The 50532-nt window shown below is 58.6% G+C and carries 45 protein-coding genes, 1 tRNA gene and 1 pseudogene (1 of these 47 only partly in view); 35 read left to right on the top strand and 12 right to left on the bottom strand.

All coding sequences use genetic code 11. The features are described 5' to 3' along the window. A partial coding sequence (locus NBH12_RS06605) for a transposase family protein (RefSeq protein ID WP_502801749.1) occupies nucleotides 1-1002 on the bottom strand: 1002 nt, incomplete at its 3' end. Between the two features lie 80 nt (nucleotides 1003-1082). Beyond that, nucleotides 1083-1436: pseudogene (locus NBH12_RS06600) on the bottom strand (IS30 family transposase); the annotation flags it as partial. 51 nt (nucleotides 1437-1487) lie between these two features. On the opposite strand from NBH12_RS06600, the gene NBH12_RS06595 reads away from it, so the two are divergent. Continuing rightward, on the top strand, nucleotides 1488-2030 hold the full coding sequence (locus NBH12_RS06595) for an integrase core domain-containing protein (protein WP_230846516.1): 543 nt from the start codon (nucleotides 1488-1490) through the stop codon (nucleotides 2028-2030). Here NBH12_RS06595 and NBH12_RS06590 read toward each other — a convergent pair. After that, the gene (locus NBH12_RS06590; RefSeq protein WP_016463077.1) at nucleotides 2005-2214 is read right to left on the bottom strand and encodes a helix-turn-helix domain-containing protein; all 210 of its coding nucleotides are present in this window, start codon (nucleotides 2212-2214) and stop codon (nucleotides 2005-2007) included. The two genes, NBH12_RS06595 and NBH12_RS06590, sit on opposite strands and share 26 nt — an antisense overlap. 120 nt (nucleotides 2215-2334) lie before the next feature. On the opposite strand from NBH12_RS06590, the gene NBH12_RS06585 reads away from it, so the two are divergent. The 6 genes from NBH12_RS06585 to mltG all read left to right on the top strand — a co-directional run bounded on the left by NBH12_RS06585 (nucleotide 2335) and on the right by mltG (nucleotide 8146). Beyond that, nucleotides 2335-3009, top strand: coding sequence for a histidine phosphatase family protein (locus tag NBH12_RS06585; RefSeq protein WP_032734784.1), 675 nt, complete (start codon nucleotides 2335-2337; stop codon nucleotides 3007-3009). 82 nt (nucleotides 3010-3091) lie between these two features. After that, the gene (locus NBH12_RS06580) at nucleotides 3092-3475 is read left to right on the top strand and encodes a DUF948 domain-containing protein (protein ID WP_016463075.1); all 384 of its coding nucleotides are present in this window, start codon (nucleotides 3092-3094) and stop codon (nucleotides 3473-3475) included. Next, entirely contained in the window at nucleotides 3475-3711 is a 237-nt protein-coding gene (locus tag NBH12_RS06575; RefSeq protein WP_003829239.1) for a hypothetical protein, read from the top strand. Before NBH12_RS06580 ends, NBH12_RS06575 begins: the two co-directional genes overlap by 1 nt. A 95-nt stretch (nucleotides 3712-3806) precedes the next feature. Further along, on the top strand, nucleotides 3807-6485 hold the full coding sequence (alaS, locus tag NBH12_RS06570) for an alanine--tRNA ligase (RefSeq protein WP_250819298.1): 2679 nt from the start codon (nucleotides 3807-3809) through the stop codon (nucleotides 6483-6485). 8 nt (nucleotides 6486-6493) lie between these two features. After that, nucleotides 6494-6946: a Holliday junction resolvase RuvX gene (gene ruvX, locus NBH12_RS06565; RefSeq protein WP_003829241.1), complete on the top strand. Its 453-nt coding sequence runs from the start codon at nucleotides 6494-6496 to the stop codon at nucleotides 6944-6946. Between the two features lie 12 nt (nucleotides 6947-6958). Further along, complete coding sequence (gene mltG, locus NBH12_RS06560) at nucleotides 6959-8146, top strand: endolytic transglycosylase MltG (RefSeq protein WP_250819297.1); 1188 nt, start codon at nucleotides 6959-6961, stop codon at nucleotides 8144-8146. A 101-nt stretch (nucleotides 8147-8247) separates the two neighbouring features. Here mltG and NBH12_RS06555 read toward each other — a convergent pair whose 3' ends face one another. Continuing rightward, nucleotides 8248-8721, bottom strand: coding sequence for a peptidase A24 (locus NBH12_RS06555; RefSeq protein ID WP_052787169.1), 474 nt, complete (start codon nucleotides 8719-8721; stop codon nucleotides 8248-8250). Nucleotides 8722-8769: 48 nt separating this feature from the next. Here NBH12_RS06555 and aroC point away from each other — a divergent pair, with 48 nt between their 5' ends. From aroC to aroQ, 3 genes are all read left to right on the top strand, one after another. After that, a complete protein-coding gene (gene aroC / locus NBH12_RS06550) occupies nucleotides 8770-9957 on the top strand; it encodes a chorismate synthase (RefSeq protein ID WP_065452336.1) in 1188 nt (395 codons plus the stop codon). Between the two features lie 34 nt (nucleotides 9958-9991). Beyond that, nucleotides 9992-11614, top strand: a complete 1623-nt coding sequence (locus NBH12_RS06545; protein ID WP_052828250.1) for a bifunctional shikimate kinase/3-dehydroquinate synthase — start codon at nucleotides 9992-9994, stop codon at nucleotides 11612-11614. A 151-nt stretch (nucleotides 11615-11765) separates the two neighbouring features. Then, nucleotides 11766-12212, top strand: a complete 447-nt coding sequence (aroQ, locus tag NBH12_RS06540) for a type II 3-dehydroquinate dehydratase (RefSeq protein WP_052822276.1) — start codon at nucleotides 11766-11768, stop codon at nucleotides 12210-12212. Nucleotides 12213-12596: 384 nt separating this feature from the next. Here the strand turns inward: aroQ and NBH12_RS06535 are convergent, their stop codons facing one another. Then, the gene (locus NBH12_RS06535) at nucleotides 12597-13553 is read right to left on the bottom strand and encodes a hypothetical protein (protein ID WP_065463900.1); all 957 of its coding nucleotides are present in this window, start codon (nucleotides 13551-13553) and stop codon (nucleotides 12597-12599) included. A gap of 189 nt (nucleotides 13554-13742) precedes the next feature. On the opposite strand from NBH12_RS06535, the gene pyrG reads away from it, so the two are divergent. From pyrG to NBH12_RS06495, 8 genes are all read left to right on the top strand, one after another. After that, nucleotides 13743-15407, top strand: a complete 1665-nt coding sequence (gene pyrG / locus NBH12_RS06530; RefSeq protein ID WP_003833256.1) for a CTP synthase — start codon at nucleotides 13743-13745, stop codon at nucleotides 15405-15407. Between the two features lie 160 nt (nucleotides 15408-15567). Next, nucleotides 15568-17196 (top strand): L,D-transpeptidase family protein, encoded by a 1629-nt coding sequence (locus NBH12_RS06525; RefSeq protein WP_065463899.1) that lies wholly within the window; start codon nucleotides 15568-15570, stop codon nucleotides 17194-17196. Between the two features lie 178 nt (nucleotides 17197-17374). After that, nucleotides 17375-18874 (top strand): Fe-S cluster assembly protein SufB, encoded by a 1500-nt coding sequence (gene sufB / locus NBH12_RS06520; RefSeq protein ID WP_003829250.1) that lies wholly within the window; start codon nucleotides 17375-17377, stop codon nucleotides 18872-18874. Between the two features lie 5 nt (nucleotides 18875-18879). Beyond that, nucleotides 18880-20115 (top strand): Fe-S cluster assembly protein SufD, encoded by a 1236-nt coding sequence (gene sufD / locus NBH12_RS06515; protein ID WP_003829251.1) that lies wholly within the window; start codon nucleotides 18880-18882, stop codon nucleotides 20113-20115. Nucleotides 20116-20141: 26 nt separating this feature from the next. Next, the gene (gene sufC, locus NBH12_RS06510; RefSeq protein ID WP_003829252.1) at nucleotides 20142-20921 is read left to right on the top strand and encodes a Fe-S cluster assembly ATPase SufC; all 780 of its coding nucleotides are present in this window, start codon (nucleotides 20142-20144) and stop codon (nucleotides 20919-20921) included. A 169-nt stretch (nucleotides 20922-21090) separates the two neighbouring features. Beyond that, complete coding sequence (locus NBH12_RS06505) at nucleotides 21091-22365, top strand: cysteine desulfurase (RefSeq protein ID WP_250819296.1); 1275 nt, start codon at nucleotides 21091-21093, stop codon at nucleotides 22363-22365. 11 nt (nucleotides 22366-22376) lie between these two features. Next, a complete protein-coding gene (gene sufU, locus NBH12_RS06500) occupies nucleotides 22377-22931 on the top strand; it encodes a Fe-S cluster assembly sulfur transfer protein SufU (protein ID WP_025221558.1) in 555 nt (184 codons plus the stop codon). Nucleotides 22932-22938: 7 nt separating this feature from the next. After that, nucleotides 22939-23523 carry a metal-sulfur cluster assembly factor gene (locus tag NBH12_RS06495; RefSeq protein ID WP_003829255.1) on the top strand — a complete coding sequence of 195 codons (585 nt, stop codon included), beginning with the start codon at nucleotides 22939-22941 and terminating at the stop codon, nucleotides 23521-23523. A 124-nt stretch (nucleotides 23524-23647) separates the two neighbouring features. Here NBH12_RS06495 and glgC read toward each other — a convergent pair whose 3' ends face one another. The 3 genes from glgC to NBH12_RS06480 form a co-directional block, all read right to left on the bottom strand. After that, nucleotides 23648-24892: a glucose-1-phosphate adenylyltransferase gene (gene glgC, locus NBH12_RS06490; RefSeq protein ID WP_054321764.1), complete on the bottom strand. Its 1245-nt coding sequence runs from the start codon at nucleotides 24890-24892 to the stop codon at nucleotides 23648-23650. Nucleotides 24893-25095: 203 nt separating this feature from the next. Continuing rightward, entirely contained in the window at nucleotides 25096-25974 is an 879-nt protein-coding gene (locus tag NBH12_RS06485) for a TrmH family RNA methyltransferase (protein ID WP_003829258.1), read from the bottom strand. 59 nt (nucleotides 25975-26033) lie between these two features. Further along, a tRNA-Leu gene (locus NBH12_RS06480) sits at nucleotides 26034-26121 on the bottom strand. Between the two features lie 95 nt (nucleotides 26122-26216). Here NBH12_RS06480 and NBH12_RS06475 point away from each other — a divergent pair. The 6 genes from NBH12_RS06475 (at nucleotide 26217) to era (ending at nucleotide 31673) form a co-directional block, all read left to right on the top strand. Further along, entirely contained in the window at nucleotides 26217-27014 is a 798-nt protein-coding gene (locus NBH12_RS06475) for a 16S rRNA (uracil(1498)-N(3))-methyltransferase (RefSeq protein WP_250819295.1), read from the top strand. 109 nt (nucleotides 27015-27123) lie between these two features. After that, nucleotides 27124-27462 carry a histidine triad nucleotide-binding protein gene (locus NBH12_RS06470; RefSeq protein ID WP_014483795.1) on the top strand — a complete coding sequence of 113 codons (339 nt, stop codon included), beginning with the start codon at nucleotides 27124-27126 and terminating at the stop codon, nucleotides 27460-27462. Nucleotides 27463-27480: 18 nt separating this feature from the next. Further along, complete coding sequence (locus NBH12_RS06465; protein WP_065464718.1) at nucleotides 27481-28665, top strand: PhoH family protein; 1185 nt, start codon at nucleotides 27481-27483, stop codon at nucleotides 28663-28665. Further along, the gene (gene ybeY / locus NBH12_RS06460) at nucleotides 28655-29206 is read left to right on the top strand and encodes an rRNA maturation RNase YbeY (RefSeq protein ID WP_052788391.1); all 552 of its coding nucleotides are present in this window, start codon (nucleotides 28655-28657) and stop codon (nucleotides 29204-29206) included. Before NBH12_RS06465 ends, ybeY begins: the two co-directional genes overlap by 11 nt. Before the next feature lie 24 nt (nucleotides 29207-29230). Beyond that, nucleotides 29231-30664: a hemolysin family protein gene (locus tag NBH12_RS06455; protein ID WP_065463896.1), complete on the top strand. Its 1434-nt coding sequence runs from the start codon at nucleotides 29231-29233 to the stop codon at nucleotides 30662-30664. A gap of 1 nt (nucleotide 30665) precedes the next feature. Beyond that, nucleotides 30666-31673 (top strand): GTPase Era, encoded by a 1008-nt coding sequence (gene era / locus NBH12_RS06450; protein ID WP_025221564.1) that lies wholly within the window; start codon nucleotides 30666-30668, stop codon nucleotides 31671-31673. Between the two features lie 73 nt (nucleotides 31674-31746). On the opposite strand, the gene NBH12_RS06445 is transcribed toward era, so the two are convergent. Then, nucleotides 31747-33780 carry an AMP-dependent synthetase/ligase gene (locus tag NBH12_RS06445; protein WP_052790670.1) on the bottom strand — a complete coding sequence of 678 codons (2034 nt, stop codon included), beginning with the start codon at nucleotides 33778-33780 and terminating at the stop codon, nucleotides 31747-31749. Between the two features lie 392 nt (nucleotides 33781-34172). On the opposite strand from NBH12_RS06445, the gene NBH12_RS06440 reads away from it, so the two are divergent. From NBH12_RS06440 to NBH12_RS06430, 3 genes are read left to right on the top strand one after another with little or no spacing between them, the layout of a single operon-like run. Beyond that, the gene (locus NBH12_RS06440) at nucleotides 34173-35336 is read left to right on the top strand and encodes an NAD(P) transhydrogenase subunit alpha (protein ID WP_250819294.1); all 1164 of its coding nucleotides are present in this window, start codon (nucleotides 34173-34175) and stop codon (nucleotides 35334-35336) included. Nucleotides 35337-35351: 15 nt separating this feature from the next. Then, nucleotides 35352-35657, top strand: coding sequence for an NAD(P) transhydrogenase subunit alpha part 2 (locus tag NBH12_RS06435; protein ID WP_003829267.1), 306 nt, complete (start codon nucleotides 35352-35354; stop codon nucleotides 35655-35657). Continuing rightward, nucleotides 35657-37081 (top strand): NAD(P)(+) transhydrogenase (Re/Si-specific) subunit beta, encoded by a 1425-nt coding sequence (locus NBH12_RS06430; protein WP_025221644.1) that lies wholly within the window; start codon nucleotides 35657-35659, stop codon nucleotides 37079-37081. The genes NBH12_RS06435 and NBH12_RS06430 overlap by 1 nt, the downstream gene beginning before the upstream one ends. A gap of 105 nt (nucleotides 37082-37186) precedes the next feature. On the opposite strand, the gene NBH12_RS06425 is transcribed toward NBH12_RS06430, so the two are convergent. Then, nucleotides 37187-38470, bottom strand: coding sequence for an OFA family MFS transporter (locus NBH12_RS06425; RefSeq protein ID WP_016463063.1), 1284 nt, complete (start codon nucleotides 38468-38470; stop codon nucleotides 37187-37189). A gap of 399 nt (nucleotides 38471-38869) precedes the next feature. Here NBH12_RS06425 and NBH12_RS06420 point away from each other — a divergent pair, with 399 nt between their 5' ends. From NBH12_RS06420 to NBH12_RS06405, 4 genes are all read left to right on the top strand, one after another. After that, nucleotides 38870-39499 carry a 50S ribosomal protein L25/general stress protein Ctc gene (locus NBH12_RS06420; RefSeq protein ID WP_014483788.1) on the top strand — a complete coding sequence of 210 codons (630 nt, stop codon included), beginning with the start codon at nucleotides 38870-38872 and terminating at the stop codon, nucleotides 39497-39499. 223 nt (nucleotides 39500-39722) lie between these two features. Further along, nucleotides 39723-40850: a branched-chain amino acid aminotransferase gene (locus NBH12_RS06415; protein ID WP_003829272.1), complete on the top strand. Its 1128-nt coding sequence runs from the start codon at nucleotides 39723-39725 to the stop codon at nucleotides 40848-40850. A 198-nt stretch (nucleotides 40851-41048) separates the two neighbouring features. Further along, nucleotides 41049-41930: a nucleoside triphosphate pyrophosphohydrolase gene (locus NBH12_RS06410; RefSeq protein ID WP_250819293.1), complete on the top strand. Its 882-nt coding sequence runs from the start codon at nucleotides 41049-41051 to the stop codon at nucleotides 41928-41930. A gap of 299 nt (nucleotides 41931-42229) precedes the next feature. Next, a complete protein-coding gene (locus NBH12_RS06405; RefSeq protein ID WP_003833274.1) occupies nucleotides 42230-43000 on the top strand; it encodes a trimeric intracellular cation channel family protein in 771 nt (256 codons plus the stop codon). A gap of 252 nt (nucleotides 43001-43252) precedes the next feature. On the opposite strand, the gene rpsT is transcribed toward NBH12_RS06405, so the two are convergent. Further along, on the bottom strand, nucleotides 43253-43513 hold the full coding sequence (gene rpsT / locus NBH12_RS06400; protein ID WP_003829276.1) for a 30S ribosomal protein S20: 261 nt from the start codon (nucleotides 43511-43513) through the stop codon (nucleotides 43253-43255). Nucleotides 43514-43659: 146 nt separating this feature from the next. On the opposite strand from rpsT, the gene lepA reads away from it, so the two are divergent. Then, on the top strand, nucleotides 43660-45540 hold the full coding sequence (lepA, locus tag NBH12_RS06395) for a translation elongation factor 4 (RefSeq protein WP_065464714.1): 1881 nt from the start codon (nucleotides 43660-43662) through the stop codon (nucleotides 45538-45540). Next, nucleotides 45540-46853, top strand: coding sequence for a radical SAM family heme chaperone HemW (gene hemW / locus NBH12_RS06390; RefSeq protein WP_250819292.1), 1314 nt, complete (start codon nucleotides 45540-45542; stop codon nucleotides 46851-46853). The genes lepA and hemW overlap by 1 nt, the downstream gene beginning before the upstream one ends. A 342-nt stretch (nucleotides 46854-47195) precedes the next feature. Here hemW and NBH12_RS10855 read toward each other — a convergent pair whose 3' ends face one another. Continuing rightward, nucleotides 47196-47324 carry a hypothetical protein gene (locus NBH12_RS10855; protein ID WP_258538327.1) on the bottom strand — a complete coding sequence of 43 codons (129 nt, stop codon included), beginning with the start codon at nucleotides 47322-47324 and terminating at the stop codon, nucleotides 47196-47198. Nucleotides 47325-47562: 238 nt separating this feature from the next. Between NBH12_RS10855 and NBH12_RS06385 the strand changes: the two genes are divergently transcribed. Both NBH12_RS06385 and gltB read left to right on the top strand, forming a co-directional pair. Next, complete coding sequence (locus NBH12_RS06385) at nucleotides 47563-48591, top strand: LacI family DNA-binding transcriptional regulator (RefSeq protein ID WP_015438766.1); 1029 nt, start codon at nucleotides 47563-47565, stop codon at nucleotides 48589-48591. A gap of 618 nt (nucleotides 48592-49209) precedes the next feature. Next, nucleotides 49210-50532: the 5' portion of a glutamate synthase large subunit gene (gltB, locus tag NBH12_RS06380; protein ID WP_250819291.1), read on the top strand. Its footprint extends 3249 nt past the window's final position; only the first 1323 of its 4572 coding nucleotides appear in the window; it begins with the start codon at nucleotides 49210-49212; the stop codon falls past the right edge of the window.

The following is a 50532-nucleotide window of genomic DNA, read 5'->3' as shown; positions in this document are numbered from 1 at the left end:
GCTTTCCGGCTCCAGGTGGATCCGCTTGTACCCGTAGCGGCGTTCGCTGTTCTCGAACGCCTCGCGCACGAGCTCCAGCAGCGGCGCGTCCTTGTCGGGGCGTTTCATGGCGTCGGGCTGGTAATGGTACGTGCTGCGCGCGACGCCCACCGCGGGCAACAGGCTTCCGGCGGTCACGCCCAGCGTCTCGCCAGCGGTCTTGACGAGGAGCGTCTTCTCTCGGCTGGCCGGGTTTTCCGGGTCTGCGCCCGGCTCTTTTCCCAACAGCTCCAACGCGCCCTTCCGGATCGCGATCTCGATGTCGAGTTCCCTCTTCTCCCGTCGTTGCCGTTCGACATCGGCGTCCAACTCGTCCAGACGGGCCTGGAGCTCCGCCACTTTCCTCTCCATCGACGCCAACGCGTCCGCCGGACCGGCCGCGTCCGACGCGTTCGGAGCCACGGTCGGCTTGACGGACGGCTCCTTGGATTCCACGACGGTCCTTCTTTTCCCGGATCCGGACACAGTCGCCTCCTCGGATTTCGCGAGCATCTGCCGTTTCCATTCTCGCACAGTCGCGTCCTGCACGCCCAGTTCGGCTGCCGCCTCACGCGATTCCGGCCGTCCGGACGCGACCGCGACCACCGCCTCGCGTTTCAGCTCCTCGGGGACCGGACCGTGCCTCAACTTGCGTTGGCCGGGCGCGAGCTCGTCGATCCACGCCATGAGCAGTTCCTTGCTTTTCGGATAGCCGAGCATCCGCATGGTGCGGCCGGGCCGTCTGCCGTATTCGAGGTAATGGTCCACCGCGGCCCGTTTCTGCCCGTCCGTGTACCGCCTGTAGCGTTCCCCGCGCCCGGAGGGAACGCCGGTGCGCTCCTCCTCGAGCCGGTCCGCGTACCACGACGGCAACACGCCCTTGCTGGGATAGCCGAGCTCGCGGATCACGTCGGCGGCGCAGCGTTCGTATTTGATGTACAGGTCCACGGCCCTGTCGCGCTGCTCCCTGCTGTACTTCGCCATGAGGGGGTTCTCCTCCCGGTCAGGGAGTCCAAGAAAACGTCACCACCTCGAACACGAAACACCGACTTGACTAAAAACACGCGGATCGAATCGCCCAGGCGCAGCCGGTCGGCGATCGGGATGCGCTCCTCCTGATTGAGGTAGCGCGCGTGGATCCGTTTGGGTTTGTCCATGGTGGAACGATACCAGTCCATGCTTGCCTTTTCGTTCCTCCCGGTGGCGCGGGTGCGCCCGTTGCGCCATACCTTGCCGGTGCGCTTGGAGACCCCGACCGCATGGGCTGCCTGGGTGAAGTTCATGCCCTCCTCGTCCAGCAGACGCACGTGCTCCTCGCGCTTCGCCGCGCACATCAGCTTCCTCGTCGGATATTCGACGCCGTTGAACGTCCAACGGCGTTCCCCGCCACGGTCTTCGTTTCGGTGGCTCCTGGTCACCTGACCCTCCTTGCGGTAGGTCATGTGTTGCAACGATCACTAGAACTCGCCGTGCTTGACGCGCTGCACAGGGGGGTGGAGTCCGGAACTGATCGAGGGGCCGAATTCCAGCACGTCTACAACGAGGAGCGGCCGCACCGCGCGCTCGGCCGGCGAACCCCCGGAGAAGCGTACCGCGCCAAGGGCAAGGCCCTGCCCGACCCCGAACTCGCGGCCAGGACGCAGACAAAACTCGACGAGCAGCGGCGCCGCGAGACGACGGCCGGCAGCCCCGGGGCGACGCGCAGGAAGCCCATCCCCAAGGACAAACGAGCCGAACCGGCGCGAGCGGACGTCACCATAGGGCCCGGAATCCACAGGATCGACAGGCGCGGCTGCGTCACGCAGAACAACATCGCCGGCAAACGCCGGATCCTCAACCTCGGCAAACACAACGCAGGACGCATGGCCGAACTGCTCATCGACCACGGCCGGGCCGTCGCCGCCGGCCTGGAGACCGGCGAGATCCTCGCCGACCAGACGCTCGACGCCACCCGCGAATACCAATACCGCAAGCCGGCGAACGATGTCAACGATGCCCCACGACAGATGTAAAGCATGCCTCAGGAGACCCGTCAACTATGCCCCAAGACATCACACGCCTCGGCTCGCGGCTCACGGTGGACTTGTCCCGGCCGATCCTCTCCGCGGTCCGACGGATGCCCGGATGCTGTTCGCAATGCAGCTTCTCGATCAGGATCCTCTCCTCGGACGACAGGTGCGAATACTGTCGGCCCATGAGTGCAACACCTTCTTGAGCTGGAAACTTCGAACACTTCCAACCCTAGACAAGGTGTTGCACTTCTATTTAGAACTCGGGGGGTCCTGCGTTTTAGCGGACTGCGGTAGCATGGGAACCATGATTCTGCATTTGCATCTGGTTCGTCATGGGCAAACCACGTTCAATAAATACAACCGTCTTCAGGGATGGTGCAATGCGCCGCTCACCGCATCCGGACTTGCCGATGCCGACAGGGCCGGGCACAAACTTGAGGGCTATGATTTTGCGGCGGCATATTGTTCCGATACTTCTCGCGCCGAAATCACAGCGAAGCGAATTCTCGATATCAATGAGGCTGCCGGACATGCACGGCCAGAACTTACGGCCGATATGCATTTCCGCGAACAATGCTACGGATACTTCGAGGGTCAGGACATGTCGCTGGCTTGGACCGCTGCGGGTGGACCTCACGGCGCGAAGGACTACAACGACATCGTAGCCAAATTTGGTCTGGCCGCCTCGCGCGACTTCCTCAAAGAGGCCGACCCCTTCCATGACGCGGAATCCGACGAGGAATACTGGGCGCGGGTCGAAGGCGCGTTCGCCCTCATCGCCGAGAACCCGGCCCTCAAGGATGGCGATGATGTGCTTCAGATTTCGCACGGTAACACGCTGCTCAGCCTCGGCCACCGTTTCGGAGGCCCCGATCTTGACCTTAGCGAACGACCGGCCAACGGCTCGGTAACCGTACTCGACTTCGACACGACCAAACCGTTTTCGCAGGCCGTGACCATCGTCTCATACGGCAAATAGCGTATTTCATCGTCAGTTGCACGGGTAAATAGGGGAGGAGTGCTACCCTTATCCGAGTAAGTGTGACCTCAAGGAGGCAACAATGGGAGTCGGAGAGATCGCAGGCCTGATTGCGGCCATCGCGTTCGCAGTATTGGCCGGATTCATGATCTATCCGCTAATTCGGTTGGGCAAGATGTTCGACCAGATTTCGCAGACCGTCAAGGAATCCGGTGAGCATGCCATCCCCGCATTGGATGAGGGCGTGACCACCGTCAAGCAGGTCAACAAGTCGCTTGAGGATGTCAACAAGATTTCCGCTGCGGCCTCCACCACCGCCAACAACGTGGGTGCCCTGACCGATTTGTATGGATCCTTCCTTGGCAAGCCGGTTATCAAGGTCGCTTCGGCCTTCTATGCCTTGAAGGCCACTGGCCAGTCGTTCCTGGCTCAGAACGCCAACAAGACCGCTCAGAAGGGGGAGTGATGTTCAAACGCATCTTTTGGGTGGGCGTCGGTGTGGCCATCGGCGTGATGGCCGTCACCAAGGCACAGGCCTATGTCAAGGCCAATACGCCTGACGCGGCCCGTCAGTTCCTGCTTGGTCCCGATCAAGACAATGTGCCGATGAAGACGCTCGAAGGCCTGGTCAATGAATTCAATGCGACCCGTCGAGCCCGTGAGGCTGAGCTCAATCGTCAGTACACTGAGCGCGCCAACTGACACGCGCACGGCCTTACGCAATCCTTTAATCCATGCTTTCCACTGATAGTGGCGCAATTGCGCCCGAAACAAACCTACAAGGAGTTCATCCGCTCATGCGCACTGCGGACATCGCCAAGCGATACCTCGATTACTTCGCCAAGCACGACCATCTCGTCATGCCTTCGGCGTCCCTTATTTCCCCGAACCCCACCACGCTGTTCACCATCGCCGGCATGGTGCCATTCATTCCCTACCTGCTTGGTGAGCAGACCCCGCCGAAGAGCCGCATGACTTCGAACCAGAAGTGCGTGCGCACGCTCGACATCGACGAGGTCGGCAAGACCACCCGCCACGGCACCTTCTTCCAGATGCTCGGCAATTTTTCCATCGGCGACTACTTCAAGGAAGAGGCCATCCACTACGCCTGGGAGCTGCTGACCACCCCGCAGGACCAGGGCGGCTATGGCTTTGACCCGGAAAAGCTGTGGGTCACCACCTTTACCGACGACGAGGAAGCCCGTTCCATCTGGAAGAACGAGGGCTTTGATCCCGAGCACATGCAGATTTTCGGCATGGAAGACAACTTCTGGACCACTGGTGGCCCCGGCCCCGGCGGCCCCTGCTCCGAAATTTACGTGGATCGCGGCCCTGAATACGGTCGTGATGGCGGCCCTGCGGCCGACGAGACGCGCTTTATCGAAATTTGGGATCTCGTGTTCGAGAACTACGAGGTCGACAATGTCAAGTCCAAGACCGACCTGCACATCGTCGGCGAGCTGGCCCAGAAGAACATCGATACCGGCGCCGGTCTGGAACGTCTGGCCTACCTGATGCAGGGCAAACAGAACATCTATGAGACCGACGAGGTCTTCCCGGTCATCGAGGCCGCCGAGCGCCTGTCCGGCCGCAAGTACGGCGAGGACGAGGCCGCGGATGTCAAGTTCCGTGTCGTGGCCGACCACGTGCGTTCCGCGCTGATGATTATGTCCGATGGCGTGCGCCCGTCCAACGTCGGCCGCGGCTACGTGCTGCGTCGTCTGCTGCGTCGTACCGTACAGGCCATGCGCGTGCTTGGCGTGACCGATCCGGTGATTCCCGAGCTGCTGCCCGTCTCCAAGGAGGCCATGGTCGCCAGCTACCCGGAGCTTAACGACACCTTCCACGATGTCTCCGAAGCGGCCTACGGCGAGGAAGATGCGTTCCGTCGTACGCTGGAGAACGGCATCGAGATTCTCGACGTGGCCGTCAAGAAGGCCAAGAAGACCGCCGACCCGGTGGTCTCCGGCTCTGATGCGTTCACTCTGCACGACACCTACGGCTTCCCGATCGAGTTGACTCTCGAAATGGCCGCCGACCAAGGCGTGAAAGTCGACGAGGCCAAGTTCCGCGAGCTTATGGCCGAGCAGAAGTCCCGTGCCCGCGCCGACGCCCTCAAGAAGCGTCACAACGTGGACCTGTCGGTCTATGACGACTTCAAGAAGACGCTCGCCAAGCCGATCGACTTCCTCGGCTACACGGACATGTCCGCCCGTGCCAAGGTGATCGGCATCATGCAGGAAGGCAAGGGCTCCGTGCCCGCCGTGACCGGCCCGGCCAACGTCGAGGTCATCCTCGACCGTACCCCGTTCTATGCGGAGGCCGGCGGTCAGCTTGCCGATCAGGGTGAGATTCTCTCCGATGACGGCGCCGTGCTCGAAGTCGACGACGTGCAGAAGCCCATCAAGGACCTCATCGTTCACCAGTGCCGCCTGACTGAAGGCACGCTGGTCGTGGGCGCTGAAGTCAATGCGAACATCGATCTGGCCCGCCGTGGCGCCATTGCCCGTTCGCACACCGCCACGCACATGGTACACAAGGCGCTGCGCGAAGAGCTCGGCCCGCAGGCCACTCAGCGTGGTTCCGAAGACGCCCCGAACCGTCTGCGTTTCGATTTCCAGTGGTCCAAGGCTCCGGCCAAGTCCGTGATTTCCGCTGTTGAGGAGCGCGTCAACGACAAGCTGCGCGACAACCTCGCTGTGACCACCAAGGAAATGAAGTTCGACGATGCCATCGCCCTCGGTGCCATGCACCTGTTCGGCGAGAAATATGGCGACATCGTGCGCGTGGTCTCCATCGGCGAAGACGGCTGGAGCCGCGAGCTGTGCGGTGGTACCCACGTGGACCACGTCGGCAAGATCGGCATGGTCAACATCCTCTCCGAGGCGTCCATCGGTTCCGGCGTACGCCGTGTCGATGCCGTCGTGGGCCAGGGCGCATACGATTTCAACGCTCGTGAGCACGCGCTGGTCTCCCAGCTGTCCGACAAGCTCAACGCTCGTCCGGACGAGCTCGCCGAGCGTGTGAACGCCCTGCTCGCCAAGCTCAAGGAATCCGACCGTCGACTTGCCTCCATGTACGAGGCCCAGCTCGCCGCCGCTGTTCCGGCTCTGGTCGAAGACGCCAAGAACTCCGCTGCTCCCGTCAAGGTGGCCATCAAGAACGTGGGCCACTTCGGTGCGGTTGATGCCCTGCGCAAGACCGTGCTCGACGTACGCGGCCAGCTCGGTGAGGACGCCCCCGCCGTGGTGGCTCTCGCCGGCGTGAACGAGGACGACAAGCCCATGGTCGCCGTGGCCACCAACGAAGCCGCCCGCAAGGCCGGCATCAAGGCCGGCGATCTGGTGCGCGGCGCATCCAAGATCCTCGGCGGTGGTGGCGGCGGCAAGCCGGACTTCGCCCAGGGCGGCGGCGCCGATGCCTCCAAGATCAACGAGGCACTTGAGGCGCTCAAGCACGAGGCACAGAAGGCCTGATAACGCCCGTGGTGTGGTTAGGCGTTGATTTGGGTAACGCCCGGGTCGGACTCGCATTGTCCGACCCGGAGCTTACCTTTGCACACCCAGCCGGGAACATTCATGTTGCCGGTGACTATTTCTTTGCCATCGATGAAGTGCTGAATGTCGTTGAGGACGAGCACGTGACCCATATCATCGTGGGACTGCCGTTGCAGATGGACGGCACTGAAGGCAAAAGCGCCAAGAAGGCGCGCAGATGGGCCGTAAACCTTGAGAAACGTTTGCGTTCCGAGAGAGAAGAATCCCAAGAACCCCAGATTCCGCAGGTAGTATTGGTAGATGAGAGATTGACAACGGTCAGCGCTCATCGTCAGCTGTTTGAGGCTCAGAAGGCTTCGACCAAGCATAGGCCAATGGTGGACCAGCAGTCGGCAGTGGTGATTTTGCAGACGGCACTTGACCGTGCGGGGGAACAGTGAGGGACCGGTTTTATGGCAGACAATTTCAACGATTTCTTCGACGAGAACACGCATTGGGTCGAAGGGAACGCGAATCCGCCCAGCGGCTCGCTGGAACCTCCGCAGCCGCCGAAGTCCCGCAAGGAGATGCGCAAGCGCCGCGAGAAGCGTAAGCAACGCCATACCATGGTCATCATTGCGGTTATCGTGGTTATCGCACTGATTGTGTGCGGCGGATATTTTGGTGTGAAGAAGCTCAAGTCTATTCGAGACAGCCAGAGCCAGACGACCGCTGTCATCGCTGATTATCCAGGTCCTGGCGATGGCGACGTCCAATTCACTGTGGAAGAGGGACAAGGTGCTGATGTCATTGCGAAGAACCTCTTCAAGCAGAAGATCATCAAGTCTGCCGCCGCGTTCACCAGCGTGGTCATGGCCAATGATGCCAAGCTGTACCCCGGCACGTTCTCGCTGAAAAAGCACATGGCAGCCAGCGACGTGTTGGCCATTTTATCTGACTCATCCAACGCTTCCGGATTCCTGGATGTCAAGTCGGGCGAACGTGTCACTGACGTTCTTGATGCGGCCGCAAGCCTGTCCGGCATTGATCGCAGCGAGTTCGATACCATCGTGAACGGTGGCGGATCCGGCATCCTACCGGCCGAGGCCGGTGGCAGCTTTGAAGGATGGTTTGAACCAGGCAGCTACAACGTGCAATCCATGACCAGCGCGTCGGACATCCTCAAGGCCATGGTCGACAAGCGCATCGCCAAACTCGATGAACTGGGAGTCCCCAGTGGCAGCGATCGTGAACGGGTGATGGTCATTGCATCCATCGCTGAGGCCGAGGTCAATAAATCCGACTACTACGCCAAGGTGACACGTGTCATTGAGAATCGTCTCGATCAAGGCATGGCCTTGGGCATGGACTCTACGGTGGCCTATGGCAATAATGTGAAGTCGGCAGAAGTCACTACTGCTATGACGCAGGATGCCTCCAACCCATATAACACATATCAGATTGCCGGATTGCCTCCCACTCCGATTAGCAATCCTGGCGACAACGCTATTTCGGCTGCGCTGAACCCCGAACCGGGTGACTGGCTGTACTTCTGCACAGTGAATCTCGACACCGGCGAAACCAAGTTTGCCGCCACTGCCGACGAACACAATCAGAACGTTGCAGAGCTGCGCCAGTGGCAGGCTGCAAACGGGCAGTAGTCCATCCCTGCTAGTCCCTCTAGTGGAGAAAACGGCAGGTGGCCCATTCTTGTAGCCCCCTCTGATGAGGGGGCTCCCGCGAAGCAGGTGGGGGAGAGAACTTACAAGACAACCCCAACAACAATCGCTACAGCGGCTCCCACCAATATCACCGGCGCATACGGCACTTTGCCCGCATACGCCGGTGATTTGCGTTGCGGATCGAACCTCGTCCACCACGCGATCCACGCGATACCGCACACACCCATGGCCAGCCACCACACCACCACAGGCAGCAGTCCGAATAAGCCGACGGACAACCCCATAGGAACCAATGCGGTCACGTCACCGAATCCCAGTGATTTGGGCACAATGAGCGCCAATGCAAACTGAACCAAGCAGCACAACACGGTAAACAGCAGTGCCTGTAACAGCACGAACAAATCGTTTGCCACCACGCCATAGGCGAAATCCGCGGCCAGTTGCAGCAACGCACCCACCGCGACCCATGCAATCGGCACCCGCCTGCACCGCACATCTTCAATGGACAGTGCAAGCCCACATAGCAGACCGGGCAAGGTGAACAGGTATGGCATGGCTTAACATTAACCCCTAGTTACTGAACATACGAAACGAGGGATGCTATGTTGCGCTGGCAGACAGCAGGGGAGTCGCATGGAGAGGCCTTGGTGGCCATGATCGAGGGGCTGCCGGCCGGCATTCGCATCAGTACCAACGACATCGTCTCCGCGCTGGCCCGCCGTAGGCTCGGCTATGGTCGTGGAGCCCGTATGAAGTTCGAACAGGATCAGGTGCGACTGCTCACTGGCGTACGTCATGGATTGACGCTCGGCTCTCCGGTGGCCATCGAAATCGCCAACACCGAATGGCCCAAGTGGACCGAAGTGATGAGCGCCGATGCCCTTGACCACGATTTGCCGCGTGAAGGTCGCAATGCGCCGCTGAGCCGTCCGCGTCCGGGCCATGCCGATTTGACCGGCATGCGCAAGTATGGCTTCGACGACGCCCGTCCTGTGCTCGAGCGTTCCAGCGCCCGCGAGACCGCCTCCCGCGTGGCTCTGGGTGAAGTCGCCAAGCAGTTCCTTGAGCAGGCATTCGGCATTCGTACCGTGGCTCATGTGGTGGCGCTCGGCGGCGTGCAGACCAACCCCGATTTGCCGTTGCCCACTCCGGATGACTTGGAAGCCCTTGACGCTTCTCCTGTTCGTACCTTGGACAAGGAAGCCGAGACGCGCATTATGGAGCGTATTGATGAGGCCAAGAAGGCCGCCGATACATTGGGCGGTGTCATTGAAGTACTTGCCTATGGTGTGCCTGCAGGCATCGGTACCTACGTGGAATCCGACCGTCGCTTGGATGCGGCGCTGGCCTCGGCGATTATGGGAATCCAGGCATTCAAGGGCGTGGAAATTGGCGATGGCTTCCTTGAAGCGGCCCGTCCTGGTTCTCAGGCTCACGATGAGATCGTGGTCAACGCGGACGGCCGCATCGACCGACTTTCCAACCGTGCTGGTGGCATCGAGGGCGGCATGTCCAACGGCCAGGTGATTCGCGTACGTGGTGCCATGAAGCCGATTCCCTCCATTCCGAAGGCTCTGCGTACCGTCGATGTGCTGACCGGTGAATCTGCCGCGGCCATCAACCAGCGTTCCGACAGCACTGCAGTGCCCGCCGCCTCCGTGGTGGCCGAAGCCATGGTGCGCCTGACGCTCGCCAAGTATGCATTGGAGAAGTTCGGAGGCGACAGCGTGGAGGAGACTCACCGCAACCTTGAGGCGTACCTCGCTTCATGGCCCGAGCACATGCGCTGAGTCGCCGGAACACGATCGAGAAGGTTCATACGCTATGACAGCACGTCCCCACGCCGTAATCATCGGCATGATGGGTGCCGGCAAAACCCGTGTTGGCAAGGAAGTGGCGCACATGCTGCGGCTGCCATTCGCCGATGCCGATGTGGAAATCGAGCACGAGGTGGGTATGAAAATTCCCGCCTATTTCGATAAGCATGGTGAGCCCGCCTTCCGCGAGGTTGAGGCCGATCTCATCGCTGATTTTCTTGAGGATTTTGACGGCATTTTCTCGCTTGGTGGGGGAGCGCCCATGACGCCTTCCACACAGGAAGCACTGGCGGACTATATCGCCCAGGGCGGTTGCGTGGTGTATCTCGATGCTGACCCGAAAGAGGCGATGGAACGCGCCAATCGTGGCGGCGGACGTCCCATGCTCAATGGTGACGCCAATGCCCGCTGGAAGAAGCTCTTCAAGGAACGCGATCCCGTGTTCCGCAACGTGGCCAATGTTCATGTGCATACCCGCGGACTTACCCCGCAGGGAGCAGCCAAGAAGGTGATAGATATGGTTTCCCAACGAACGGTGCATGTCGATGGTGCCGCCATTGAACCTTATGACGTGGTCATCGGCGAAGGCGCGATGAACCGTCTGGTCGATGTTTTGGGTTCCAAGCCGGTCCGTATCGCATTGATTCATACTCAGCCGGTGCAGCGGCACTCCGACCGTGCTCGTGCATTGCTACGTCAAGGCGGTTATGAGGTGTCCGACATCGTGATTCCGGACGCCGAACCCGGTAAGACCATCACTGTGGCCAATCGCATTTGGGAACGTCTCGGCAACGAAGGCTTCACCCGCTCCGATGCCGTGGTGGGGTTGGGCGGCGGTGCCGCCACCGATTTGGCGGGCTTTGTGGCGGCTACGTGGATGCGTGGCGTACGCTATGTAAACTGCCCGACGTCGCTGCTTGCCATGGTGGACGCCTCCACCGGCGGCAAAACCGGCATCAATACCCCGCAGGGCAAGAACCTTGTCGGATCGTTCTACACGCCGGCCGGCGTGCTGGCCGATATGAACTCTCTGGCCACCTTGCCCAACGACATCTTCATCGAAGGTTTGGGAGAGGTTGCCAAATCCGGTTTCATCCGTGACCCTGAGATTCTGACCATTCTTGAGAATCACGCGGCCGAACTTCGTGCTTTCGACGGTTCCACGTTCCTCGGTTCTCCGTTGGAGGATGTGGTCGCCGAACTTATCGAACGCACGGTAACGGTCAAGGCCTATCACGTTTCCTCCGATCTCAAGGAGAAAGGCCTGCGTGAGTTCCTCAACTACGGTCACACACTGGCCCATGCCATTGAACAGCTGGAGCACTTCCGCTGGAGGCACGGCAATGCTGTGGCAGTCGGCATGGTGTATGCCGCTGAACTGGCGCATCTGACCGGTCACATCGATCAGGATCTGGTTGATTACCATCGTTCGCTGCTCACTTCGCTGGGCCTGCCGACTTCATGGAACGGTGGCTTGTTCGATGACGTGCTCGCTTTGATGCACCGCGACAAGAAGGCCCGCGGCAACGAGCTGCGCTTCGTGGTGCTCGACTCAATCGGCCACGTGGTTCATCTCGATAACCCGCCCGCCGATGCCGTGGAAGAAGCCTTCCGCCGTATCCAGCAATAAATCTGAGCAACCGTCCGCTTCTGGCTCCCCTCAGTCTCGCTACGCGAGCCAGCTCCCCTCAGGGAGGGGAGCCAGAGAAGACCTTGGCTCCCCTCCCTGAGGGGAGCTGTCAGCGAAGCTGACTGAGGGGAACCTGACGAAGGAGCAAAACATGATCAAAGTAATCGTCGTCAACGGCCCAAACCTCGGTCGTTTGGGCGTCCGTCAACCAGATGTCTACGGCCGTCAGGATCTCGACACTTTGCGTGAACTCTGCACCCAGTGGGGCAAGGAGCTTGGTCTCGAAGTCGAAGTGCGTCAAACTGACGACGAAGCCGAAATGGTGCATTGGATGCATCAGGCCGCCGACGAAAAGACCCCTGTGGTCATGAACCCTGCGGCCTTTACCCACTACAGCTACGCTCTCGCCGACGCTGTCCACATGGTCATCGACGAAAATCTGCCGCTGATGGAGGTCCACATCTCCAATCCGTCCGCCCGCGACGAGTTCCGCAAGCGCTCGGTTATCAGCCCTGTCGCCACCGGCACCATCACCGGCATGGGCTTCTACGGCTACAAGCTCGCCCTCGACGCCGTAGCCCATCTCATCAACGACTGATTGCGCCACATCTGTTTCGTCGTACTGATTTTTTCGGCAATAGTCATCCATAACCGGTCCCTTCAGCCTCTTCGGAATTATTCAGCGCAAAGATTTCTCGTAGAGAACCGCCATTTCGAGAGATCTTTGCACTGAGTTGCGCTTAGCGCAATAAATTCTCGAAATCAGGGTTTAGTACGAGAAATCTTTGCGCTGACGGTTGCTTAGTGCAATAAATTCTCGAAATGGCGGTTTTCTACGAAAAATCATTGCGCTAGCGATATTGGTGATGGGCATCGTACTGCGAAAGGATCAAATTCCACAGCATCAAATGTGTCCAAAGACATACAATTCCGCATTGATCTTGAATCAGTAGGAGTCGTCATTGCCCGATTGAGATTGTCGCTACCGCAATCTCGGAACACCCGCCTTTGAGAGCATTGCCGTCATTCTTTTCGGATTCATGACATCCTCATAGAAAAGATGCACGATGGTGGTCACTCCTTGTGTCTTCAGATCGTGTTCCCGACGACGCTCGTACTCCATCTTTGCCTGAAGAGAAGCTCTGCTTTGATTGGTGGTATCGGCATATTTCGCCATACCGTCATATTCGGCCACGATGATGCGTCCATCGGCAAGTTTCCAACAGAAATCAACTCGATATGGAGCTGCGGGATTGTTGGGGTTTTCGAATTCCACCTGCAGCAGCGGCACGGCAAAATCGCAAAGGATAATTTGACCACGAGTGAATGATTCTCCACCATTTTCGCTTGCAGGATTAGCGTAACGCAGTAGTTTGGCTACCGCCGCCTCATCACAATTCGTTTGAATTGCTAAGGTATTGATTTCTTCGACAGTGACGTGACCAGAGCGTAGTGCCGAATCATAGATTGCTAAGGCAGAGGAGAAAGAGAATGTGGAACAGTCGACAAGCGTCCGTGCCGGAGATGTGACCAGAATACCTTGACACTTCCAGAGCGGAATTCGAGGCATGTATATGCGATTCAATTTCGAGTGATCCCTGCCGGTAATACCACTATTGCCAGCAATATGTACTGAGCCATCATGCAAGGAGTATGCATGCTGATAGCCATATACGCATGCGGCACTGAGACCCGCAAACGTCCACTGTGGATGGAGCGTCGCCAAAGCGCGAATCATGTGTAGCGACTGCTCTTCAGCGTTGAGCTGAGTCCAATAATCGGTTCGGGCGAACAGAGTGGGGTAGGGAGATATCAGCTCGCATGATTTCACGCGACGCCGTAACGCATGATAGAGAGCGCTGCTGCTGCTACTTAGCGCGCAACGCTGTTTGGCCTCGGCCTGTTTGAGTAAAGAGATGACTCCTTTGTGCTCCTTCATATTTCGACGTTAGGGGAGTCAAAATCCATCGCGCAAGCTGAACAGACAATGTGGATACAGCTTGTCGTTCCCTGCTCAATGTGGATAACTCGGCTGTCTTTTCTCGGTGCGCTGATATGCGCACATGAATGCCATCGAAGAGATGTCGGTAACACGCCGGGTCATACGCGGATGATAGAGTGAAATTCCATGGTTAGAAGAACACATGGTAATTCTCAAGAACACGTCACCAAGCATATTTTCGTCACCGGCGGCGTTGTTTCCTCTCTCGGTAAGGGTCTGACTGCCTCGTCTCTGGGTCGTTTGCTGCGCAGCCGTGGTATCAAGGTACTCCAGCAGAAGCTTGACCCGTACATCAACGTCGATCCGGGCACCATGAACCCGTTCCAGCACGGTGAAGTCTACGTGACCGAAGATGGCGCCGAGACCGATCTCGACATCGGCCACTACGAGCGTTTCCTTGACGTTTTCCTCTCTCAGAAGGCCAACGTCACCACTGGTCAGATCTATCAGGAAGTGCTGCGTAAGGAGCGCGCCGGCGAATACCTCGGTCAGTGCGTGCAGGTCATCCCGCACATCACCAACGAGATCAAGTCCCGCATGCGCGCCCAGGCTTCCGATGATGTCGATGTGATCATCACCGAAATCGGCGGTACCGTCGGCGATATCGAATCCCAGCCGTTCCTCGAGGCCGCCCGCGAGGTTCGCCGTGATCTCGGTGCCGAGAACTGCATGTTCGTGCATGTCTCCCTGGTGCCGTACATCTCCGCCGCACACGAGCTCAAGACCAAGCCCACCCAGCATTCCGTGATGATGCTTCGTCAGCTTGGCATCTCCCCGGATGCCTTGGTGCTTCGCTCCGACCGCCCGCTCAACCAGTCCATCAAGGACAAGATCAGCCTGATGTGCGATGTCGATGCGGAAGGCGTGGTCAATTGCGTGGACGCGCCGAGCATCTACGACGTGCCGAAGATCCTGTTCGAGGAGGGCCTCGACGCCTATGTGGTGCGTGAGCTGGGTCTGCCGTTCCATGACGTCGATTGGGACGAATGGGCCGACCTGCTGGAGCGTGTGCACCACCCCAAGCATGAAGTCAATATTGCCATCGTCGGCAAGTACATCGACCTGCCGGACGCCTATCTGTCCGTCACCGAGGCCATCAAGGCCGGCGGCTTCGCCAACTGGGCCAAGGTCAACGTCAAGTGGGTTGCGGCCGACCGTTGCGAGACCGAGGAAGGCGCTGCCGCCGCACTCGACAACATCGATGGCATCGTGATCCCTGGAGGCTTCGGCATCCGCGGTATCGAAGGCAAGATCGGTGCACTGAAGTTCGCCCGCGAGAACAAGCTGCCCGCCCTCGGCCTGTGCTTGGGCCTGCAGTCCATGGTCATCGAGTACTCCCGCCATGTGCTGGGCATCGAGGACGCGAACTCCACCGAGTTCGAGCCCGATTGCGCCAACCCGGTGATCGCCACCATGGAAGAGCAGAAGGACATCGTGGCCGGCAAGGGCGACATGGGCCACACCATGCGTCTCGGCTCCTACCCAGCTGACCTCGAAGAAGGCTCGCTGGTTGCTGAGCTGTACGGCACCACGCATGTCACCGAGCGTCACCGCCACCGTTACGAAGTCAACGTGGCCTACAAGAATCGCCTGCGTGAGGGCGGACTGCGCATTTCCGGTCAGAGCCCGGACGGCGAACTCACCGAGTTCGTTGAGCTGCCGCAGGATGTGCACCCGTTCTACGTGGCCACCCAGGCCCACCCGGAGTTCAAGTCCCGCCCGACCAAGCCGCACCCGCTGTTCGCCGGTCTGGTCAAGGCTTCGCTGGAGCACCAGGAAGCTCGCGGCTGAACCCGGACTATTGACGGCAATATCAACGTGATGTAAATCGCGCCAGCCTATGACAAACCATGGCCATGAATCACTTGGAATTCATGGCCATGGTGCATAATGGCCTCAAATGCATAATGCCGCATATAACCAGTAAACGAGAGAATGTGTAACAGTTCATATGACCGATAATTATGAACAGCCTGTGGGCGGATCGCAGCCGAACATTGCGGGGAGCTTCAGCGATGCCGAAGCAACAGCGGTATTCACCCCGTTCGATGTAGCTCAGCCTATGGATCAGTCGATTGATGATGGCGACGCCGTGAAGGCCAATCACCACAAGCGTCACGTATGGCCTTGGATTGTATTGGGTGTTGTCGTAGTGCTGGGTGCCGGCTTGGGCGGAGGCTTCTGGTTCTTCCAGTCCCACGCCTTGCCGGGAACGACTCTGTGGGGCAACCCCATGATGGGGCGCAGCCAGTCCCAAATCGCTGCCACCATTGATGACACGGTGAACAACACCACTGTTCCGGTATCGTATGATGGCAAGACCGCCAAGATTTCATTCAAGGATCTGGGTCTCAGCGTCGACTCGGATGCCCTTGCATCCGAAGTGGTGAACGCCAAGCGCGGCGACGCTTTCTGGCGGCGTTACGCATTCTGGGTGAAGAAGGACGTGACCACCGCCCCGGCCAATGCTGGTGCCGCAGTCTCCGATACGCTCAACCAGAAGCTCGGCGTCAACGAAGTCAAGCCGGTAGATGCAGCTGTGCAATTGAACGGTGACCAGACCGGTTTCGATGTTGTTGCCGGTGCCCAAGGTGAGGGTGCGGATGTCGCTCCCGTGGCCGATGCCGCGGTAAAGTCGGTGCAGTCTCTTGGCTCATATGAGCCGAAGACCGTCAACGTCAGTCTGAAGGCCACCAACCCGGTGGTGACGGACGATATCGCCAACCAGGCAAAGTCCACACTGGACACCTTGCTGCAGAACCCTGTGGCCATCAAGGTTCAAGATCATCAGATTGCCGCCATCAACGCACCCGCACTTGCCGCGGCTATGAGCATCAACGCGAACGAGAACGCGAAGCTGACCGATGGCCAGACCCGAAACGGTTATGTGGTGTTCGACGCTGGCAAGCTGCAGCAGTATTACAACGACGCCATCAAGGCCAATCTGAAGACCGATCATGAGGACCGCGAAGTCATCGTCAACAATGACGGCGACGAATTGCAGGTCATCAAGGAAGGTCATGACGGAGTCACCCTTGCCGATGGCACCGACTCGAACGTTGGACAGCAGGCCGTCGAAGCGCTGGCCAAGGGCAACGGGGCAGTCACTCTTGACGGTACGGTTGACCCGATGCAGACCAAGGCCACCAAGCGGCATGTGGTCGTAGACCTCTCTGATCGTCTGGTACACGTGTACGAGAATGATCAGGAGATCAAGACTTTCCATGCTTCCGTGGGCCAGGACAACAACCGCACCACCGGTGTATGTCAGGGTGACCTGTGCACGCCGACCGGCGACTTCAAGGTCTGGCTCAAGTACCCCACACAGGACATGAGTGGCAACGTGACCCTGTCCGACGGCTCGGTCAGTCACTGGAGCGTCAAGGGTGTGGGTGACGTCAACTACTTCTCGAAGGATGGTTGCGCCATTCACCGTATCGCCAAGTCGAGCTTCACCAGCGACGCCACCATCGCCAACATGAACAACATCTCCCACGGTTGCGTGGGCATCGGTTGGGATGTGTCCGACTGGTTCTATGACTGGTGCCTGAACGGCACTACCGTGCACGTGCAGCTGTAGCCGTACAATCGCATATGAATCGACTTCGGAGCCCGTCTGCGGACGGGCTCTTGCCATAGCTGTGCACGTGTGCGATACATCACGTATGCGCATAGCCAATATTCAGTCGGGTTGGTAGTGTTTCAGCCTGGGTTCTGTTAGGTTTACGTAGGACCATGTGTGAAACAAGGAAGGCAGGATGGTGACCGAAAACACAGCACCAAACGCCGCCGCTGACGTGGAGATGAGCCAGTATGTGGCTGATCGTACTCGCGTCAACGAGGACAAGATCAAGCAGGATGACGAGATCATCAGCCAGTTCGGCGATTACAGCTACGGCTGGCATGATTCCGACGCCGCCGGCGAAGCCGCAAAACGAGGCATAGACGAAAACGTCGTGCGCGCCATCAGCGCCGACAAGGGCGAGCCGCAATGGATGCTCGACATGCGTCTGCGCGGTTTCAAGGCGTTCCTCGACAAGCCCATGCCCGATTGGGGTGTGGATTTGTCTGGTTTCAATGCCGATGATTTCAAGTATTACGTCAAGCCGATTGAGAAGCAGGCTAAAAGCTGGGACGACCTGCCCGATGACATTCGTTCCACCTACGACCGACTCGGCATCCCCGAAGCCGAGAAGAACCGTCTGGTCTCCGGCGTCGCTGCCCAGTACGAATCCGAGGTGATTTACAACTCGATTCGCGAGGACCTGAAAAAGCAGGGCGTAATCTTCGTCGACACCGATACCGCAGTGCGTGAATACCCCGAACTCGTCAAGAAGTATTTCGGCACCGTGGTACCTCCGGAAGACAACAAATTCGGTGCGTTGAACACTGCTGCATGGTCCGGTGGCTCGTTCGTGTATGTGCCGAAGGGCGTGCATGTGGACATCCCGCTGCAGGCCTACTTCCGCATCAACACTCCGGCCATGGGTCAGTTCGAACGTACGCTGATCATTGCCGACGAAGGCTCCTACGTGCACTACGTGGAAGGCTGCACCGCTCCGATTTGGTCCGAGGATTCACTGCACGCCGCCATCGTGGAGATCATTGTCGAGAAGCACGCTCGCGTGCGCTACACCACCGTGCAGAACTGGTCGAACAACGTGTACAACCTGGTCACCCAGCGCGCCTACGTGCGCGAGGGCGGCACCATGGAATGGGTCGATGGCAACATCGGATCCAAGGCCACCATGAAGTACCCGGCTTGCATTCTCGCCGAGCCGTATGCCAAGGCATCCACTATGTCCCTTGGATTCGCCGGCAAGGGCCAGTATCAGGACACCGGTGCCAAGATGATTCATCTGGCTCCGCACACCAGCTCCACCATCGTGGCCAAGTCCATCTCCCGTGGTGGCGGACGTTCCGCCTACCGCGGCCTCGTCAAAATCGTCAAGGGCGCCTATGGCTCCTCCAACTCGACCGTGTGCGATGCTCTTCTGGTCGATGACTTCTCCCGCTCCGACACCTACCCGCATGTCGACGTGCGTGAAGACGACGTCTCGATGGCCCACGAAGCCACCGTCTCCAAGATTTCCGAAGACCAGCTCTTCTACCTGATGAGCCGAGGACTCACCGAAGAGGAGGCGCGAGGCATGATCGTGCGCGGCTTCGTTGAGCCGATCAGCCGTGAGCTGCCTATGGAATACGCGCTCGAACTCAACAGACTTGTGGAACTTCAGATGGAAGGATCGGTGGGCTGATTCCAATGACCGATAACACAGCACCCGTCAAGGAAATTCAGATTCCGGTCGCCGACCCCAACGACCCGTACGCGGTTCCGGCCGCCATGCCGTCTTCCGTGGATCATGCCGTGCGTTCCTTCAACGCCAGTGATTACCCCGAACCGAACCGCAAGCAGGACGAATGGCGTTACACGCCGATTGAGCGCATCAACGAATTCTTCACCGTGTTCAAACCCTCCGGCGAAACGCAAATCGAAGTCTCGATGATCGACGGCTCACCACTCGCCGAAGGCATCAAGCTTACTCAGGTCAAGATGGGCGAAGGCCTGTCCGGTACTGTCTCCAAGCCGAATGACCGCGTCTCTGCGGTCGAGTGGGAGTCCGGCGCCACCGCCACCATTCTTGAGCTCACCGGCGAGATTACTCAGCCTGTGCTGGTCAAGGTGCACGGCGCAGGAGCCGATCTCGATGCCTTCCATCTGGTGATCGCCGCTGCCGACAAAGCCCATGCGGACGTCGTCGTGGAACACGACGGCGACGCACGCCTGGCCGAAGGTGTGGAAATCACCACCGGCAAGGACTCGCATGTTTCCACCACGTTCATTCAGGAATGGGCCAAAACCGCCAAGCATGTGGGCAACCATCGTATCCACGTGGGCAAAGGCGCATCCCTGCGTCACTCGGTCGTGACCCTGGGCGGCGATATCGTGCGCATCCGTATGGATCAGGACTTCGGCGGCGAACAGGGCGACCTCAACATGCTCGGCATCTACTTCGTCGATCCCGGCGAGCACATCGAGCACCGCACGATGGTGGTGCACAATCACCCCGACTGCAAGTCCCGCGTGGTCTACAAGGGCGCGCTTGACGGCAAGGGCGCACACTCCACCTGGGTGGGCAATGCACTCATCCAGCCGACTGCACCCGGCACCGACTCGTACGAGCTCAACCGTAACCTGGTGCTGACTCCGGGTGCCATCGCCGATTCCGAGCCGAACCTCGAAATCGAGAACGGCAACATCATCGGTGCCGGACATGCCTCTTCGGTGGGACGCTTCGATGACGAGGAGCTGTTCTACCTCGAATCCCGCGGCATTCCCGAAACCGATGCCCGCAAGCTTGTGGTGCGCGGCTTCTTTGGTGAACTTGTTGAAGAGATCGGCATCCCGGCCATCTCCGAACATCTGATGACCGTGATTGACCGACGACTGGCACGTGGCGAGAACGATGCCATGGCTCAGGTCCTCGAAGACAAGTAAGAACAGCATTTTTTAGGAGCACAACAATGTCAACACTCGAAATCAAGGACCTGCACGTCCACGTCGAAACCAAGGAAGGCATCAAGCCGATCCTCAAGGGCGCCAACCTGACCGTTCACTCTGGCGAAACTCACGCCATCATGGGTCCCAACGGCTCCGGCAAGTCCACCCTCGCTTACACGCTGGCCGGTCACCCCAAGTATGTGGTCGACTCCGGCGAGGCCCTCCTTGATGGCCAGGACATCCTCAAGATGACCCCCGATGAGCGCGCCAAGGCCGGTTTGTTCCTTGCCATGCAGTACCCGGTCGAAGTGCCGGGTGTCTCCATGACCAACTTCCTGCGCACCGCCAAGACCGAAATCGACGGCGAAGCCCCCGGTATCCGCCAGTGGGCCAAGGATTTGTCTGCGGCCATGAAGCGACTCAAGATGGATCCGAAGTTCGCCTCCCGTTCCGTGAACGAAGGCTTCTCCGGCGGTGAGAAGAAACGCGCCGAAGTCCTCCAGCTTGAACTCTTGAAGCCGAAGTTCGCCATCCTCGACGAAACCGACTCCGGTCTGGACGTGGATGCCCTGCGTATCGTCTCCGAAGGTGTGAACCGCGCCAAGGAGGCCAACCAGTTCGGCATCCTTATGGTCACGCACTACACCCGTATCCTGAAGTACATCAAGCCGGACATCGTGCACGTGTTCGCCGACGGGCACTTCGTCAAGACCGGCGGCCCCGAGCTGGCTGATGAGCTCGAAGAGAACGGCTACGACCAGTACCTGCCCGAAGGCGCCGATTCCGAGTCCGCACTGGCCTGATTTTGACCGATTAATGTAGCTGACGCGTTGGGCCGGGATGTTCTGTTCCCGGGACCGCTCCAGGCCGCTCGGGCCATGCTTTACGCCCAGGAACAGAACATCCCGGCCCAACGTTACCTGCAGGAAAAGCTATATCTCGTAGGAATTGGAAACATCGGAGGGGAAAATAATGGTTGATTTTAAGGAGATTCGGGCACAGTTCCCGATTCTGGATCAGGAGATTCATGGGCATCCGTTGGTGTATTTGGATTCTGCGGCCACCTCGCAGAAGCCGAATGCGGTGATTGATGCCGAAGCGAATTTTTATCGTACGATTAACGCCGGCGTGCACCGCGGCGCTCATGAGCTTGCCGCACGCAGCACTGTGGCCTTTGAGGAGGCCCGCGCCAAGGTAGCCAAACTCGTTGGCGCGAATGCGGCCGAAGGTGAGGAAGAGGTCGTCGTCACCGGAGGTGCCACGGCCGGCCTGAACCTGCTGGCCACTGCCTTCGGCAACGCTTCGCTGGGCCGTGGGGGAGCAGCCGCCAAGCGTTTTGCCTTGCAGCCAGGCGACGAGATCGTCGTATCCAAGGCGGAACATCATTCGGTGCTGCTGCCATTCCAGGAGCTGGCCTACCGCACCGGTGCCACCTTCAAGTGGATTGACCTGACTGAGAATGGCCGTGTGCGCACGGACAATCTCGATGAGGTCATTACCGAACGGACCAAGGTCGTGGCCGTCACCCATGTGGGTAACACCACGGGTGCCATCACCAATATCGCTCCGATCATCAAGCGTGCGCACGAGGTCGGCTCGATCTTTATTCTGGATGCCTGCCAGTCAGTGCCGCATCTCAAGGTCGATTTCCATGCTCTTGATGTGGACTTCGCCGCTTGGAGCGCACACAAGATGTATGGCCCGACCGGCGTGGGCTTCCTGTACGGCAAGCGTGAGCTGCTTGAAGCGCTGCCTCCGGCCAACTTCGGTGGCTCCATGGTCGAGCTCGCCTACATGGACCATGAGGCTCAGTACATGGCTCCTCCCGCCCGTTTCGAGGCCGGCACCCAGCCGGTCGCCCAGGTGGTGGCCGCAGGCGTCGCCGCTGAATGGATGATGAACGTCGGGCTGGAGAACATCGAAGCCCATGAAAAGACCATCGCGGCCGAGCTGCTGAAGCTTGGCGACATCGAGGGCATCCGTATTCTTGGTCCGCGCGAGAACGTGGACCGCATCGGTACCGTGGCCTTTGACGTGGCAGGCGTGCATCCGCATGACGTGGGACAGTTCATTGACGCCCAGGGTATTGCGATTCGTGTTGGCCACCATTGCGCGCAGCCGGTGCATCGTCACTTTGGACTGTATGCTTCTAATCGTGCCTCGTCCGGTGTTTACAATTCGGTTGAGGACGCGCAAGCGTTGGTCGAAACGGCCAAGGGCATCCGCAAGTTCTTCGGAGTGGAGTAAAACGAGAGAACATGAATGATTTTGGCATGAGTGGCGACGACCTCGAGCAGATGTACCAGGAGGTCATCCTCGAGGCATCCAAGCATCCGCACGGCAGAGAGTCCTTTGCGCCTGACGCCGCATCCGAGCAATCCGGTGAGGCAGCGGCGAATATTACGGTTCGTGCCAGCCACGAGTACTGCACGCCCGGCGAATCGCACCAGTTCAACCCCACCTGCGGCGATGAGGCAACCATCCATGTTGAGGTTTCCGACGACGAGCCGTACACCATCAAGCGACTGGTCTGGGACGGCCATGGCTGCTCCATCTCACAGGCCAGTCTGTCCGTGATGGTCGATTTGGTCGACGGTAAAACCGTGGACGAGGCCATGGATTTGGGACAGACTTTCCATAAGCTGATGGAATCACGTGGTGCCGGTCTGGACGATGATGCATTGGACGACAAGCTCGGCGATGCCGTGGTGTTCCAAGGTGTATCAAAATACCCTATGCGTATCAAATGTGCCCTGCTAGGCTGGGAAGGGCTCAAGGATTCCATTGCCAAGGCCCTAGCCGCCAAGAACTGAGGAAACAATGACCAACGATAATCTGGTTCCCGAACCGCAGCCTTCCGTCTTCGACGCTGTCAATGGCGTACTGCAAGACGAAGAGGCAGCGCGCCGCGTAATGGCTAATCCGGCTTTGGCTAAAGGCTTCCCCAATGGTCGCCCGGTTGAGCGCACATCAGATGACGATACCTGTGCCTGCGGCAATCATCACGGCAAGTGCGGCTGCCAGGATGACGAGTCCGATGGCAGCGACATTCCGATTAAAGCGATTGATGACATCGGCCGCGCCACTGCCGAGGATGTGCGCGAGGCGCTGCATCAGGTCATCGACCCGGAACTGGGCATTGATGTAATCGATCTGGGCTTGGTCTACGGCATTGAAATCGACGAGCTTGGCCGTGCCATCATCACAATGACACTGACCACACCGGCTTGCCCGCTGACCGATCTCATCGAGGACGAATGCGCTTCCACTCTGGCTGGTCTGGTTGAGGAGTTCCGTATCGACTGGACGTGGGATCCGCGTTGGACCATGGAGCGTATTACTCCCGAAGGCCGCGATCAGCTTGCCGCGCTCGGCTTCAACTTCGAAAACATGCCGAAGTACTGAGTTTGATAGTTCTGGCTCTCCCTCTTTGAGGAGAGCTGTCAGCGACAGCTGACTGAGGGGAGTCGACTACCAATACGAGAAAAGCCCCGCATTATGCGGGGCTTTTCCATACCTAGACCGTCAATCAGTCATCGACAATGGTGTTCTTCGGCACGACCGTGATGCCGTCCGGCGTGACCGTGAAACCACGGGCCAGATCGTGCTCGGTATCGATGCCGACGGTGGAGTTCTCGGTGAGCACCACGTTCTTGTCGAGGATTGCCTTGTAGACACGGGCACGACGGTTGATGATCACGCCATCGAACAGTACGGAGTCAACAATCTGGGCCCAGGAATGAATGCGCACGTTGGGGGAGAGCACGGAGTGGTGCACTTCACCGCCGGAGACAATCACACCGGGGGAGACGATCGAGTCGGTGGCGTGGCCTAGGCGGTCACGACCGGCATGAACGAACTTGGCCGGCGGTAGGTTACCGGACATCGTGTAAATCGGCCAATCCTGATTGTACAGGTTGAACTCAGGCACATAGGCAATCAAATCCATGTGCGCATCGTAGAACTGCTTGATAGTACCCACATCGCGCCAGTAGGCGTGATCGGTGGCGGTGGAGCCCGGAATCTCGTTCGAGTTGAAGTCATAGACACCGGCTTCGTTACGGGAAGCGAAGTATGGCGCAATATCGCCGCCCATGTCATGCTTGGTATCGGGAGCCTTCTCATCGAGCGCCAATGCCTCAAACAGGGCCTTGGTGTTGGCAACGTAGTTGCCCATGGAAGCCAGAATCTGGTTGGGGTTGTCCGGCAGTCCCGTGGTGGTGGCTGGCTTCTCCTGGAAGCTCTTGATCATGTTCGGGTGGTCCGGGTCGACCTCGATCACGCCGAACTGGTTCGATTCCTCGATGGGCTGGCGGATACCGGCCACCGTGAACTCGGCACCGGACTCGATGTGCTGCTGCACCATCTGCTCGAAGTCCATGCGGTACACGTGATCGGCGCCCACGATCACCACGATGTCCGGCTGGACATCCTCGATGATGTTGATGGTCTGGTAGATGGCATCGGCGGAGCCGAGATACCAATGCTTACCAAGACGCTGCTGAGCGGGCACAGGAGAGACATAGGAGCCAAGCAGCGGTGAGAAACGCCAGACCTGAGAGATATGGCGGTCAAGCGAATGAGACTTGTACTGGGTGAGCACCACGACCTGACGGTATCCGGAATTAACCAGATTGCTCAACGGGAAGTCGATCAAACGATATACGCCGCCGAAAGGAACGGCGGGCTTCGCGCGATCGCGGGTTAACGGCATCAGACGGGTCCCCTCGCCGCCTGCAAGCACTATCGACAGAATCTTAGGATTCTTGGCCATCGTAACTGTCCTCTCTGTTACCGAGCGTCTTTTGACACCGCACTGCTTGCCGGATGCTTCATTGCATTCGGTCTACATAGTTAATAATTGCAGAAAAAATCGAACACGCAAGGCTTTCGCTCCCGCGTGCCGTGAACTTGCGATGAACAGTTATGGGATTTGCTGGTGGTTTGGCGAATCGAGCCGATAACAAATGAAGAAAGCTACCTCGTGGCATAGAATGCCACTGCGCTGGATGCGGCTACGTTGAGACTGTCGACTCCATGGCTCATGGGAATCTTAACGGTCAGGTCGGCGCGAGCGATGGTGTGGTGGGACAGCCCATCGCCTTCGGTGCCGAAAATCAATGCCAGTTTTTCGATATGCGTCGGATCTTCGGCCGGGGCGTGCAGGCGTCTGGTCAGTTCATCCAGCGAGATCGAGCGATCCTCAAGTGCCATCGCCACAGTGGTGAAGCCCAGCGACTTCAATTCGTCGATGCCTTGGAATGGCCAGTAATGTTTGTTCTCGGTGCCGTCTTCATTGCGTCCGGTGATACGGGTCCAAGGAATCTGAAATACCGTGCCCATCGATACGCGGGCGGCGCGGCGGTAGAGCGGATCACCGCAAGAGGGCGTGACCAGCACGGCATCCACATCGAGCGCGGCCGCGGAACGCATCAGCGCACCCACATTGGTGTGATCCACAATATTCTCCATCACAGCTACGCGACGAGCATCCTTACAGACCTCGGCCACGGAGGGCAGCGGCCAGCGGCGCATGGCGCACAGAGCTCCACGATGCAAACGGTAGCCGGTCAGTCGTTTGAGCTGTTCGGGAGAGGCCACATAGACGGGGATATCGGCACCCCAGCGGTCATCGATGAAGTCGAAAGTCTCCGTCATGCCTTCCAACCAAGGTTCTTCGACCAACAAAGAGAGCGGCTCACGGCCGGCTGCCAGAGCACGGTCAATGACCTTGGGGGATTCGGCGATGAACACGCCTTTGGCGGGCTCGAGCCGATTACGCAGCTGCATTTCGGTGAGGCTCACATATGCCTCAACGCGCGGATCGTCAACGGTATCCAACGTGATGAACTGCATGGTGGCCTTTCATGTGAGCAGATAACGAAAAACCCCTTGCAATGCAAGGGGTCTATCTGTGCCCGAGACGGGACTTGAACCCGTACGCCCGTTAAAAATAGGCACTAGCACCTCAAGCTAGCGCGTCTACCATTCCGCCACCCGGGCAGGTGTCGTTGAGACAACGAGAAATGAGTTTAGCATCAAATCACAGGTATGCAATTCGGGTGTGTGCCGCGCGTGTCGCGTGTAGCCTAGAAACCATGACCGATGCCCTTTTTCTCTTCAACCCGCAGGTCGATGACGTACCGGTGAACAGTGACGAGCTGCATACCGGGTGGAAACTGACCCTCCCCGCCCATATCAAACGCCATGCCGTGCAGGCCATGAGGCTTAAGGCGGGAGACAGCCTCCAGCTCTCCGATGGTAGGGGACTGCGTATCCACGCCGTGATGGCGGATCCTGAAGCGGGTCTTGCCGAAGTGGTCACCGTTGGCCGTGAGCCTGAACCGTTGACACGTCTTGCATTGATTCAGGCGTTGGCAAAGACCGGGCATGATGAACAGGCCGTTGATATGGCCACGCAAATCGGCGTCGACCAAGTGGTGCCATGGCAGGCGGATCGATCTATCGCCAAATGGAAGGCCGGGCGCACGGATAAGAAGTGGAACGCGGTGCTGGACGCCGCTACCGAGCAGGCGAGGCGCGCGTACAAGCCGCAGCTGGAAGCATGTGCAAACAGCAAAGAGGTCGTAGCGATATGCCGCAGGGCATGCGTGCACGGTGACTTGGTCATCGTGCTGCATCAGGATGCCACCGATACCTGGACTGGTGTGGAGGCCAAAGTCGCACAGCTGGTGGAACGTACGTTGTCGGACGGCAAGCCGCGCACGGTAAGCGTGGTGGTCGGTCCGGAAGGTGGCATCAGCGAACAGGAAGTGGCTGACTTCACTAAGGCCGGGGCGGTGGGCTGCGTGTTGGGCAGCAATATTCTCAGGGCAGCCACTGCAGGGCCTGTGGCCCTTTCGCTGCTGTCACGCGCGCTTGGCCGGTATGAGTAGCGGCGAATGCCTCTGCGGACGCTGTATTGGCTGAAAGCCGATTCATGCAAGCAGAGTAACGTCCCCGCGCTAAGCTGGTGCATAGCAACACAGTAAACCAAGGAGCATGATGAGCGAATCCGACGATTGCCTGTTCTGCAAGATCATCGCAGGGCAGATTCCCAGCAGCAAGGTGTACGAGGACGAGACGACCTACGCATTCAACGACATCGACCCCAAAGCCAAAGTGCATGTGCTGGTAGTGCCGAAGAAGCATTATGCCAACGTTGCTGAACTTGCCGCCGCAGATCCGGCCGAGCTGGCTCATATCGTTTCGGTCGCCCAAGGCATTGCCGATCATGAATTCCATGGCGCGTACCGTTTGGTATTCAACACAGGTCTTGATGCGGGTCAGACCGTGTTCCACGTGCATGCGCACGTGATGACTGGCGAAAAGCTCGACGAGTAGTAGGAGAATTTCCGCTTCGTGGCAACGACTACACGCACCATCACCATTCCACCTCAGCTCGATCCCGTGGCCGTGCTTGGCCCGGTTGACGAGGTTCTTCGTGAGGTTGAGCGCGCTTTCCCTGAGCTGACGATTATCGTGCGAGGCAACCGCGTGGCAATTGTCTCGCGGTCTAAGCAGACCGAGGCTCAGGCGGCACAAGCCGAGGATCTGGTTAACACCATTATCCAAGCCGCTTACACCGCTCCCATGGACGCCGATACCGTGAGGCGTATGCTCGATCAGAATGTGCTGAAAAATCGCGTTCGACTTGAGCACCCCGGTCATGGACCGGCACATGACAAATTCGTGCAATCGGCCACTGCGGCCGATCGTGGCCATTCGCGTGGCTCGGGCACGCATGACCCGTTGTACCGCAAGCCTTCGGTTCCCGGTGTGATCACATTTGCCGCAGGTGTGCCGGTTCGTGCCAAAACCGCTGGCCAAGTGGCCTACGTCAATGCGATTGAATCGCATACCATCACTTTTGGCATTGGCCCTGCAGGTACCGGTAAGACCTATCTGGCCGTGGCGAAAGCAGTGCGTGCTTTTCAGGACAAGCAGATTCGTCGCATCATTCTCACCCGTCCGGCCGTGGAAGCCGGCGAAAACCTCGGTTTCCTGCCCGGTACGCTCAACGACAAGGTCGACCCATACCTGCGGCCGCTCTATGATGCGCTCGGCGATATGCTAGGAGCCGACCAGCTCAAGCGGTATATGGATGACGGCACCATCGAAGTGGCTCCTCTGGCGTATATGCGTGGTCGTACCCTGAACGATGCGTTCGTGATTCTCGATGAGGCGCAAAATACCACCGAACAGCAGATGAAGATGTTTCTGACCCGATTGGGCTTCAACACCACGATGGTCATCACCGGTGATATCTCCCAGGTTGATTTGGCGGTGCCTCGTTCGGGTCTGGCCACTATTGAGCGGATTCTGGAGGGCATCGGAGACATCGCATTTGTTCATCTGGGAACCGATGATGTGGTGCGTCACCAGCTTGTTGGACAGATCGTGGCCGCTTACGATCACTATGATGCCATCGCCGGCGATCATCGCGACATTGAGCGCAGGCTGCGTGGACGCAAACACCGTCAGGAAGCGGATAGCGGCAACGATAAGCAATCCATGAATCGAAGCGAGACAACCGATGAGCGTTGATGTCACTAATGAAACCCAATGGGTCATCGATCCCAAGGTGTTCTCCGACCTGGGTATTTGGGTGCTTGATCAGATGCGTGTCAGCACACAATCCGATCTGACCATCATGTTCGTGGACCCCGATCCCATCGCCGAACTGCATATGCGTTGGATGAGTCTTGAAGGGCCGACCGACGTGATGAGTTTTCCCATGGATGAGCTGCGCCCCGGCGACGGCAAAACCGTGATGGAAGGCGTGCTCGGCGACATTGTCATCTGCCCGTGGGTGGCCGCCCAACAGGCCGCCGCAGCCGGTCATAGCACCATGCAGGAAATGCTGCTGCTCACCATCCACGGTATTTTGCATCTGCTTGGCTATGACCATGTGACTCCTGAACAGGAACGACAGATGTTCGGACTGCAGCGGCAGTTGCTATTGACCTTTTTTGCCCTGCGAGGCGATGCAAACATGCAGGCCACTCTTCCACCTGGCACTCCCGATGCGCTGGCTCTTTACGATGCCGCGCACGGCAAGGGCCGTGACCTCGATTCCAGGAAATAAAACACAAGGACACCAGAAACCATTATGGAGTATTCCAGTACCACCTTGATTGTTATTACCGTCATCCTCGTTGTGGTGGCGGCACTGTTCGTCTGGTTCTCGTTGACCATGGCCGCTGCGGAAGGTGCCGTGGCACGCGTGACACGAGCCAGCTTGAACAACCTCATTCTTGAGGTACAGACTGACTCCGAGTCGAGCCAGTTCATCAAGATGAAGAAAATCGACAAGATTCATCGCGTTCAGCGTCTCATCGCCGACCGGTATGCCACGGCCGGCAGTTGCGCGTTCTTCCGCATCGCCTGCAATGTGCTCGATGGTGTACTCGTCTCCTCGATTGCGGCCCTATGGGGCGCCGAGCTGTGGGTTGGTCTGCTCGCCGGTTTCCTGTTCGCGATTATCGTGGCCGTGGTCTCCGTACTGGTGCGCCCGCGTACCGCCGGCATGACCAAACCGGTCGACATCATGATTGCCCACTCGCGCATTGTGGACCTTGGCTGCAAGCTCACGCCGTTCGCTCGCATTGGCGGCGACAAGTCTTCGGTCAAAGGCCCTGGTCGTCGTTCCAAGGATCCCAGCTTGTCCGATGACGAGGAGCTGGAGAAGATTCAGCTTGAACAGGGCAAGGCTGCGATTGATCGCTTGGTGGAATCCAACGATTTCGATCCGGAAGTCTCCGAGATGCTCCGCAATGTGCTCACTTTGTCGGATACCTTGACTCGCGAAATCATGGTGCCTCGTACCGACATGATTTGCATGGAGCGGGATGCCACGCTTGCTTCTGCTCTGAAACTGTTCTCCCGTTCCGGATTCTCCCGCGTTCCGGTGATCGGAGAGGACGTGGACGATCTGATTGGTGTGGCCTATTTGAAGGATGCGGTACGCGCCACGGCCTTCAACCCGGCCGCTATGGAACGTGATGTGGAGTCCATCGTTCGCCAGCCGATGCTGGTACCTGAATCCAAGCCGGTGGACGACTTGTTCCATGAGATGCAGCGTTCCCGTCAGCATGTGGCAGTGGTGGTCGACGAATATGGCGGCATCGCCGGCATGGTCACCATCGAGGATGCCATCGAACAGATTGTCGGTGAACTTGAGGATGAGCACGACCGTACGCAGCACACCGAACCGGAGAAAATCGGTGAGAACAAGTGGGAGATGCCTGCGCGAACGCCGATTGCCGATTTGGAAGAGATCTTTGAGATCGACATTGATGAGGACGACGTGGATACCGTGTACGGTTTGCTGACCAAGATTCTTGGTCGTGTGCCGATTGTGGGGGCTTCCGCTGTGACCCGCGGCCTGCGTCTGACTGCCGTGGATTCGGCCGGACGCCGTAAGAAGGTCTCCACCATTGTGGTTGAGCCGGCCCACGTCGAGGGCAGCAAGGAAGATGGCAGGACCAATGAAGAAGCCGGCGGTGAGACCGCTGAGAGCGATGAAACCGCCGACAAGGAGTGATATGGACGACCGAAACATCTCAAACGATGGCGTTGCCGCCGCTGCCAGCGAGTCAGTGAGGCAGGAAGTGCCGTACCGCTCTGGCTTTGTGGCTGTGGTCGGCCGACCGAACGTTGGCAAGTCTACGCTGATTAATGCTCTGATCGGCAAGCAGATTGCCATCGCCTCCTCCCGACCGGAGACCACGCGTAAAGCCATTCGCGGCATTCTGACCACTGATAATGCACAGCTTGTACTCGTGGATACGCCGGGCATTCACCGTCCGCGCACGCTGCTCGGCCAGCGTCTGAACGATGTGGTGGAGGAGTCGCTGTCTGACGTGGACGTGGTGGCGTTCTTGTTGCCGGCTGATCAGGAAATTGGCCCTGGTGACAAGCGTATTTTGTCCCGTCTGCGTACCGACTTTGCCACCAAGCGAGAGGACGGCTCGTTCGCGTGGCGCATCCCGCTGATCGCCATCGTCACCAAGATTGATGAACTCGGCCGTCAGCAGCTCATCAACAAGCTTATCGAGATCAACGAGTTCGCCGACTTTGCGGACATCGTGCCGGTGAGCGCCCTGAAGCATGACAATCTGGCCGAAGTGCGCAACGTGCTCATCGACCACACGCCCGAGGGACCGCAGATGTATCCGGACGACCAGATCAGCGAGGAGCGTCCCGAGGACACCATCGCCGAACTCGTGCGAGGCGCGTTCCTGGAGACGTTGGATGACGAGTTGCCGCATTCCCTGGCCGTGGTGGTCGATTCCATCGACTATCCGGAAGACAACGAGACCGGTCAGGGCTACGATGGCAAGGCTCAGGTCAATGTGTCCATTTATGTGGAGCGCGACTCCCAGAAGCCGATCATCATCGGCAAGGGCGCCTCGAACCTCACCTACGTCAAAAAGAAGCTGCGCACCCCGGTCAACCGCATCGTCGGCCAAAAAGCCAAGCTCGACCTCCACGTCAAGGTCGCCAAAGGCTGGCAGTCCGACCCCAAGCAACTAGAACGCCTCGGCTTCTAGGAATCGGCCTTCGACCGGTTATAACAAAGGGAGATTCCAATGGAATCTCCCTTTTGCTGTACTCGAGCCCTGCTTACTTCTTCTTGGTGTACATCTGGGTGTTGAGGAGGGTGGAGTAGCGCTTGATGACCTTGGGGCGGATGACCTTCATGGAGGCGGTCATCAGGCCGTTCTCCTGTGTGAACTCCTCAGGCAGGATGATGAACTTACGCACGGATTCGGCGCGGGAAACGCCTTCGTTGGCCTGATCGATCCACTTCTGGACCTCAGCGCGTACGGCGGCGTTCTGAGAGGCGTCCTCCAGAGACATGTTCTCGTCCAATCCCTTGGCGGCCAGCCAAGGACGCAAAGACTCCTCGTCCAGCGTAATCAGCGCGGAGATGAACGGACGCTTGTCGCCCAGCACCAGTGCCTGGGACACGAACTCGCAACGCTGAATGGCCTCTTCAATCGGACCCGGCGCCACATTCTTGCCACCTGCGGTGATGATGAGATCCTTCTTGCGGCCGGTAATATACAGGAAGCCATCGTTGTCGATACGGCCCAAATCTCCGGTGGCATACCAGCCATCTTCGGTGAACGACAGCTCGGTGGCCTCATCGTTCTTGTGATAACGCGGGAACACGGCGCGACCCTTGACCTGGATCTCGCCGTCCTCGGCAATACGCAGCGAGAAGCCGGGGAACGCGACGCCCACGGACCCGGCGTGGAACGGGGTTCCCAGCGGGTTGAACGCGCATGGTGCGGTGGTTTCGGTCAGACCATAGCCCTCGTAGACGGGCACGCTTGCGCCGCGGAAGAACGCAAGCAGTTCAGGGTCAAGCGGCGCGCCGCCGGCCACAATCCACTTCATGCGTCCACCCAGCACCTCACGCAGTGAGGAGTAGACAATCGGATCGAAGGCCGCGCGGCGGGCACGGGTCAATGCACTGGCCTTGCCGTTGGCGGAGATTTCCTTCATGTAGTTCTGGGCAGCCACCACGGCGGAGGCGAACACCACGCCCTTGGGGCCATGGCCGGCCTTCTGGGAGGCAGCGTTGTACACCTTCTCCAGCACACGCGGCACCACAATCATGATGGACGGCTTAGCCACCTGCAAATCACTAATCAGCGTCTTGATGCCGGCGGCGATGTAGATATGCATATTCGAGGCCACGACGATGTAATTGATGGCGCGGGCAAAGGAGTGGGCCTGCGGCAGGAACAGCAGGATGGTGTTCTTCTTGTTGTGCAGCAGCTCGGGCATGTAGTCCGGCAGGTTCAGCGCGGTCTGGCAGTAGTGCTCGTGGGTCATCTCCACGCCCTTCGGCGCGGCGGTGGAACCAGAGGTGTACACAATGGAGCACAGATCGGTTTTCTTGACCGAATCAATGCGCTCATCCAGTTCCTCGTCCGAGATGCCGGCACCATAGGCCTTGATCTCATCAAGAGCGCCGGTCTCGATGCATAGGATGCGCTCGAGTGAGGGGCATTCCTCCACGGCGCCTTCCGCCTTCTCTCGCATGGCGGAATCCTGCACGATGAGCAGACGCGCGTCAGAATTGTTGACGATATTGCGGATTTGTTCGGCCGAGTCGGTGTCGTAGATGGTGGCCAGCACGCCGCCGCAGGCCATGATGGCCGCATCGGTCAGATCCCAGTCATAGGAGGTGCGGCACATGAACGCCACGCCGTCGCCCTTCTTGATGCCGTAGTGCAGCAGGCCCTTGGCCACGGCACGCACTTCGGCGAGGAACTCATTGGCGGTGACGGTCACCCATTCGTTGTCGGACTTGTAGGTATACAGCGGTTCGTCACCCATGCGCTTGGCGCGATCCGCATACAGGTCGTAGATGGACGTGCCGTCGTCCAGAGGCGGATTGCCGGCAGTGGACGTGGTGAGCAGTCCGGTTTCCGGGTCGATGTCGGTGACGGTCAGATGGCCGTCATCCCAATCGTCGCTGTGCGGCAGTTCGATGTTGGCTTCCTGCGGCACATCGGCATTGGACAGATAATCGGGCTCGTCCGGAGTGTCGTCGTGAACCGGGTGAACGAAGTCGGATCCCAACCTGAGTGCCTTGCGGGTCAGATTGATGGTGTGCTGCGTAAAGGAATTGATAACCGACAACTCTTGCTCCTGTAAACCTTTCAGTGCCGTTCGAGCATAAGCCGAACGCTCTCAAACTTTAGATTGTAATCGTTCACATCGAACTCGTCACCTTACGCAACCGTAGGAAAAGCCTACGCAACCGTAGGTTTTGGGAGGTTCTATGTGGTGGATGGACACTGACGCTCTGATTGTTGGGTAACAGACTGCCGATAGTGGTTGGAGATCGTTCGACTACTGCCTAGATGTCATCCAATCGAGTTGACGCAGCAGGGATGCGAAGACGAAAAATGCGGGTCTTTTGCCCCGATTGTTCCGCCTAACGAGTCGAATCGCCCATATCCTTCACTCTTCGGCTACAATTGCGCCTTGGATAACCATGTCCATTCAAAGTAGAACAAGAAAGGGCTCTCATGGCGCAAAACCCAGAAGCCACCGTGGTGTTCGGCGTTTTGAATGAAACGTCTGAAACGGAATCCCGCGTCGCGTTGACGCCGGATATCGTCACCCGGCTGAAGAGGAGTGGAGTCTCCTCGGTTATTGAGGCCGGTGCCGGCATTGCCGCCGAATACACCGATGAGGATTACGAAAAGGCCGGCGCAAAGGTGACCAGCCGTGACGAAGTGCTCGCTCAAGCCGACGCGCTCGGTTTCGTGGACCGTCCGTCCACCGATATCATGAGTAAGCTCAAGGCAGGCCAGTGGGTGATTGGTATGCTCGGTTCCTTTACCGACGCCGATTACGTGGCCGCACTCGAGCAGGCCGGTCTGGTTGGTATCGCCATCGAGAAGCTGCCCCGCAAGCTTTCCAGCGCCCAGTCCATGGATGAGATGACCTCGCAGAACTCCGTCATGGGATACAAGGCCGCTATCACCGCCGCCGATGCCTATGGCGCATTCCTGCCGATGATGACCACTGCTGCCGGCACGATTCGCCCGGCCAAGGCTCTGGTGCTCGGTGCAGGTATCGCCGGTCTGCAGGCCATCGGTACATTGAAGCGCCTTGGTGCGGTCGTCACTGCATACGACGTGCGTCCCGCTTCTCAAGGCGAGGTCGAATCCCTGGGCGCCAAGTTCCTTGATCTGGGACTTGACTTTTCCAAGGGCCAGGACGAGGGTGGTTACGCTCGTGCGCTGACCCCCGAAGAGCAGGCCCAGCAGCAGGCGGCTGTCGATGAGAAGGCCGCTGGCTTCGACATCATCATCACCACCGCCAAGGTTCCGGGCCGCAAGCCTCCGGTGCTGCTCACTGCGGCCGGTGTCAACGGCCTCAAGCGCGGTGCCGTGATTGTGGACTGCGCCGCTTCTGATCTTGGTGGCAACGTCGAGGGGTCCGCCGTAGGCGAACAGGTCACCGAGGGTGGCGTCAAGCTGATTGGCGCCCCGTACCTGGCCTCCGGTGTGGCCACCACCGCGTCCAACCTGCTTTCACGTAACGTGGCTGACATACTCGTGCACTTCGTGCGTGACGGCAAGCTCGGCCAGGATCTTACCGAAGAGCTCGACGACGCACTGGTGGTCGCCGGCCGCGCAGGGGCTCCGGCTGCTGCCGCCGAGTCCGAGCAGTCCGAGAAGTAAGGAAGAAGGAATATTATGCCTACTCTCGTTGTTTCCATTACCCTGTTCGTCCTCGCGCTGCTTATCGGTATCGAGGTCATCGGCAAGGTGCCCGCCACCCTGCACACGCCGTTGATGTCCGGCGCAAACTCCATCCACGGCATCGTTATTGTCGGTGTGGTGATTGTGGCCGCCGAGGCCAACACCCCGCTGGCTTACGTGTTCATCTTCCTGGCCGCAGTGCTCGGCACCATGAACGTCGTCGGCGGTTATGTGGTCACTGACCGCATGCTCGAGATGTTCAAGTCCAGCAAGAACGAGAAGAAGGGGGAGTCGAAGTAATGACCTCCGCGACCGTTGGAGCCATCGACATCGTCGCATGGTTCGTCTACCTGTTCTCCGCCGTCCTGTTCGTGGTCGGTCTGCATTTCATGAACTCGCCGAAGACCGCCCGAAAGGGTAACCAAATCTCCGCGTTCGGCATGGTCGTGGCCGTGCTCATGGCATTCATCGTGCTCTTCGCCAAGGGCTTCGTGAACGTCGTGGCCGTGGTGGTGCTGGTCGTCGGCATCCTGATCGGTGCCGTGGCCGGTGTCGTCTCTGCCAAGAAGGTGAAGATGACCGACATGCCGCAGCTGGTCTCCGTGTTCAACACCGTGGGTGGTGGCGCCGCCGCGCTCGTGGCCCTGAACGACATCCTGACCAAGGAAGGCACTCCGGACATCGTGGTGCTCATCACCGCTGGCCTAGGCATTCTCATCGGCTCCGTGACCTTCACCGGCTCGCTGATCGCAGCCGGCAAGCTGCAGGGCATCAAGTGGGTCAAGAAGCTCACCATGCCGGGCAAGGGCGTGTGGAACATCCTGTTCATCGTGCTGACCATCGCCAGCTTTGTCATGCTGTGCGTCCAGCCCGAGCAGCGACTGCTCTGGTCGATCCTGACCACCGTGTTCGCCCTGTGCTACGGCCTGGTCTTCGTGATCCCGATCGGCGGCGCCGACATGCCCGTCGTCATCTCCGTGCTCAACGCCTGCACCGGTACGGCCGTGGCCATGTCCGGTCTGGCGATTGACAATGTCGCCCTGATCGTGGCCGGCGCGCTCGTCGGTTCCGCCGGTGTGACCCTATCCATTCTCATGGCTCAGGCCATGAACCGTCCGCTGCTGTCCGTGCTGGCCGGTGGCTTTGGTGGCGGCTCCGATGCCGCCGCTGCTGGCGACGGTCCGGAAGGCACCATGAAGGAAACCACTGCCGACGATCTGGCTGTTCAGCTTGTTTACGCGCAGAAGGTCATCTTCGTACCCGGCTTCGGCTTGGCTCAGGCCCAGGCCCAGCGCGAGCTCGCCGACCTCGGCGAACTGCTCAAGGGCCACGGCGTGGAAGTCTCCTACGCCATTCACCCGGTCGCAGGCCGTATGCCCGGCCACATGAACGTGCTGCTGGCTGAAGCCAACGTGCCTTACGAAGAGCTCGTGGATCTCGATGAGATTAACCCGCAGTTCCCGCAGGCCAACGTGGCCTTGGTTGTGGGCGCCAACGATGTGACCAACCCGGCTGCCCGTCGCCCTGGCACCCCGGTTTCCGGTATGCCGATTCTCGACGTTGACAAGTCCCAGAACGTCGTGGTCATGAAGCGTGGCCGTGGTATGGGCTATGCCGGCATCCAGAACGAGCTGTACTTCGAAGGCAACACGCAGATGTTGTTCGGCGACGCCAAGGCCAGTCTGCAGGCCGTGATCGCTGCGGTCAAGGAGCTCATCAGCTGATGGTGCCGCGACGTTCGCGCATTGCCGCATGAGAATATGAGTGGGGGTGTGCCTTCGCAAGAAGGACACCCCCACTCATATCAATGGGCGGTCACATAAAGCCGGTCAGTTCGATTGAGCGGCGGCGCGCTTGCCCTTCGTGCCGAGCACCACGGCGATGATGGACGCGAGAGCGATGGCGTACAGCACGGTGATGATCGGGATCAGCGCGCTGTAGCGGTGGGCCGCGTCCGCCGTATGGGAGACGACGAAGGACGCCAGCTGGTTGCCGGACAATCCGGCGAACGCCCACGCGCTCAGAGCCAGCCCGTGCACGGTCGACACCGACTTCATGCCGAAGTGCTGCTCAAGCAGCACCGGCAGCGTGGAGAATCCGCCGCCGTATCCGGCGTTGACGAGGAACAGCATCGTCACGATCAGCCACAGGGTGCCGTTGTCGATCGAATGCGTGAAGATCTGCAGCGCGCACACCGCGATGGACATGATGAAGATCACCAGATATGCGGTCTCACGGCGCTTGCAGTGGTCGGACAGCGTGGAGAACCCGACACGTCCGGCCGCGTTGAACACGGCGTCGACGGCCAGGACGACGCTGATGCTTCCCGCGATGGCCGTGGCCAGCTGGGCCGCGTTCAGCGATGCGTACTTCGGAAGAATGGACAACGCATCATGCAGGATGTCCTTCTCCTGGGAGATCAATGCCAGACCGCAGGTGATGTTGAGATAGAAGGCCAGCCAGATCGCCCAGAACACCGGCTTCTTCATGATGTCGCGACGACGGATGCGGGTCTCAGCGGAGTACACGTATCCGGCGGGGCGCTTGATCAGCGCGAATCCCAGCAGCATCATCACCGCATAGACGGCTGCGAGGATGTAGAACATGGGCGCCAGTCCGACGGTGGAGATCAGCCACTGCATGACCGGGCTTGCGATGGCCTTGGCCAGACCGAATCCCGCGACGGCGATGCCGGTGGCGAGACCCTTATTGTCGGCGAACCACAGCATCAGGTTCTTCACCGGCGTCAGATAACCGACGCCGAGTCCGATGCCCATGATCACGCCATAGAAGATGAACACGCCGGGGAGCCATCCCGCCGCGATGCTGACTCCGGTGCCGGCGAATCCGCAGACGAAGCAGACCGTCGAGATCAGGGCCGATTTCTTGATGTCCTTTTCGACGAAGGGTCCAAGGAAGGCGGCCGACATGCCAAGGAAGAAGATGGCAAGCGAGAAGCCCCATTCGACGATGCCTGGCGCCACGTGCATCTGATCGGCGATCAGTTGTTTGAACACGCTCCAGCAGTATACGGTGCCGATTGAGATGTGAATGAGCAACGCCGGAATAACGGCGCGCACCCAGCGGTTTTCCCCATGCTGTTGATTGACCATGTACTATTCGTTCCTCTCTTGTTGTGTTCGCCCTGCGGCGAACAAGCAACAACGTAGTTGGAAGAGTGGCCCGCCTCGATATGCGTGGACAGTGGCGGAGGGGGGCTTGTGAAACGTTGGTATCACTGGGTTTTTTTGGAAAATGAACATCGTTGATGTTCGCTCCGGGAGTAATCATGAGGAAAATCTCATGTGAGTATCGTCACGGTTCTCGCGGGGCGCGTCGGGCCGTCGCCGCCATTGTCCGGCGCGTGCGTATAATTCATCAATGTTGTCTTGGCGAGGGAGGCGCATGCTTCCGTAATCGACTCGGCGTGTGGTTCGCAAACCCTCTTGGGTTTTCTTCACGGCTCGTTGATGCGCCGAAACACCATGAACGAAACTCTCAAGGAGATATATATGGCTACCACCATTAAGCTTGAAGGCGAAGTCCGCAACGAGTTCGGCAAAGGCGTTGCCCGCCGTCTGCGCGTTGCCAACAAGATCCCGGCCACCATTTACGCCGGTGGCGCCGACCCGGCCTTCGTGACCCTGCCGATGCGTGAGACCACCCTGGCTCTGCGCCACACCAACGCCCTGTTCACCATCGAGTTCGGCGGCGAGTCTAAGATGGCCGTTGTCAAGGACGTGCAGAAGAACCCGGTCAAGCGCATCATCGAGCACATCGACTTCTTCGAGGTCAAGGCCGGCGAGAAGATCGACGTTGAGGTGCCGGTGTTCGTTGAGGGTACCCCGAAGGGTGCTGCAGTGGCATTCGTCGACATTCAGGAGCTCAAGGTTCGCGCCGACATCTCCAACCTGCCCGAGAAGATCGTGGTCAACGTCGAGGGCCTGACCGACGGCACCAAGGTCTTCGCCAAGGACATCGAGCTGCCGGAAGGCGCCGAGCTGGACGTCGAGCACGCTGAGGAATCCGTCGTCACCATCGAGGTTCCGGAGGACGCCACCGAGTTCACCTCTGCTCCGGAAGCTGCTGCTCCGGCTGACGCCACTGCCGCTGCTCCTGCCGCCGACGCTGACGCCAAGTGATGAAACCGGTCGTCTTCATGGCGGCCGATCTGAATCATAATTGCAACAGAGGAACCCGTAACCGTGGAAACGGTACGGGTTCCTCTGTTTTCACCATGTGAACTCTGCCACACGGGCAACACATGGGTGTGTAAAAGTATGCAACAGAGCTCGCGCCACAAGCGCACAGCACATACCCCATCTGGTGGCCTTCGTGCCGCCAAAGTCAAGAAGAAGTAGCCAAATGACTGAAAACACGCACCACGATCCGGCAGCGCTCGATAAGCTCACCGAACCGTTCACCGTACTGCCGAACGACAACCCCGCATCCGATGAGAAGCGTCAGTCCCTCATCGACAAGCCGGCTTTCGGCCAGGTGTTCTCCGACAACATGACCCACATGACCTGGACCAAGGGCGAAGGTTGGTCCGACCGCCGCGTCGAACCGTACGCACCGCTCAAGATGGATCCGGGTGCTTCCGTGCTGCACTACGCACAGGAGTGCTTCGAGGGCCTCAAGGCTTACCGTCATGCCGACGGCTCCACCTGGCTGTTCCGCCCGGATGCGAACGCCGAGCGTTTCCAGAACTCCGCCAAGCGTCTGTACCTGCCTGAGCTGCCGATTGACGACTTCCTCGGTTCCGTGGCCGCGCTGGTCAAGCGCGACGCCAACTGGGTGCCGTCCCGCCGCGAGTACACGCTGTACATGCGTCCGTTCATGTTCGCTTCCGAGCCTTTCCTCGGCGTGCGCGCTCCGCAGGAAGTCGACTACTGCGTGATCGCTTCCCCGTCCGGCCCGTACTTCCCGGGCGGCGTCAAGCCCGTGAGCATCTGGGTCGAAGACAAGTGGTTCCGTACCGGCCCTGGCGGCACTGGTTTCGCCAAGTGCGGTGGCAACTACGCCGCCTCCCTGCTCGGTGAGTATAAGGGTATCGAGAACGGCTGCGAGCAGGTCTGCTTTGTGGACGCCGCCACCAAGACCTACCTCGAAGAGCTCGGCGGCATGAACATGATGGCCGTGCACAAGGATGGCCACGTGGAGACCCCGTCCCTGACCGGTAACATTCTGCCGGGTGTGACCCGTCGCTCCCTGATTCAGCTGCTGCAGGACAAGGGCCACGACGTAGTCGAGACCATGATCGCCCTCGACCAGCTGCTCGAGGACATCAAGTCCGGCGAAGTCACCGAGGTGTTCGCTTGCGGTACCGCCGCCATCATCACCCCGATTGGTCGCTTCAAGTCCGAGAAGTTCGATGTCACCGTCGCCGACGGCGGCTCCGGCGAGCTGACCGTTGCCCTGCGCGACGAACTGCTCGGCATCCAGCTCGGCGAGGTCGAAGACCCGCATAACTGGATGTGGAAGGTGTGCTGAAACAGCGCATTTTATTTCTGACTAAGACCCCTTGGAACAGCAACAATTCCAAGGGGTCTTGGCGTATCTAGAATATTCTGTATCTGGAGAGATTCAGATGAGGGAAGCAATATTTCGCAACAAATAATATGATTTAGGTTTCTGTGCGTTGCGGAGGCTTGTTCTGGTGCGTCCAGATGAGAAAAGGAGCAAAAAGCTATGAGTAAGATCAGTGACGAGACTGGATACCATAACTCAGACTATCGTCTACCGGCAGGCTCCGAACACTGCTCGAAGTTGAAGCCGGTGGTTGAGGCAGCGACGGCGTTGGACCGGGTCAAGGCTGTGGTGGATGTGCTGTATTCGCCGGGCGGTTGCCCGTGGGATGGCAAGCAGACGAATGAGTCGCTGCTCAAGAATCTGCTCGAAGAAACTTACGAATACATTGACGCGGTGGAAACTCACGACCGCGACAATATGCGCGAGGAACTGGGTGATGTGTTGTTGCAATCCGTGTTTCAGGCACGTGTCTGCGAATCGGATGCCGAGGATCCGTTCGATATTGATGAGGTCGCCGACCGTCTGGTGAACAAGCTCATTACCCGTCATCCGCATGTGTTTGCGGCTGATGATGCTGCCGATTCCTCTGATGATGACGGCAAAGATGGGGGAGCGGCCTCCCAATCCGAATCCCCGGAAGCCGTGCTGGCACTGTGGGAAAAGATGAAGCAGCAGGAGAAGCATCGTAAATCTATATTAGAAGGTATTTCTCGGGCTCAAGGTGCATTGTCGCGTGCCGCCAAGGTAGTCTCGCGCATCTCCAAATCACCGAATGCTGATGAATTGTTCGCTGCATTTGCTGATTCGTCTTCGGCTAGCACGCAGCAAGATGTCGAGCAGACCCAAGCGGCAAATCAATCCGAATCGAACGGAGGCAATTCCGTTGAACGGGGAAAGGCCGATGCCTACGCGGATGAGATTTTTGCTATCGTGCGCGAGGCCCGTACCGACGGTATCGATATCGAGGCAGCGCTGCGCAACCGCTTGCGTGATATCGAAGAAAAAGTTGTTCAAATCGAATCAGAAATCAACAACGGTTAGGTCATGAGTGGCTGTTGATTTTGATTATTACACCTAGCGGTGCTGTCTGCCAAAGACTGGCAGGTTAGCAGCGTTCCATATGTCTCAACGGTGCTAACTTGCCAGTGCTTGGCAGATTGGTCCTATTTTCCCTAGCTCGCTCATGCTTTGACCGTGTGCTTTCCTCCCATTCCTCTGTCTCGGGCAAGGCTTGGGGTAGGCTCGGGCACGGCGGACGGCAGCGCCGAATGAGGATAAAAGAGAACAAAACGAAGACGGACTGAGACGAACCGAAGCGGTATAAAGAGGGGGAGCGGCTCATGCAGGTGGCGTTGGAGAACAACATCGTTTTTGTGGTTATCGAATACCTCGCTATCCTGTGCTGGGGCTTGTCAGGTGGTCTGTCCGCCATCCACAAGGGCTACGATATCTTTTCCATTATGGTGTGCGGTTGGCTCACCGCGCTCGGCGGTGGTCTCGTGCGCGACGTAATGCTTGGTGCCCTGCCTCCGGTGGGCATCACCGATAAAGGGTATGTACTCACCACGCTGTTCTCTGGCGTCATCGCGGTGGTGGCTCATCCGGAAATCACCAAACTCAAATGGACGATGACTGTCATCGATGCCTTGGGCCTCGGTCTGTTCGCGGTCAACGGCACTGCCAAGGCACTGGCCTACGGATCTTCAGGCATGACCGCCGTATTCCTCGGCATGTTCACCGCTCTCGCCGGTGGCCTTATTCGAGATCTCTTCATCGGTGACGTACCGATGATTATTCGTGATAAGCATCTCTATGCCGTACCTTCGTTCATCGGCTGCATTCTGACCGTACTGGTATGGCGTGGCGTGAGATACGGCTGGTTTGATATGCGCTCGGAAATGCTGCTTGATGTGCTGATTGTCATCATTGTGGTGGCATTGCGACTGCTTTCGGTCGGTTTCAATGTCACCTTGCCCGGTGCCATCGAACGGCGACATGTGTATTTGCCTAGCGAAAATCGGCATATTCAGCAATCAGGTGGCCGAGGTAACGCTAATACCGTGGATAATGAGGATACGCCTCAGGATGGTTCAAGGCTATCTCAGGGCTAACTGCCTTCAAAGAGGTATATTTGGCCCTCTGCAGAATGCTAACTACTTTCAAAGAGGTGTCTAAAGCACGAAACGTTGTGAGTATAAGTGTTGCAATGACGGTGTTTATACTTGGGTTTTCCGTATTCGGTACCCCCTTGAACGGAGATATCATTTCGCAAGAATGCCAATGTACCTCTTTGAACGAAGATACAAAAAGTCCCGCAAATCACATGACTTGCGGGACTTTCTAAAACCTTAAGAGGCTTATGCTCACAGAGCGTTGATCGCAACAGCGAGGCCGGACTTGCGGTTGGCGGCCTGGTTCTTGTGGATCACGCCAGCGCCAGCAGCCTTGTCGAGCTTCTGGGCGGCAACCTTGTAGGCGGCCTCGGCGGCAGCCTTGTCACCGGCGGCGATGGCTTCGCGGGTGGCGCGGATGGCGGTCTTCAGGCCGGTCTTCACAGCCACGTTGCGAAGGTGCGCCTTCTCATTAGTGAGCACGCGCTTCTTCTGCGACTTAATGTTTGCCACGTTTACTCCAAACGATGTGTGTTATAAGGACATACAAATAGAAGAGGATAGCATGTGCCCCGGAAAAACCCGTGCAATGCCACGCCGAATACAGTCCCTCGGCTACACTAGGTGAAGTTTGAGTATATGCCAAGAGGAGGAATGCGTTGGTCGTCCAACACAATCAGCCGGGTTCCACCGATCAGTCGGTGATTCGCAACTTCTGTATTATTGCGCACATCGATCACGGCAAGTCCACCGTGGCCGACCGCATCCTGCAGCTGAGCGGCATCGTGCCTGAGCGTGAGATGCGCGACCGCTTCCTTGACCGTATGGATATCGAGCAGGAGCGCGGCATCACCATCAAATCCCAGGCCGTACGCGTGCCGTGGACCTTCGATGGCACCGAATACACGCTCGGCATGATTGACACCCCCGGTCACGTGGACTTCACCTACGAGGTGTCCCGTGCGTTGGCCGCGTGCGAGGGTGCGGTGCTGCTCGTCGATGCGACCCAGGGCATCGAGGCGCAGACCCTGTCCAACCTGTACATGGCCATCGACCATGATTTGGCCATCATCCCCGTGCTCAACAAAATCGATTTGCCGTCCGCCGAACCGGACAAGCACGCCGAGGAAATCGCCGGCCTGATCGGTTGCGAGCCAAGCGACGTGCTGCGCGTCTCCGGCAAGACAGGCGAAGGCGTGGCCGATTTACTTGACCAGATCGTCATGGATGTGCCTGCTCCGCACGGCGATCCCGAAGCGCCCGCCCGCGCGCTTATCTTTGATTCCGTCTACGACTCCTACCGTGGCATCGTCACCTATATTCGTATGGAAGACGGCGAACTGCACGACCGTGAAAAAGTGCACATGATGGGCATCGGCATGACCCACGATCCGATCGAAATCGGCGTGATCAGCCCCGACATGACCCGTACCAAGGCACTTGGCGCCGGCGAAGTCGGCTACATCATTACTGGCGCAAAGGATGTGAGCCAGTCCAAGGTGGGCGACACCCTGACCTCGGCCGTCCGACCGGCTACTGAGCCGCTGCCCGGCTACCGCGACCCCAAGCCGATGGTCTATGCCGGCTTGTTCCCGATCGACAACGCCCAGTTCCCCGAACTGCGCGACGCGCTCGACAAGCTCAAGCTCAACGATGCCGCCCTGATCTACACGCCGGAAACCTCCGTGGCTCTGGGTTTCGGCTTCCGCTGCGGCTTCCTGGGTCTGTTGCACATGGAAATCGTCAACGAACGACTGTCACGCGAATTCGGCCTTGATTTGATTCAAACCGCCCCGAACGTCACCTACGACGTGACCGCCGAGGATGGCAGCGAACACCACGTGACTAACCCGAGCGAGTTCCCGGACGGCAAGATCAAGAAGATCGTCGAGCCGATGGTCGCCGCCGACATCATCACGCCGAAGGAATTCATTGGCGCGGTGATGGATCTGTGCCAGGACCACCGCGGCATTATGGGCACGATGGAGTACATTTCCACCGAGCGCGTGGAAATGCATTACCGCATTCCGCTGGCCGAAATCGTGTTCGATTTCTTCGATCAGCTGAAGTCCCGTACCAAAGGCTACGCCTCCCTTGATTACCATGAGGACGGCGAGCAGTCCGCCGACCTGGTCAAGGTGGACATTCTCATCCAGGGTGAGAAGGTGGACGCATTCAGCGCCATCGTGCACCGCGACAAGGCCTACAGCTACGGCGTGATGATGACCAAGAAGCTGCGTGGCCTGATTCCGCGTCAGCAGTTCGAGATTCCAATTCAGGCCGCAATCGGTTCGCGCATCATCGCCCGCGAGAACATTCGCGCCCTGCGCAAGGACGTGCTCGCCAAGTGCTACGGCGGTGATATCACCCGTAAGCGCAAGCTGCTCGAAAAGCAGAAGGCCGGTAAGAAGCGCATGAAGATGCTCGGTCATGTGGAGGTGCCGCAGGAGGCGTTCATCGCAGCCCTGTCCACCGGCGAGGACTCCAACGACCGCGATACCAAAGACAAGATCCGCGCCGCTCAGAAGACCGAGGGCTAGTGTTCGAGGTCTACATCCACGTCCCGTTCTGCTTGCGGCGCTGCGGTTACTGCGACTTCAACACCTACACGGCTACGGATCTTGGTGCGGGGGCCTCGCGCGGCAACTATGCCAATATGGTCATTCGGGAAATGAAATTGACCAAGCAGTGGCAGCTCGATCACGGCATCGCGGAGCCGCCGGTTTCTACCGTATTCTTCGGGGGTGGTACACCCACGATTCTTGCCGCTCGTGACTTGGTAGCCATGCTGGATGCTATCCGCAAGACTTGGGGTATCGCGTCCAACGCGGAAATCACTACCGAAGCCAATCCGGACACCGTCAACGAGTATTACATCAATGAGCTCGCAGCCGGCGGCTTCACCCGTGTTTCCTTCGGTATGCAGTCCGCCGTACCACATGTGCTCAAGACTCTCGACCGCACACATACGCCGGCCAATGTGGCCGCAGGCGTCAATGCGGCGAACAAGGCTGGGCTGCGCTCAAGCGTGGATTTGATTTACGGCGCTCCGGGGGAGAGCCTTGACGATTGGCGTACCTCGGTTACGACCGCCATCGATCTTGGCGTGAACCACATCTCCGCCTACGCACTGACCGTGGAGCCGACCACGAAAATGGGCCGTCAGATTGCCGCCGGCACGTTGCCCAAACCCAATGACGATGACGAGGCCGCTAAATACGAGATCGCTGACGACCTGTTCGCCGCCGCCGGCCTCGAATGGTATGAGGTCTCCAACTGGGCCCGCCCCGGATACGAAAGCCAGCACAACCTAGGCTACTGGCGCAATGTCGACTGGGCTGGCGTAGGGCCGGGTGCTCATTCTCATTACAGCAATGTGACTGAGATTGACCGCCCCCAGTCAGCTTTGCTGACAGCCCCCGCCAGCGGGGGCACAACCGAGGCCATCGCCCCCGCTGGCGGGGGCTGTCCGGCGGAGGCCGGACTGGGGGTGGTTCCCGTCTCCCACGGCCTGCGCAGCTGGGATATTGCGCACCCGCGACTGTGGGGAACTGCCATCAACGAGCATCGCATACCGTGGGCCGATAGCGAGGCAATCACTGCGGAGGAGAACCTCGAAGAGCTCATCATGCTTGGCCTGCGTTTGCGCGAAGGCCTTGACCTCGGCCGCATCAATCAGGCCATCGCAGCCAACGAGAACACTTCATGGCAGACCATTGCCGTCGATTCGCTTCGACCGATGGTTGACGAAGGTCTGATCACCATATCCGGCAATCGTGTCATCCCCACCCGCCGAGGGCGCCTGCTCAATGATTCGGTTATCGAACGGTTCTTCGGCCTTGCCGGCATCTGACCGGCTCGTCCTCGATTGCAGTGGAATCAGGGGAGAATCACGGATGCCACTGCCAACGCCATGGCTTGCCTCTGATTACAGTGGCATCAATTGTCGGATGTCTTTTTCATAGCGGGAGATTTCTTGCTTACCGACTCATAGGGCGGAGTCGGCGTAACGAAATGAAGATGCCGGTTGGAGAAATTCACAATCACTAAGAAATAGAAAAGTATATATGGACGCCGTTGTCCGGTTATCGTTCAGTTATTGCGATATTCAATTATCGAATTGGCGAATTGACGCCGGGGGATTGACGTTCATTAATAACGTGCAATCTCATATGGAACGCTGTGCTGAAGTGATTCAGCGAGCGTCCTTGTCGTCACCCTTCATGAGGTCAACGAACACTTTGGAGCTGGCGCGACCGTACTGGCTCATGGAGCTCAGACCGTACATAGCGAAACCGCGAATCATGGAATCCTTGAAGGACATGGCTGTTTCCTTTCATTGGTCAAAGCCTTGCAGCTTTGATTTATTTCTTTGGCTTCTTTCTGAAACCGGTTTCAGAATAACGCATATCAATGACGAATACAAGAGATACGGCCAACCTTCGGTGTTTCTCACTGGTTCCGCGCATGCTACGGAGTCAGCACCCGTTATATTGCGTGTACATTTGTATGAGAAGCGTAACGACTGAGACGAGTCGGCGAACAATGGGGGCTCGAAAACAATGGCGAGAAGTACGGGACGCACCCGTCCGGTAATCAAAGACGTGGCCAAGCTGGCTGGAGTTTCAGCTCCCACGGTGTCTCGTTATCTCAATGGCACGGTCAATGTGACCGAGGACAGGCGTGCGCGCATCGCCAAAGCCATCAAGGAACTGGGCTATGAACCCAGCATCGTGGCCCGTGCCTTGTCGAACCGGGAAATGGATTCGGTAGTGGTATTCGCTGCCAATCCCGCCGCCTTTTCCACCTCCGAAACGAATCATGGCGTTGAGGCCGCCGCCCGCAAACGTCGATTCCTGCTCAACATCGTGTCCCTGGATGAATCCGACATGGAATCCGTCGAGGCACGTGTGCGCATGGGTCTGTCGATCAGACCGGCTGGAGTGGTTGTTTACGAATACGATCAGGCCGGTATCGCGGCACTTGACTATATTCCCAAGGATATGCCGAAGGTCGTGGTCGGTGGCAGTTTCGGCGACGGCGACTACCAGATCATCAACGCCGAACGAGATGGTGGTCGTTGGATGACCATGCACCTGTTGGATCTCGGCCACAAAACCGTCTTCTACGTTGGACGGGTGCAAGGAGCTACTGACAACACCCGTGCCAATGGGTGGAAAGATGCGTTGGAGGAGCGGGGGATTGAGGCTCCCGAACCCATTGTTGTATCCGACGGCAATCTGGAGAAAGCCGTCAAGGCGGGGCATGAACTCGGCCGTCGTGGCGAGGCGACCGCGATTTTTGCCGACAGTGACGAAACCGCGATCGCTGTGATTCGTGGTTTGCGAGAGACCGGTCGACGTGTGCCGGATGATGTCAGCGTGGTCGGATTCGACGATCGTAATTTCGGTGCCCTATGGGAACCCTCTCTGACCAGCTATACCCAGAATTTCTTGGACATGGGGGAGCGGTCATTCCGCATGCTGTTTGAGCAGATTCAGGCCAAGCGTACGGGTGCCGACATGCCACCTTCCCAGATTGAAGTAGTGCAGGGGCAGCCTTGCCTACGCGCTTCCGAACGAGAGATCTGAAGGGTCTGGGGTTTTTCCCGATTACTACTTGCTCTGCGCTGCAGAATTGCGGTCAGTCGTCGCGGACCGAAGCCGTTGCCATTGCCGTTCCGCTTGGTGTTTTGCTCATCAGGGTGTGGCGCTCCCAGTACAAAGAAGCGCCGGCAGCCGGCCTGCCATAGAGGCTCCGCTGCCGCCGCTGCGCCTCGCGCGCATATAGTATCCATGGAGTTGATGTTGACAAACGATTCGCGATTACCGATGACCAATACCGGCTTGCCTGAACCATGATGTAGCACCTGTTCCTCGTGACCGGCCTGCACATGATGATGCAGTATGACGGCGATCACCTCCGTCGGTTTGCTCGACATTCATTGAGCGAACTGTTGATTGCTGTTCACAATACGGACGTTTCTGTGTCGAATTTTTTGTGGTCTAGTAGACATTGCGAGCTAAAACGCCCGAAACACCCCATAATTGGCTATAACAGATTGCTTGAGAATCACTATTGACTTTTATGGCGACTCGGTATATGGACACGCGAAACGTAAATGACATGACGCAACGGTACTGTGTCAACAGCAATGAACGAAGAGGCACGATTCCCTTACGTGCCCACAAGCAATTGAGGTGATTTCGGTGACATTCAAAGCCCCGCTCGATCTCACGGTCCACGCTCCGGACGGTATGTATGACTCCTCCAATGAGCATGACGCCTGTGGTGTGGGTATGGTCACCACTTTGAACAAGCGCCCCGAGCGCAAGATCGTCACCGACGCCATCGAGGTGCTGGTCAACCTCGATCACCGTGGTGCCGTCGGCGCCGAGGAGAACACCGGTGATGGCGCAGGCATCCTGATGAGCATGCCGGATGAGTTCATGCGTGCCACTGTGCCCGCCGAACTGCCGGAAGCCGGTCACTATGCCGCAGGCATCGCTTTCCTTGACCGCGATATCGAAACCTCCGGTCAGCAGGAACAGGCCATCGCCAAAATCGTGCGCGAGGAAGGCCTTGAAGTTCTCGCCTGGCGAGTAGTGCCCACCAACCCGGACGGCCTTGGCCTGCAGGCCCTTGCCGCCATGCCGGGATTCAAGACTCTCGTGGTCGCCTCTGCGGACGGTGCTCTGGCCGGCGTGGACTTGGATCGCAAGACCTTCCGCATCCGCAAGCGCGTCGAGCATGAGGTAGGCGTCTACTTCGCTTCCCTGTCCGCCCGTACCATTACGTACAAGGGCATGCTCACCACCATGCAGCTCACTCACTTCTTCGAGGATCTGAACGACGAGCGCATGAAGGCCACCATCGCCATCGTCCACTCCCGCTTCTCCACCAACACGTTCCCGAGCTGGCCGCTGGCTCAGCCGTTCCGCCTGCTGGCCCACAACGGTGAGATCAACACTATCCAGGGCAACCGCAACTGGCTCTCCGCCCGTGAAGGTCGCCTGAGCAGCGAATTGCTCGGCGAGTTCGAGCCGCTGCTGCCCATCACCACCCCGGGCTACTCCGATTCCGGCACCTTCGACGAGTGTCTCGAACTGCTGCATCTCGCCGGCCGTTCCCTGCCGCACGCCATCTGCATGATGCTGCCGCCGGCGTGGGAGAAGAACCCCGACCTCGACCCGGACGTGCGCGCCTTCTACGAGTACAACAATACGCTGATTGAGCCTTGGGACGGCCCGGCCGACATCGTCTTCACCGACGGCACTCAGGTGGGTGCACTGCTTGACCGTAACGGCTTCCGCCCCGGCCGCTGGCAGCTCACCGACGACGGCTACATCGTGCTGGCCTCTGAGGCCGGCGTGATTCCGGAAATCGAGCAGGAACACATCGTGTCCAAGGGCCGTCTTGAGCCCGGTAAGATGTTCCTAGTCGACACCGCCGAAGGCCGCATCATTCCCGATGAGGAGATCAAGAAGACCCTCGCCTCCCAGCACCCGTACCGCAAGTGGGTGGAAGGCAAC

Origin of the sequence: Bifidobacterium sp. M3-N-101, from assembly GCF_023656805.1 — a bacterium.
Classification (GTDB): Bacteria; Actinomycetota; Actinomycetes; order Actinomycetales; family Bifidobacteriaceae; genus Bifidobacterium; species Bifidobacterium breve.
Note: the sequence above shows the minus strand (reverse complement) of the source record. Positions and strands in the feature narration are given on the sequence as shown.

What these genes read in the sequence shown, in the direction of transcription:
- NBH12_RS06590 (WP_016463077.1), bottom strand. Translation starts at nt 2,214, where the DNA reads ATGGGCCGACAGTATTCGCACCTGTCGTCCGAGGAGAGGATCCTGATC.
- NBH12_RS06585 (WP_032734784.1), top strand. Translation starts at nt 2,335, where the DNA reads ATGATTCTGCATTTGCATCTGGTTCGTCATGGGCAAACCACGTTCAAT.
- NBH12_RS06580 (WP_016463075.1), top strand. Translation starts at nt 3,092, where the DNA reads ATGGGAGTCGGAGAGATCGCAGGCCTGATTGCGGCCATCGCGTTCGCA.
- NBH12_RS06575 (WP_003829239.1), top strand. Translation starts at nt 3,475, where the DNA reads ATGTTCAAACGCATCTTTTGGGTGGGCGTCGGTGTGGCCATCGGCGTG.
- alaS (WP_250819298.1), top strand. Translation starts at nt 3,807, where the DNA reads ATGCGCACTGCGGACATCGCCAAGCGATACCTCGATTACTTCGCCAAG.
- mltG (WP_250819297.1), top strand. Translation starts at nt 6,959, where the DNA reads ATGGCAGACAATTTCAACGATTTCTTCGACGAGAACACGCATTGGGTC.
- NBH12_RS06555 (WP_052787169.1), bottom strand. Translation starts at nt 8,721, where the DNA reads ATGCCATACCTGTTCACCTTGCCCGGTCTGCTATGTGGGCTTGCACTG.
- aroC (WP_065452336.1), top strand. Translation starts at nt 8,770, where the DNA reads ATGTTGCGCTGGCAGACAGCAGGGGAGTCGCATGGAGAGGCCTTGGTG.
- NBH12_RS06545 (WP_052828250.1), top strand. Translation starts at nt 9,992, where the DNA reads ATGACAGCACGTCCCCACGCCGTAATCATCGGCATGATGGGTGCCGGC.
- aroQ (WP_052822276.1), top strand. Translation starts at nt 11,766, where the DNA reads ATGATCAAAGTAATCGTCGTCAACGGCCCAAACCTCGGTCGTTTGGGC.
- NBH12_RS06535 (WP_065463900.1), bottom strand. Translation starts at nt 13,553, where the DNA reads ATGAAGGAGCACAAAGGAGTCATCTCTTTACTCAAACAGGCCGAGGCC.
- pyrG (WP_003833256.1), top strand. Translation starts at nt 13,743, where the DNA reads ATGGTTAGAAGAACACATGGTAATTCTCAAGAACACGTCACCAAGCAT.
- NBH12_RS06525 (WP_065463899.1), top strand. Translation starts at nt 15,568, where the DNA reads ATGACCGATAATTATGAACAGCCTGTGGGCGGATCGCAGCCGAACATT.
- sufB (WP_003829250.1), top strand. Translation starts at nt 17,375, where the DNA reads ATGGTGACCGAAAACACAGCACCAAACGCCGCCGCTGACGTGGAGATG.
- sufD (WP_003829251.1), top strand. Translation starts at nt 18,880, where the DNA reads ATGACCGATAACACAGCACCCGTCAAGGAAATTCAGATTCCGGTCGCC.
- sufC (WP_003829252.1), top strand. Translation starts at nt 20,142, where the DNA reads ATGTCAACACTCGAAATCAAGGACCTGCACGTCCACGTCGAAACCAAG.
- NBH12_RS06505 (WP_250819296.1), top strand. Translation starts at nt 21,091, where the DNA reads ATGGTTGATTTTAAGGAGATTCGGGCACAGTTCCCGATTCTGGATCAG.
- sufU (WP_025221558.1), top strand. Translation starts at nt 22,377, where the DNA reads ATGAATGATTTTGGCATGAGTGGCGACGACCTCGAGCAGATGTACCAG.
- NBH12_RS06495 (WP_003829255.1), top strand. Translation starts at nt 22,939, where the DNA reads ATGACCAACGATAATCTGGTTCCCGAACCGCAGCCTTCCGTCTTCGAC.
- glgC (WP_054321764.1), bottom strand. Translation starts at nt 24,892, where the DNA reads ATGGCCAAGAATCCTAAGATTCTGTCGATAGTGCTTGCAGGCGGCGAG.
- NBH12_RS06485 (WP_003829258.1), bottom strand. Translation starts at nt 25,974, where the DNA reads ATGCAGTTCATCACGTTGGATACCGTTGACGATCCGCGCGTTGAGGCA.
- NBH12_RS06475 (WP_250819295.1), top strand. Translation starts at nt 26,217, where the DNA reads ATGACCGATGCCCTTTTTCTCTTCAACCCGCAGGTCGATGACGTACCG.
- NBH12_RS06470 (WP_014483795.1), top strand. Translation starts at nt 27,124, where the DNA reads ATGAGCGAATCCGACGATTGCCTGTTCTGCAAGATCATCGCAGGGCAG.
- ybeY (WP_052788391.1), top strand. Translation starts at nt 28,655, where the DNA reads ATGAGCGTTGATGTCACTAATGAAACCCAATGGGTCATCGATCCCAAG.
- NBH12_RS06455 (WP_065463896.1), top strand. Translation starts at nt 29,231, where the DNA reads ATGGAGTATTCCAGTACCACCTTGATTGTTATTACCGTCATCCTCGTT.
- era (WP_025221564.1), top strand. Translation starts at nt 30,666, where the DNA reads ATGGACGACCGAAACATCTCAAACGATGGCGTTGCCGCCGCTGCCAGC.
- NBH12_RS06440 (WP_250819294.1), top strand. Translation starts at nt 34,173, where the DNA reads ATGGCGCAAAACCCAGAAGCCACCGTGGTGTTCGGCGTTTTGAATGAA.
- NBH12_RS06435 (WP_003829267.1), top strand. Translation starts at nt 35,352, where the DNA reads ATGCCTACTCTCGTTGTTTCCATTACCCTGTTCGTCCTCGCGCTGCTT.
- NBH12_RS06430 (WP_025221644.1), top strand. Translation starts at nt 35,657, where the DNA reads ATGACCTCCGCGACCGTTGGAGCCATCGACATCGTCGCATGGTTCGTC.
- NBH12_RS06425 (WP_016463063.1), bottom strand. Translation starts at nt 38,470, where the DNA reads ATGGTCAATCAACAGCATGGGGAAAACCGCTGGGTGCGCGCCGTTATT.
- NBH12_RS06420 (WP_014483788.1), top strand. Translation starts at nt 38,870, where the DNA reads ATGGCTACCACCATTAAGCTTGAAGGCGAAGTCCGCAACGAGTTCGGC.
- NBH12_RS06415 (WP_003829272.1), top strand. Translation starts at nt 39,723, where the DNA reads ATGACTGAAAACACGCACCACGATCCGGCAGCGCTCGATAAGCTCACC.
- NBH12_RS06410 (WP_250819293.1), top strand. Translation starts at nt 41,049, where the DNA reads ATGAGTAAGATCAGTGACGAGACTGGATACCATAACTCAGACTATCGT.
- NBH12_RS06405 (WP_003833274.1), top strand. Translation starts at nt 42,230, where the DNA reads ATGCAGGTGGCGTTGGAGAACAACATCGTTTTTGTGGTTATCGAATAC.
- NBH12_RS10855 (WP_258538327.1), bottom strand. Translation starts at nt 47,324, where the DNA reads ATGTCCTTCAAGGATTCCATGATTCGCGGTTTCGCTATGTACGGTCTG.
- NBH12_RS06385 (WP_015438766.1), top strand. Translation starts at nt 47,563, where the DNA reads ATGGCGAGAAGTACGGGACGCACCCGTCCGGTAATCAAAGACGTGGCC.